49 protein-coding genes, 2 tRNA genes and 1 other RNA gene (1 of these 52 running past the window's edge) are annotated in these 57671 nt (G+C 48.7%); 9 read left to right on the top strand and 43 right to left on the bottom strand.

The genetic code is table 11. The annotated features are described in order from the left end of the window. The 17 genes from BUB85_RS02600 to putP all read right to left on the bottom strand — a co-directional run. Window positions 1-456, bottom strand: partial view of a V-type ATP synthase subunit A gene (locus tag BUB85_RS02600; RefSeq protein WP_073104563.1) — the beginning only. It extends 1314 nt beyond the left edge of the window; only the first 456 of its 1770 coding nucleotides appear in the window; the start codon lies at window positions 454-456; its stop codon lies beyond the left edge, outside the window. Window positions 457-487: 31 nt separating this feature from the next. Next, entirely contained in the window at window positions 488-805 is a 318-nt protein-coding gene (locus tag BUB85_RS02595) for a V-type ATP synthase subunit F (RefSeq protein WP_073104561.1), read from the bottom strand. Then, window positions 798-1769, bottom strand: a complete 972-nt coding sequence (locus tag BUB85_RS02590; protein WP_073104560.1) for a V0D/AC39 family V-type ATPase subunit — start codon at window positions 1767-1769, stop codon at window positions 798-800. Before BUB85_RS02590 ends, BUB85_RS02595 begins: the two co-directional genes overlap by 8 nt. Window positions 1770-1796: 27 nt before the next feature. Next, window positions 1797-2387 (bottom strand): V-type ATP synthase subunit E, encoded by a 591-nt coding sequence (locus BUB85_RS02585; RefSeq protein WP_073104559.1) that lies wholly within the window; start codon window positions 2385-2387, stop codon window positions 1797-1799. Between the two features lie 13 nt (window positions 2388-2400). Further along, window positions 2401-2892: a V-type ATP synthase subunit K gene (locus tag BUB85_RS02580; RefSeq protein ID WP_073104557.1), complete on the bottom strand. Its 492-nt coding sequence runs from the start codon at window positions 2890-2892 to the stop codon at window positions 2401-2403. Window position 2893: 1 nt separating this feature from the next. Continuing rightward, on the bottom strand, window positions 2894-4909 hold the full coding sequence (locus BUB85_RS02575) for a V-type ATP synthase subunit I (protein ID WP_073104556.1): 2016 nt from the start codon (window positions 4907-4909) through the stop codon (window positions 2894-2896). A 19-nt stretch (window positions 4910-4928) separates the two neighbouring features. After that, window positions 4929-5240, bottom strand: a complete 312-nt coding sequence (locus BUB85_RS02570) for a hypothetical protein (protein ID WP_073104554.1) — start codon at window positions 5238-5240, stop codon at window positions 4929-4931. A 265-nt stretch (window positions 5241-5505) separates the two neighbouring features. Next, window positions 5506-6000, bottom strand: a complete 495-nt coding sequence (locus BUB85_RS02565; RefSeq protein WP_073104553.1) for a tRNA (cytidine(34)-2'-O)-methyltransferase — start codon at window positions 5998-6000, stop codon at window positions 5506-5508. Window positions 6001-6011: 11 nt separating this feature from the next. After that, on the bottom strand, window positions 6012-7187 hold the full coding sequence (locus tag BUB85_RS02560) for an aminotransferase class I/II-fold pyridoxal phosphate-dependent enzyme (RefSeq protein WP_073104551.1): 1176 nt from the start codon (window positions 7185-7187) through the stop codon (window positions 6012-6014). After that, window positions 7187-7681, bottom strand: a complete 495-nt coding sequence (locus BUB85_RS02555; protein ID WP_073104550.1) for an Lrp/AsnC family transcriptional regulator — start codon at window positions 7679-7681, stop codon at window positions 7187-7189. The genes BUB85_RS02560 and BUB85_RS02555 overlap by 1 nt, the downstream gene beginning before the upstream one ends. A gap of 6 nt (window positions 7682-7687) precedes the next feature. Then, entirely contained in the window at window positions 7688-8713 is a 1026-nt protein-coding gene (locus tag BUB85_RS02550; protein ID WP_073104771.1) for an AIR synthase-related protein, read from the bottom strand. A 58-nt stretch (window positions 8714-8771) separates the two neighbouring features. Then, the gene (locus tag BUB85_RS02545) at window positions 8772-10391 is read right to left on the bottom strand and encodes a VanW family protein (protein ID WP_159434606.1); all 1620 of its coding nucleotides are present in this window, start codon (window positions 10389-10391) and stop codon (window positions 8772-8774) included. 366 nt (window positions 10392-10757) lie between these two features. Further along, window positions 10758-12485 carry a B12-binding domain-containing radical SAM protein gene (locus BUB85_RS02540; RefSeq protein WP_073104549.1) on the bottom strand — a complete coding sequence of 576 codons (1728 nt, stop codon included), beginning with the start codon at window positions 12483-12485 and terminating at the stop codon, window positions 10758-10760. A gap of 274 nt (window positions 12486-12759) precedes the next feature. Beyond that, window positions 12760-13022: signal recognition particle sRNA large type (gene ffs, locus BUB85_RS02535), an RNA gene on the bottom strand. Window positions 13023-13067: 45 nt separating this feature from the next. Continuing rightward, complete coding sequence (gene tadA / locus BUB85_RS02530) at window positions 13068-13580, bottom strand: tRNA adenosine(34) deaminase TadA (RefSeq protein ID WP_278319570.1); 513 nt, start codon at window positions 13578-13580, stop codon at window positions 13068-13070. A 155-nt stretch (window positions 13581-13735) separates the two neighbouring features. Next, complete coding sequence (locus BUB85_RS02525; protein WP_073104545.1) at window positions 13736-14938, bottom strand: cation:dicarboxylate symporter family transporter; 1203 nt, start codon at window positions 14936-14938, stop codon at window positions 13736-13738. Window positions 14939-15117: 179 nt separating this feature from the next. Then, the gene (putP, locus tag BUB85_RS02520; RefSeq protein WP_073104544.1) at window positions 15118-16668 is read right to left on the bottom strand and encodes a sodium/proline symporter PutP; all 1551 of its coding nucleotides are present in this window, start codon (window positions 16666-16668) and stop codon (window positions 15118-15120) included. Between the two features lie 189 nt (window positions 16669-16857). Between putP and BUB85_RS02515 the strand changes: the two genes are divergently transcribed. Continuing rightward, complete coding sequence (locus BUB85_RS02515) at window positions 16858-18084, top strand: hypothetical protein (protein WP_073104542.1); 1227 nt, start codon at window positions 16858-16860, stop codon at window positions 18082-18084. Here the strand turns inward: BUB85_RS02515 and BUB85_RS02510 are convergent. Both BUB85_RS02510 and BUB85_RS02505 read right to left on the bottom strand, forming a co-directional pair. Beyond that, entirely contained in the window at window positions 18077-19489 is a 1413-nt protein-coding gene (locus tag BUB85_RS02510; protein ID WP_073104765.1) for a deoxyguanosinetriphosphate triphosphohydrolase, read from the bottom strand. The genes BUB85_RS02515 and BUB85_RS02510 overlap by 8 nt on opposite strands. A gap of 82 nt (window positions 19490-19571) precedes the next feature. Next, entirely contained in the window at window positions 19572-20789 is a 1218-nt protein-coding gene (locus tag BUB85_RS02505) for a hypothetical protein (RefSeq protein WP_073104541.1), read from the bottom strand. A gap of 402 nt (window positions 20790-21191) precedes the next feature. Here BUB85_RS02505 and BUB85_RS02500 point away from each other — a divergent pair, with 402 nt between their 5' ends. Beyond that, window positions 21192-21530, top strand: a complete 339-nt coding sequence (locus tag BUB85_RS02500) for a P-II family nitrogen regulator (RefSeq protein ID WP_073104761.1) — start codon at window positions 21192-21194, stop codon at window positions 21528-21530. A 190-nt stretch (window positions 21531-21720) separates the two neighbouring features. Then, window positions 21721-22971, top strand: a complete 1251-nt coding sequence (locus BUB85_RS02495; protein WP_143160650.1) for an ammonium transporter — start codon at window positions 21721-21723, stop codon at window positions 22969-22971. A gap of 140 nt (window positions 22972-23111) precedes the next feature. On the opposite strand, the gene BUB85_RS02490 is transcribed toward BUB85_RS02495, so the two are convergent. The 18 genes from BUB85_RS02490 to BUB85_RS02405 all read right to left on the bottom strand — a co-directional run bounded on the left by BUB85_RS02490 (window position 23112) and on the right by BUB85_RS02405 (window position 46097). Continuing rightward, entirely contained in the window at window positions 23112-23744 is a 633-nt protein-coding gene (locus BUB85_RS02490) for a 4'-phosphopantetheinyl transferase family protein (RefSeq protein ID WP_073104539.1), read from the bottom strand. Between the two features lie 116 nt (window positions 23745-23860). After that, a complete protein-coding gene (locus tag BUB85_RS02485; protein WP_073104537.1) occupies window positions 23861-25468 on the bottom strand; it encodes a bifunctional diguanylate cyclase/phosphodiesterase in 1608 nt (535 codons plus the stop codon). Window positions 25469-25896: 428 nt separating this feature from the next. Then, window positions 25897-26316, bottom strand: a complete 420-nt coding sequence (gene atpC / locus BUB85_RS02480) for an ATP synthase F1 subunit epsilon (protein WP_073104535.1) — start codon at window positions 26314-26316, stop codon at window positions 25897-25899. A gap of 14 nt (window positions 26317-26330) precedes the next feature. Further along, window positions 26331-27728, bottom strand: coding sequence for a F0F1 ATP synthase subunit beta (atpD, locus tag BUB85_RS02475; RefSeq protein WP_073104534.1), 1398 nt, complete (start codon window positions 27726-27728; stop codon window positions 26331-26333). Window positions 27729-27736: 8 nt separating this feature from the next. Continuing rightward, complete coding sequence (atpG, locus tag BUB85_RS02470) at window positions 27737-28630, bottom strand: ATP synthase F1 subunit gamma (RefSeq protein WP_073104532.1); 894 nt, start codon at window positions 28628-28630, stop codon at window positions 27737-27739. A gap of 8 nt (window positions 28631-28638) precedes the next feature. Further along, window positions 28639-30150 carry a F0F1 ATP synthase subunit alpha gene (atpA, locus tag BUB85_RS02465; RefSeq protein ID WP_200803533.1) on the bottom strand — a complete coding sequence of 504 codons (1512 nt, stop codon included), beginning with the start codon at window positions 30148-30150 and terminating at the stop codon, window positions 28639-28641. 5 nt (window positions 30151-30155) lie between these two features. Further along, window positions 30156-30668, bottom strand: coding sequence for an ATP synthase F1 subunit delta (gene atpH / locus BUB85_RS02460; protein ID WP_073104526.1), 513 nt, complete (start codon window positions 30666-30668; stop codon window positions 30156-30158). Next, on the bottom strand, window positions 30640-31167 hold the full coding sequence (gene atpF / locus BUB85_RS02455; RefSeq protein WP_073104523.1) for a F0F1 ATP synthase subunit B: 528 nt from the start codon (window positions 31165-31167) through the stop codon (window positions 30640-30642). The genes atpH and atpF overlap by 29 nt, the downstream gene beginning before the upstream one ends. 59 nt (window positions 31168-31226) lie before the next feature. Further along, a complete protein-coding gene (gene atpE, locus BUB85_RS02450; RefSeq protein ID WP_073104520.1) occupies window positions 31227-31448 on the bottom strand; it encodes an ATP synthase F0 subunit C in 222 nt (73 codons plus the stop codon). Window positions 31449-31656: 208 nt separating this feature from the next. Further along, window positions 31657-32319: a F0F1 ATP synthase subunit A gene (locus BUB85_RS02445; RefSeq protein WP_073104518.1), complete on the bottom strand. Its 663-nt coding sequence runs from the start codon at window positions 32317-32319 to the stop codon at window positions 31657-31659. A gap of 407 nt (window positions 32320-32726) precedes the next feature. Next, the gene (locus tag BUB85_RS02440) at window positions 32727-34004 is read right to left on the bottom strand and encodes an L-cysteine desulfidase family protein (protein ID WP_073104516.1); all 1278 of its coding nucleotides are present in this window, start codon (window positions 34002-34004) and stop codon (window positions 32727-32729) included. Between the two features lie 215 nt (window positions 34005-34219). Next, window positions 34220-36331, bottom strand: a complete 2112-nt coding sequence (locus tag BUB85_RS02435) for a leucine-rich repeat domain-containing protein (protein ID WP_143160649.1) — start codon at window positions 36329-36331, stop codon at window positions 34220-34222. Between the two features lie 453 nt (window positions 36332-36784). Beyond that, entirely contained in the window at window positions 36785-38620 is a 1836-nt protein-coding gene (locus tag BUB85_RS02430) for a DUF6020 family protein (RefSeq protein ID WP_073104507.1), read from the bottom strand. A 189-nt stretch (window positions 38621-38809) separates the two neighbouring features. Beyond that, window positions 38810-39469 (bottom strand): ribulose-phosphate 3-epimerase, encoded by a 660-nt coding sequence (rpe, locus tag BUB85_RS02425; protein ID WP_073104505.1) that lies wholly within the window; start codon window positions 39467-39469, stop codon window positions 38810-38812. A gap of 48 nt (window positions 39470-39517) precedes the next feature. Next, window positions 39518-40459: a DMT family transporter gene (locus BUB85_RS02420; protein WP_073104503.1), complete on the bottom strand. Its 942-nt coding sequence runs from the start codon at window positions 40457-40459 to the stop codon at window positions 39518-39520. Window position 40460: 1 nt separating this feature from the next. After that, window positions 40461-43895 carry an SbcC/MukB-like Walker B domain-containing protein gene (locus tag BUB85_RS02415; RefSeq protein WP_073104501.1) on the bottom strand — a complete coding sequence of 1145 codons (3435 nt, stop codon included), beginning with the start codon at window positions 43893-43895 and terminating at the stop codon, window positions 40461-40463. Then, entirely contained in the window at window positions 43852-44610 is a 759-nt protein-coding gene (locus tag BUB85_RS02410; protein WP_073104499.1) for a DUF4194 domain-containing protein, read from the bottom strand. Before BUB85_RS02410 ends, BUB85_RS02415 begins: the two co-directional genes overlap by 44 nt. A gap of 77 nt (window positions 44611-44687) precedes the next feature. Then, the gene (locus tag BUB85_RS02405; RefSeq protein ID WP_073104497.1) at window positions 44688-46097 is read right to left on the bottom strand and encodes a Wadjet anti-phage system protein JetA family protein; all 1410 of its coding nucleotides are present in this window, start codon (window positions 46095-46097) and stop codon (window positions 44688-44690) included. A 295-nt stretch (window positions 46098-46392) separates the two neighbouring features. Between BUB85_RS02405 and BUB85_RS02400 the strand changes: the two genes are divergently transcribed. The 6 genes from BUB85_RS02400 (at window position 46393) to BUB85_RS02375 (ending at window position 53721) form a co-directional block, all read left to right on the top strand. Then, window positions 46393-47307, top strand: coding sequence for a MerR family transcriptional regulator (locus tag BUB85_RS02400; RefSeq protein ID WP_073104495.1), 915 nt, complete (start codon window positions 46393-46395; stop codon window positions 47305-47307). A gap of 241 nt (window positions 47308-47548) precedes the next feature. Continuing rightward, on the top strand, window positions 47549-48997 hold the full coding sequence (locus BUB85_RS02395; protein ID WP_073104493.1) for an MFS transporter: 1449 nt from the start codon (window positions 47549-47551) through the stop codon (window positions 48995-48997). A 12-nt stretch (window positions 48998-49009) separates the two neighbouring features. Further along, on the top strand, window positions 49010-50416 hold the full coding sequence (gene gcvPA / locus BUB85_RS02390) for an aminomethyl-transferring glycine dehydrogenase subunit GcvPA (RefSeq protein WP_073104491.1): 1407 nt from the start codon (window positions 49010-49012) through the stop codon (window positions 50414-50416). 18 nt (window positions 50417-50434) lie between these two features. Further along, window positions 50435-52009, top strand: coding sequence for an aminomethyl-transferring glycine dehydrogenase subunit GcvPB (gene gcvPB / locus BUB85_RS02385; RefSeq protein ID WP_084533885.1), 1575 nt, complete (start codon window positions 50435-50437; stop codon window positions 52007-52009). 86 nt (window positions 52010-52095) lie between these two features. After that, window positions 52096-53217: an ATP-NAD kinase family protein gene (locus tag BUB85_RS02380; RefSeq protein WP_073104487.1), complete on the top strand. Its 1122-nt coding sequence runs from the start codon at window positions 52096-52098 to the stop codon at window positions 53215-53217. A 9-nt stretch (window positions 53218-53226) separates the two neighbouring features. Then, the gene (locus BUB85_RS02375; RefSeq protein WP_084533884.1) at window positions 53227-53721 is read left to right on the top strand and encodes an Rpn family recombination-promoting nuclease/putative transposase; all 495 of its coding nucleotides are present in this window, start codon (window positions 53227-53229) and stop codon (window positions 53719-53721) included. A 63-nt stretch (window positions 53722-53784) separates the two neighbouring features. On the opposite strand, the gene BUB85_RS02370 is transcribed toward BUB85_RS02375, so the two are convergent. The 6 genes from BUB85_RS02370 to BUB85_RS02345 all read right to left on the bottom strand — a co-directional run. Then, window positions 53785-53857 (bottom strand) — tRNA-Ala (locus tag BUB85_RS02370). A 45-nt stretch (window positions 53858-53902) separates the two neighbouring features. Further along, window positions 53903-53976: transfer RNA gene (locus tag BUB85_RS02365), tRNA-Val, on the bottom strand. Window positions 53977-54172: 196 nt separating this feature from the next. Continuing rightward, the gene (locus BUB85_RS20915) at window positions 54173-54382 is read right to left on the bottom strand and encodes a metallophosphoesterase family protein (RefSeq protein ID WP_242945328.1); all 210 of its coding nucleotides are present in this window, start codon (window positions 54380-54382) and stop codon (window positions 54173-54175) included. Window positions 54383-54963: 581 nt separating this feature from the next. Further along, entirely contained in the window at window positions 54964-56802 is a 1839-nt protein-coding gene (locus BUB85_RS02355) for an ABC-ATPase domain-containing protein (RefSeq protein ID WP_073104483.1), read from the bottom strand. A gap of 20 nt (window positions 56803-56822) precedes the next feature. Further along, window positions 56823-57143, bottom strand: coding sequence for an MGMT family protein (locus BUB85_RS02350; protein WP_073104481.1), 321 nt, complete (start codon window positions 57141-57143; stop codon window positions 56823-56825). A 248-nt stretch (window positions 57144-57391) separates the two neighbouring features. Next, on the bottom strand, window positions 57392-57671 hold a 280-nt coding region (locus tag BUB85_RS02345), incomplete at its 5' end, for an IS66 family transposase (protein ID WP_143160648.1).

The following is a 57671-nucleotide window of genomic DNA, read 5'->3' as shown; positions in this document are numbered from 1 at the left end:
AGGAATCATAATCTTCTGCTGTACAACCTGTGTCTCCTGTACTGTACCGAAGATATCTCCTGCTTCTACTTCGTCGCCTACTTTTGCTGTTGGTACAAACTCCCACTTCAGATCTCTCTTCAGAGAAGGAACTTCCACACCACGCTTCAGGCTGTTTCCGCCGGATACTTTCATGATATCATCCAGAGGTCTCTGGATACCATCATAAATACTTGTGATCAGACCAGGTCCAAGCTCTACGGACATTGGAACTTCCATAGATACTACCGGTTCTCCCGGTCCAAGGCCTGATGTCTCCTCGTATACCTGCACAGAAGCTTCGTCTCCGTGCATCTCAATGATCTCACCAATCAGTCTCTGATTACTTACACGAACAACGTCGAACATGTTCGCATCGCGCATTCCCTCAGCGATTACCAGAGGTCCTGCTACTTTTTTTATCGTGCCCTTACTCATTTGGACGAATCACCCACCTTTACTTTTCGATTTAGTTACTGAATAAAATATCAGAGCCGACTGCCTGTTCAACAGTTGCTTTTACCCCCTGTACTCCAGCTCCCGTGTTACCGGAAACGCCCGGAATCAGGATAATGGATGGTGTAATCTGTTCTTGATATTTCTCAATTTCTCTTGTCAGCTCAGCCGCCACAGCCTCGGTAATATAGATAATTCCATATTGGCCGCCTGCCAGCTGATGCAGTTTTTCCTTTGCTTCTTCCGGGGTACTTACAGGGACGATGCTGAGACCCAGAGTAGCGAATCCATAGATACTGTCATAATCGCCCATCACTGCAATCTTATACATACATCTCCCTTACCCTTTCCCGAATCGCCTCATCGGAAAAGCCATTCTGTTTTCCGGATAAAATGATTCGTATTGTTTTTATCTCATTCTCTCTCGCCAATACGTACGCGAAGAGAGGTCCTACTGAAAATGATTCGTATTTCTGTGGCTGCATGGTTTGCATCATGCGATTGTCACACCAGCGTTCAAATGCTGATGAGGACTCGTCCAGAGCTTTCGCTCCTTCTGAGTATGCAGTTCCCATAAGATACTCTCTTATGGCATCCGCGCCGCTAAGCGCTGCCTTCGACAACTGATCCACGCTAATACTATTACATTCCGCCATTGCACGCTTCATAAAGTCTAACGATTTTCCGGTCTTCTGTGAACGAACAGCAATCTTAATATCTGCTATCGCCACAGTGGACTCTGCATAATCCCGGACGATATCGTCCTTCGCTGCCTTGCCCGCCGCATAAACCGCATCCAGCGTCGCTTTGTCAATGATCACATCGCATAGCTGTCCATCCCGTGTATGAAGCAATGTGTCATACGCCTCCTGCGCCACCGCCACCATGTTTGCCGGCAGACGTGAAAATTCTTTTTTTCTCACAATATCAAGCATCTCCGCACCCGAAATGGAACAATCATCATAGAATATTCCCGGATTCTCCGTCTCGGTGCAGACCTCCTTGATCGCCGCCTTCAGATTGTGAAACAGATTCGGATAGGAAAGCACATCAAAGACGGACATATCTACTGCCACCTCTTCCATCACCTTCCAGATCTTTGCCTCTTCACACTCCATCATAGCCTCGACATCCAGTGATGCATTCACATCACCCCAGCCTTTTTCACTCAGAAACTGCAGACACTGCTGCTCCGTCTCGCAAGCCATAAGCTGGTCGATTGCCGCCTTGTTAAACAATGACACTTCCAAAGCCCGTATGCGCGCAACTGCGTAAGTATATCTTATATCAGTCATGATAATCCTCCTTGCTTTATGTTGCGCTTAAAATAATATCTTGTGAACCGCGTCGGATAACTCATCCTTTTTCGCGTCAAAAATTGCGCGCAGTGTACAGTTTTCTTCGATACCGCCGTACACCAGGACAAAGCCGCCAACCATGTCTTTTCCTTCTTTTGCTAACTTCAGAGTTCCACCTTTGGCTTGGGCGATCTTACTGATCTCCCCCTCAAAGCCTGCCGGCAATCTCTTCAGATCTGATTCCGAAAAGTAAATCTCTCCATCCTCTGCCAATGAATACTTTTCCAACATCTTGCGAATCATGTCAAAATAGCTTGCATCATCAATATTTTTCAGCTTTTCATATGCTTTTTCAAGTACGTTTGAAATAACCTCACCCTTGGCCTGCAGAAGCGCTTTCTTCTTCTGATGGTCACATGAGGATTCAGCACGTTCATTCAGTTTTGCAACCTCTGTCTGCGCTTTAGCTGAGATGGACTCGCCTTCTTTTGCTGCCGCATCCATAGCATCCTGTATGATCTTGTCAGCCTTTGCATTTGCCTCAGCAAGTTTTCCATCGGCGGAGTGATTAGCTTCTTCCAGGATCTGATCCTTTATTTTATCTAATCCGCTCATTTATTACTCTCCTTTACGCTACAGAAATGTTACTTACTGAAAGAATAGAAATCAAAAGTGCCAGGATGGCATATGTCTCAACCATTGCAGGGAAAAGCATTGCTTTACCAAACTGATCCGGTTTCTTTGCTACGATTCCGATTGCTGCTGCAGATGTCATTCCCTGATATTTACCGGAAATCAAACCAACGATTCCGATTGGGAGACAAGCTGCAAGAATCATAAGACCTGTCTGTGGGTCAATTGCTGCAAGGCTGCCGCCGAGAAGACCGATCTTAGACAATGTGATAAATCCTACCAGCAGACCGTAGATACCCTGTGTACCAGGAAGAAGCTGCATGATCAGAACCTTTGCAAACTGGTTTGGATCCTCCGCTACTACTCCCGATGCTGCCTGACCTGCGATACCTACTCCGATTGCTGAACCTGCTCCTGCAAGAAATACAGCTGCTGCTGCGCCAAGAAGCGCATAAACAATTCCTAAATTACCCCAAATACCTTCCATTTTAATGTTCCTCCTTAATATCTACATATTTTGTATTTTCTTTAAATGGTTCGAATGCACGTCCGCCGCCCTCGTAGAATTTTCCGAAGAACTCAACGTACTGCAGACGATTGGTGTGTACATATGCACCCAGAATATTGATTGCCATATTCAAAGCGTGTCCTACTAAAAATATAAGAGCAAACATCAACGCTCCGAAAACGCCCTTTCCTGCCATGCTGCCCATCTGGTTTACAACCGATGCGATAACTCCGGTTGCCAGTCCAAGAGCCAGCAGTCTGGAATATGACAAAACGTCACTGAGCCATCCTGTGATGTTGTATAGATCGTATGCGCCAAGCGCGAGTCTCAGCCCCGGATTTTTGCTGGAACGTCCTGACATTAACAGAAGGCCCAGTGCTCCGGCTATGGTTCCGTATTTGCCGAAGGCCGTAACTGCCGCCGGAAATACGATTTTCACCTGTGCAATAGATGCAAACAGGTCACTCGGGATCAGCATAACCAGCAGTCCGAGCAGGAATAAAAACCAAAGTCCCACATCGCATACAGCATCCAGATATTTCTTTTGTTTAATCAGTGAGTAGCCCTTGATTCCGAGGCCGACAAACAGATGAATCACTCCAAATGCCAGAGAATAGACAAGAAGCTTCATCGGGTTGTTCAATGGAACAAACCATAATGCCGGAACCACAATATCCGTATCAAAGAATGTCTTTGCCACTACTGTAATAACATCTCCGAAATATCCTCCGAAGAGAATCCCCCAGCATACCGTCGAGATTCCACAGAACATAAACATGCGGATCATCTTCGACATTCCCTTTTCCATACGAGGGAATTTTTTCAGGACAATGAAGCAGGCAATCGCAATGATTGCTCCATACGCAGCATCAGATAACATCATTCCAAAAAAGAACACATAGAAAAACGACATAATTGTCGTTGGGTCAAATTCGTGTCTCTGAGGAAGTCCGTAAGATGCCAATACTCCATCTACTGATTCTGAGAACTTGTTGTTTTTCAAAAGAATCGGCATGTCTTCCTCTTCTTTTACTTCTTCCATGTCTATGACACAGTCGAACCTCTCTCCAATCTCTTTTTTCATCAGCTCTACTGCATTCCCCGGCACATAGCCGCTGATTAAAAATGTTCTCTGAGATTGTGGGATATCTCCGAGCACCTGGTATTTATCGGCGCGGATTCTGTAATAATCCGACATCAGCTTCAGATCGGCTCTCTTGCTGTCCAATCCTTTGATCTGACTCTCAATATCCGTAATTTCCGTATTCAGTTGTTTGATCTTTCCCTCCAGCAATTCTTTCTTCCTGGATGGAACATGATGTGTTACCTGCGTAGGCTTCGCAAAACCTTTGGAGCGCAATGCATCCTCTACCGCTGTCTCATCTTTCCTGTGACAAATCACGGTCAGATACGTAGTGTCCTGTTCAGCTGTGATAATCTGAACATCGGTGCCAGCTGCGTCCGGAGCATTCTCTGCTATCGCTCCGTAGATGTCTTCCAAAGTCATCGCCCCCGGCATAGTCCCCAAAAGCATTGCCGTATGGGTGGTTCCGCTGTAATTCATTGGAATGTCCAACGGAAGCCAGGGAGTCAGTGCCTCCTGGTCATTCTCCAGTTTGAGAATGTTCGCCTTTTTCTCCGCTATCGATTTGTTCAGGCGTACAAGTTGTTTCGCATTTTTCAGTGTTTCTTCTTTTCGACTCACTGATTCTCTGAATTTCTTCTGCTCCACTAAATCCTTGCCTGCGAGAGACGATAGCATTGACTGCTTCACCGGAACGTATTCCTGCAAGATCGCCAGCGCCTGATCTGCGGTGTTTGCCGCTTTCTCAAAGCTGCTTCTCTGACTTGCGGTATCCATCTTCTGGAAATCCTGGTCTTCATCGAGCACATGGTTGATTTCCATGACGCCTAAAGACTGGATCTTTTCCAGGATGGCTTTTCGCTCCGTCTTGAGCGCGCAGATACTGATTCGTTGCATCTGCAATACTGCCATAACGTAAATCCCTCCTTTGTTATGAAACGACCCGCTCCATTACGAGTTTCACCGCTTCTTCTTCGCGAGAAAGTGCTGCCTCTTTTAAGCTCTTCACTTCTGCTGCAGTTGATACAGCCGCCGCTGCCAGTTTCTTTTCGCCCGCTTCTTTTGCTGACTGTATGTCAGCCTTCGCCTGCGCTTCAATTCCGGCCAGCTTGTCTGCCTTCTGCTGCTTCGCTTTCTGTGATGCCGCATCAAGTAACTCTTTGCATTTCACATCTGCTTCTTTTATGATAGCTTCCGCTTTTGCCTCAGTTTCTCTGATGGTCTGGATGGTCTCTTCTACCATTCTTCAGTCACCGCCTTTCTGTATCACATAGTAAAATAGTAACACAAACTTTCAGAATCGTCCATAAACTTTGTTAATTATAAACAAAACCTATAAATATCGTCACCACTAACCTATAGACACTTCTTATATTTTTGTGTTTTCATGCAACCCACCGCTCGACAATTTTACCGAAATACAGCCTCGGGGAATTTCTGCTAAATCCGCTGTTTTCCAAGCTTTTTCGCCATTTCCGGCGGTTACATTTGTATTAAAAAAGGAGCATTTACTCCCAGTTTAATCGATGTAAATGTCCCTCTGTGTTCATGTGGGCAAACTGATGCTGTCTCAGTGCCTCATAGAGCACAATCGCGACAGAATTGCCCAGATTAAGTGATCGGATATCTCCAATCATGGGAATCCGCATACAGTTTTCTTTATTCTGCACCAGTATTTCTTCCGGAATACCGGCGCTCTCTTTTCCAAACATGATATAACAGTCTTCCTCGAACTTTACGTCAGAATAGACATACGGGGCTTTTGTTGTAGCCATGTATATCTTCGCATCCGGATTCTTTTCGAGGAAATCCTCATAATTAATATAAGTGGTCACATCCAGATCGTCCCAGTAATCCATTCCCGCTCTCTTGATTGCCTTCTCATTCAGGCGGAATCCAAGTGGTTCAATCAGATGAAGGCGCGTACCTGTCGCTACACAGGTACGGCCGATATTGCCGGTATTGGCCGGTATTTCCGGTTCAAACAATACAATGTTCAGCATCTTTTGTCTCCCTATGATGTTTTCTCCGCGCGCAGGCGGTTGATGAATGTCTCCAGACGCCCCAGCGCTTCTTTCAGATCCTCCAGCGAGTATGCGTAGGAGATTCGCAGGAACCCTTCTCCGCATGCTCCGAACGCCGTCCCCGGCACAACTGCCACTTTTTCTTCCATAAGCAGGCGCGTTGCAAATTCTTCGGATTTCATTCCAAACTCCCGGATACTCGGGAACACGTAGAATGCACCGAATGGCTCAAAGCACTCGATTCCCATCCGCTGAAACTCATGCATCAGAAATCTTCTTCGTTTGTTGTATGCATCCCGCATCTTCACCACTTCATCCTCACAGTGGCGAAGACCTTCCACCGCCGCGTACTGACTGTTCGTCGGTGCACACATGATGGCGAACTGATGCATCTTGAGCATCTGCTCCACAATGATCTGCGGACCGCACACATAGCCCAGCCTCCAGCCGGTCATGGCAAAGCCCTTTGAAAACCCGTTGATCAGCAGCGTGCGCTCTTTCATACCCGGAAAGCTTGCGATTGACACATGCTCACCCTGATAACTCAGTTCCGAATAAATCTCATCCGACAGCACGAACAGATCGTGCTCCAGAACAAACTCAACGATCGGCTCCAGATCCTCTTTCGTCATGATTGCTCCCGTCGGATTGTTCGGAAACGGCATGACCAGAATCTTTGCCTTCGGTGTGGTTACTGCTTCCAGAGCCTTCACGGTGAGCTTAAAGTCATTTTCCGCTTTCAATTCCACCGGAACCGGCACGCCGTCCGCCATAAATGCGCAGGGTACATAGGATACATAACTCGGCTGTGGAATCAGCACCTCATCCCCCGGATCCAGCATGGCGCGGAATGCGATGTCAATCGCCTCGCTGCCTCCCACTGTGACAATGGTTTCATGCTTTGAATCATAAGCGACATGAACCTTTCTATTTATATATTTACAGATTTCATCTTTTAATTCCTGCAGGCCGGCATTGGACGTGTAAAATGTACGTCCTCTCTCCAGCGAATAAATTCCTTCTTCCCTGATTCTCCAGGGCGTGTCAAAATCCGGTTCCCCGACACCGAGAGAGATTGCATCCTTCATCTCATTTGCCACATCAAAGAACTTCCGGATTCCGGAGGGCTCGACCTGAACAATCTTTTCTGATAATGGATTTCTCATTATGGCGTCACCAGCATCCTTTCTGATTTTGACTTTTCTCCCATCGTAATTCCGTGGTCTTTGTATTTCTTCAATATAAAGTGTGTCGCAGTTCCGACCACCTCATCAATCGGGGACAGTTTATCCGATACGAACTGCGAGATCTCAAGCAGACTCTTGCCCTCGATCGTGACAAGCAGATCGTATGCTCCCGAGATCAGATACACAGAATTTACTTCTGAATATTTGTAAATGCGCTCTGCGATGCGGTCAAACCCCTCGTTGCGCTGCGGTGTCACACGCACTTCGATGAGTGCCGTAACCAGCTCTTCGCCAGCCTTATACCAGTCGATCAGTGTCAGATATCCGCAGATGATCTTCTCTTTCTCCATCTCTGCCATCTCATTGGCAACCGCCACCTCGTCGGTTCCCAGCAGAATTGCCAGTTCCCCGAGATCTACTCTTCCGTGATTTTCTATATGCCGTAAAATTTGTTTTCTCAATTCTGATTCCATCACTTTTTATTCCTTTCTTTCACAATCCGGACACGTATTCATCTCCCGCTCCCACCAGAGCATCAGCTCATCCGGCTGCGGTCTGTCCAGAAAACGTTTTTCTGCTCCGCCTGATATCACTCTTTCATTCTCCGCTGTTGTTCTCCCCAGCCTTGCGGCTCGCGCGCCGTCCTCTGTCAGACGTTTCACCAGTTCTTCCCCGCACGGTGTCACCACCAGGATGCTGCCCGCGGATGTCAGCTGATACGGATTCAGATGGCAGTGCTCGCACACCTCCACCGTCTCCTGACGAATGGACATGGCACCCAGCTTCACCTCAAGCCCGACCTTCGACGCCTCCGCGATGTCCCACAGCGCGGCCAGGATTCCGCCCTCGCCGATCTGCTGGATCGCGCTCACCTCGTACTCCAGAGCCGTTTTGATCTCCGCTACCTTGATCAGATCCCGCTCTCCGGCCATGATCTGGCGCATAAACGCCGGAATAAACCGTTCTTCCAGCTCCTGCGTCCGCTCCTTTGCGACGCGAAGCATGCCTTCCAGCCCGATATCTCCGATGAGCACAATATCCTGCTCCGGCTTTGCATGACAGCTCTGCCACAGGCGGCCGCCCTCGGTCTGACCGACAGCAGTCACATACACCAGTGCCTGGCTTACCGCCACGCTGACCTCAGCTTTCGCACAGGTTATCTGGATCTGCAGCTGGCCGCACAGTTCTTCCATGTACTCCATCATCGCTTTCAATCTGGACTCATATGCAAAAGGAGGCAGTGTGATCTGTACGCTGACCCCGATCGGCTGCGCTCCCCGCGTCGCCAGATCGTTCACCGCTCGCGCAACCGCAAACGCACCAATGCACTTCGCATTGCCGTTCACCGTCGCGGTCGTCACCACTGCACACTCCGTCTCTTTTATCTGAACTGCTGTGCACATTTCCTCCACCGATGGAGAAAAAAGCACCTCTTCCCGTCTGGTACGCATCGTTTTTAAAATCGACCGTTTCAGCACCGTCTGGGATACCTTACCAATTTTCATCTTTTTGCCCTCACTGCTTATCCTGCCGAATGGCTCTGTCCGCACGGCCTCCGCATACCTAATAACCAGTGGTATCGGTGCCATCCGCCGCGTAGGCGTCTGCTGCCGTGCTGTCCGTATACGTGTCGTCTGCAGTGTTCCCGGCTGCTGCGGTATATTCCTGCCCCAGCGCCTGCTGAATCGCCGCCTTTATCGTTTCCAGATCCTTTGAAGCCATCGCGCTCACCACCGTGGCCGCCGCCGTCTGATCGTCAGAGGTGGTTCCGATGCTGTATGTCAGAGGTGTCGCCTGATAATGACTTGTATTTACAACATCACGGCTTACCTCTTCCCCGTTCTCATACACGATTTTCCACAGCTGTGCCGAAATTCCCGGATAGGCCTGGATGACCTGCAGATAGCCTATCGGCTGATCCACTCCCACGAACTTCTCGCCTTCATCCTCCGTGGTGTCCAATGTCTCACTCAGATACTCGACCGTGCGGTTCGGATCTCTGGTTTCTTTTCCATATATATTAAACGTTATGTTTCCATCCTGCAAGGTACTTTCTATATAAATTGGATTCTCTAAATTATTTTTAAACTTAAAATCCTTCACATCGTCCGCGATCGCGGCGTCCATCGAGGGCTCCACATAGGCCACCACCATCGAGTGCTGATCCCGCTGAACCACCTCGAGTTCCGCAAGCAGCACCGCATTGTACAGTGTCGTGGACACCTGGCATACACCGCCGCCAAAGGTCTGCACCACCGTGCCGTTCTCGTAGGATCCCGCTTTCGCAAATCCGTGCTCTTCATCCTCCGGACCGATGGTGTCATTCGTCGAAAATGTTTCCCCCGGCATCACGAGAGAGCCGTTGATGTTCTTCGCACCCTGCTCCACATTCTGTGCATGCCCGGTTCCGTCCGCACTGTAAAATGTCGTATACGCCCCCAGCAGATCCTGGATCCCGGACAAATCTTTCCCTGTAATCTCCGGCTCCTGCTCCGTATCCGCCAACATCACCGTCGCGGCTTCGCCTTTCCAGTTTTTATTCAGAATCTTCTCGACGGACTTGATGGATGCCGCCGTGTCGATTACTTCTCCCGGTGTGCCCTCATTTACCACCGTAGTCTCTCCCGAACGGCTCAGCGTCGCATTGACCGGCGGGTTGAGGAGCGGTGCAATCCGTTCGTCCACCATCGCCTGAACGCTTTTCTTCGTCAGTGTATATTCCGGTTCGAAGACCTTCTCTTCTTTTTTCAGTTTTTTTATCGCCCAGTACCGGCTCCAGAGACTTTTTGTTCTGCCGTAATTCATCGCCTCATTTACCAGCGCTTTCTCGTCCCGGTACTTAAGTCCCAGTTCCGCGTATGCGGCATCCGCCGAGCGCGTATCATCCAGCTTCATCGTCAGCGCCGCTCCGCCGTATGATGCCAGCTGGGCATCCAGAGCCGCCAATGCTTCCTTCTGCGTCATACCCGACACATCCAGAGTCCCGATGCGTACCCCCTCCAATATGGTGTTCGTATTATACTTACGGACAGAAAAGAACAGGAAGAGCTGAATCACAAGATACACTAGCAAAATAGCCGCAAGAACAAGACCACATATCATGGCTCTTCTCCTGCGTCTTCTTGCCAGCATTTTCTTTCGTCTTGTGCTCATCTGCGCCATATCTTTTCCACATCCCCACATCGGGCTTTTCTCCTGCCCGGTTCTTTCTCTCCTGTGCCCTGCCTGCCGCATAATCTTGTTTGATTTATGCTGTACTATACCATCAAATATGGAATAACCATCGTTCCGACCATCGCCGCGATAATCACAATAATCACAATTGCGACAATTCTTCTCGTTTTTTTATTATAAAAATTCATACAAACGCCTCACTTTTTTTCATAGTCAAGCGGATACTTGGAATCCGCTTTGCCGCTTTCGCGTAACATTACGCAGCTTTGCTGCTTTCTGCGAATTTGTGCAATCCATTTTATTTTATACTGTTTGCTGTTTTTTTGCAAGATGCTTTGCCTGTTCTTCACCAATTCTTAATGAATTTCCGAAGCGTCATCCAATCACGACTGTCCGCGCCTGATTATCCAGCGGATTACGGTTCCTGTAGTCAAACAGAGTTATCTTCCCGCCAATCCGTTCCAGATGCGTCATCTTGCGAAGCTGATTCTTGTCAAATCCCTCGTATCCCGGCAGATATCTGTGATCCTGTGCCTCCTCTTCGTAAAACATCCGGCTCTCCTCCTTCATGACGGTTAGCTCCCCACAAAGCTCCGGCCGGTTCTTCAGATTGTCCCGGAGATACAGGTCAAAGGTCAGTGCCTCCCGGTACATTTCCCGGTTCTTCGCATCCCGGAGAATCGCAAAGTCAAAAAGAATCTGATATCGCGCCACACGGGAATGGTTTACCATGTTCAGTCCCTGCTCCTCATAATACGCCGCCAGATCCTCATACAGGGAAAACGGCGTGTCGAAAGCTCTCTCCAGAATCGGCATCGTCTGCGTGAACTGCCTGCTGTTGTAATACACCTCCACCATGTCTTCCAGTCCCTTGAGGCGCATCACATCCGGATAGGGCAGCCACCTGGTCGCCAGGACCTCGAACGGCGGCCGCGTCTGGTAAAGCAATTCATACCGTTCCGCCTGTGTTCCCATGTAGGACCCCTTCAGCACTTTCAGGAATCCCAGCTGCAGCTGTTCCGGCTGCAGGGCATACACATCATTAAAGGAGCGTCCGAAGCTCTCATAGTTCTCATAGGGAAGTCCCGCGATCAGATCAAGATGCTGGTGCACATTCCGCGCGCGGTTGATCCGCTTTACGATCTCTGCCACCTTTTCAAACTTCATCGTGCGGTGGATCTCCTCGATCGTCTGCTCATTGGTGGACTGGATTCCGATTTCAAGCTGGATCAGCCCCGGCCGCATCGTCTCAATCAGCGACAGTTCCTCCTCATTTAAAAGATCTGCCGCCACCTCAAAATGAAAATTCGTGATTCCCCTGTCATGCTCCGCAATATAACTCCAGACAGCCATCGCATGGTCATGCCTGCAGTTAAAAGTCCGGTCCACGAACTTGACCTGTGGCACCTCGTTGTCGATAAAGAACTGAAGCTCCTTTTTCACCAGCTCCACATCGCGAAAACGAAGACATTTATCAATAGAAGAAAGACAGTAGCTGCAGGAGAACGGACACCCGCGGCTGGTCTCATAATAAATGATCTTGTTCCGGAACTCTTCCATATCATGGTACACGAACGGAACCGTACTCAGATCGATCACCGGACGCAGTTCATTCTCACAGATCGCGCCGTCACCGGACCGGTAGACAATCCCCGCTATCCCGGCCAGTCCGTTCAGATAATGCCCTGTTTTTAATGGCACTTCACTTCCATTATAATACCTCATCAGGTCCGAAAAGGTCTCCTCTCCCTCTCCAACCATAACTCCCGTAATCTGCGGCATCCGCTCCAGTACCTCCACCGCATTGTAAGAGACCTCCGGGCCTCCCACCCAGATCACAGTCCCCGGCAGAATCTTGGATATCTCAGTGATCAGTTCCTCCACATAGGAAATATTCCACAGATAGCAGGAAAAGCAGAGCACATCCGGCTGCTGCTTATACAAGTCCATAAGTATATCATCCACCTGCTGGTTGATCGTATACTCGGCGATTATGACATCTCCCGTCTCTTTCGCATACTCCCGGGCATAAGCCCGCAGACAGTAAACTGCAAGGTTCGAGTGAATGTATTTTGCATTGATTGCTGTTAAAATTGTTTTCATACTGCTATTCTACAATAAATCCTCCTAAAACACTAGCATAATCGTCATTAAATAAGCTTATGTTCCGCCTCCGCGTTACTGTTCACAGATAGACCTGTTCCAGTAACGGCGCCGCACATAAAATAGGAGCAGATCCAAAAATTGCAGATAAGTTCTCACGCAGCTCTGGTACCGCTGTGCTTATATCAGAGCGAGAACTCGTCTGAATGAGAACTTATCTGCAATTTTTCAACCTGCTTCTATTATTGATCTACAACCCCAATTCATACTAAAAACGTGCATTGCGCTTCGAACGTTCTCTCATGAACGTTACCTTGACAGTTAACTCGGCCCAGGCAACCTCACGGCACCCAGGAGGTTCTACTTAGTGCTGCTGCATTCCTGCCCTGACACGGTTCATAGATTCCTGTCGCGTAAGACCCAAACTTCAACGCCACTTTTCAAGGGCAGCTTCACAATCAAATGCCCTCTGCGCAATATCACCCCCACTATAGCGGATTGTGGGTACAAGGCACCGCTAACGCCCCGGCTGCACGAGTCTTTATTATATATGTTTTTTTCAGAATTGTCAACGGGTGTGCATCAATCCGCCGTCTTCGGCTTAATCTTTTTTGACCTCTCCCGCAGCTCCCTGAAAAATGCTTTCATCATCTGGCTGCACTCCTCCTCCAGCACCCCGGTTGTCAGTTCCACCTGATGATTGAACTGCGGCATATCCAGCAAATTCAGAATAGAACCTGCACAGCCCGCCTTTGGATTCATGCATCCCACGACCACCCGGGTCATCCGCGACTGGACAATCGCCCCTGCACACATCTGGCAGGGTTCCAGCGTCACATACATGGTGCACTCCTCCAGGCGCCAGTCATCCATCTTCCGGCTCGCCTTCCGGATTGCCTGAATCTCCGCATGGGCAAGTGTATTCTTATCAATCGTTCTGCGGTTATATCCGCGGGCAATTATTTTGTCCTGAAAGACGATCACACAGCCAATCGGGACTTCCCCGATTGCATATGCCTTTTTTGCCTGCCTGATGGCTTCTTTCATATATTTTTCGTCCCGTTGTTTTTCTATCTCTGTATTCAATTCCTGCACACTGTTCCCTCCGTTTTGTCTATGATATCTTTCGCAAATCCGAATACCTTTTCATGCCATATTGTACCACAAAAAAACAGTGGAGACATCACAAATGATCTCTCCACTGTCTGTATTTTCTTTTTTCTTATTTTGCTTTCACGTTCTTTTGGTAACTACTTTCCTTCTTTCGCTGCATTTCTCTCATCTATCTTGTCGACCATAAATGCGATAGCCTGATCTCCGGTTATATTCGTCGCCGTTCCAAAGCTGTCCTGCGAAAAATGAAGTGCAATGATCAGCTCCTGCATGCCATCCGTAAATCCAAGCATCGATTCGATCAGTCCGAGTGCCGCCATCACACCGCCCCCCGGGACTCCCGGTGCCGCCACCATGGTCACGCCGAGCATCAGGATGAACGGTGCAAATGTCCCTAGCGTCGGTGTAATTCCGCTCGCGATCATGATTCCCATGGAACCGATGACCAGACAGATCGTATCTCCTGCCAGATGGATCGTGGCACAGAGCGGGATGACAAAGTCCGCAATATCATTTGAAACGCCATTGTTTTTCGCTGATTCCAGGTTGATCGGAATCGTCGCCGCCGAAGACTGGGTTCCGAGTGCCGTAAAGTATGCCGGCAGTATTCTCCTCAGCTTCTTGTATTTATTTTCCTTGCAGAAAATCGACGAAATGTCGAACTGGATCAAAATGTATGTCCATTGGAACACAAGAATCACGATATATAATTTTGCGAACATCTTGATGGTCGGAAACAATTCCCCCACCGCCGCAATCTTGCAGAATGAGCATGCAATATATACCGGGATCAACGGAATGATCACCTTCTGTAATACCATGGTAATAATTTCCTGCAGGTTTCTGATGCAGTCACGCAATGCATTGTTCTTACTGTTTGCCATTCCAAGTCCCAGAATGAACGCAAGTATCAGTGCCGTCATAACTCCAAAAACAGGATCTGCTGCAATTTCAAACAGCGGATTGTATGTGGATCCCTCGATCGCCTTATGTGAAATCTTGCTGATCAGTGAGGGCAGTGCCGCTTTTCCGAGGAAAAACGCGGCAAACCCTGCAATGATCGTGGACGCATAAGCTAACACCAGTGTAATTCCAAACAGTTTATTTGCTTTCTTTCCAAGATCCGCCAGCCCCACCGCCACAAACGATACAATCAGCAGCGGGATGATGAAGCTTAAGAATGTGCCGAACAACGACGAAAATGTCGCGACAACGCTGACAAAGCCTCCAAATATTTTCGCTGCCACACCGGTCAGTCCGAAAATGTTTCCGATCGAACCAACAATGATACCAACCACAATTCCAAGCAGTAATCGTGGTAATAAACCTAATTTTTTCATAGCGTTCTCAATCCTTTCCAAGTCTTACACGCTGTATGTCTTCTGTACTTTTATACTTCCTGTATTTCTCTCTGCTTTCACGGTCTGCACGTTTTGCGCTCTGCATTTTGCGTTCTGCGTATTTCGCGCTCCGCATTTTGCGTTCTGCGCATCCCAAGTCCGTGTATCGTTCCAGTCGTCTATGCTACATTTCCGTTCTTCACATCATCAAATTCCTGCAGCATTTCCTCGCTCGGTGCCTTGGTGCACAGGCTGACGATAAAGATCAGCGCCGCACTGATTGCAAACCCTACCAGAAGAGAATAGATTCCAGTCGCTGCCCCCAGCGTCTGTCCTCCGACAAGCGGAATGTAATCCCACACGATCACAGTAAGTCCACCGGAAATGATTCCTGCAACTGCACCCTCAAAATTGGTGCGTCTCCAGAACAGAGACAACAGCACGATCGGTCCGAACGCAGATCCAAGACCGGCCCATGCATTGGAAACCAGTCCCATGATCGAGCTGTTCGGATCCCATGCAATCAGGAATGCCAGAACTGCAACAACCGCAACCGTGATTCTGCTGACTACCAGTACCGTCTCCTCCTTCGCATCCGGCTTCACCACGCCCTGATAAATGTCCTTAGACACGGCAGACGCCGTCACGAGAAGCTGGGAATCCGCAGTCGACATGATTGCCGCCAGAATCCCGCACAGAAACAGACCGCCAACGAACGGAAGCGCATAATTCTCTGTAAATACTTTTGTGATCATGGTCATGAACACGCTCTCTGCGGAGGCTGCGCCTTCTGATCCGAGAATCAATGGATACAGATATGCACGTCCCACCACGCCGATGACAACCGCCATACCGAGTGAGATTGCAACCCAGACAATCGCAATAACTTTTGATTTCTTCAATTCCTTTTCATCCCGGACTGCCATAAAGCGCACCAGAATATGCGGCATTCCACAATATCCAAGTCCCCATGCCAGCTGTGACAGAATTTCAATAAAGCTCAATGGCTTCCCGTCATTCTGGAACACGTTCAGGAATGAAGCTGCACCGCCGGTCACTCCGCTCTGATTCAGAAGTCCACTGATGTTATCCGTTCCCACCAGACCTGCTGCCAGAAGCGGAACGATCATCAGACCAATCAGCATCAGAAATCCCTGAATAAAGTCCGTGACACATACCGCCATAAATCCGCCCATAAATGTGTAAGCCAGAATAACAAAGGCTCCGATTGCCAATGCTATATGGTAGTCGATCCCAAACACTGCATTGAACAGCTTTCCGCCGGATGCCAGTGCAGATGCTGTATATACCAGAAAAAACACTGCAATCACAACTGAGGAAATCAGAAGCAGAACCCGCTTCTTATCATGAAAACGATTTTCAAAAAATTCAGGAAGGGTCATGGAATTGTTCGCCCGAATCGTATACTTTCTCAGTCTTCCCGAAATCACGACCCAGTTAAAAATAGTTCCCAGGAACAGACCGACGGCGATCCATGCCTGTCCGGTTCCGAACGCATATACCGCACCCGGCAGTCCCATCAGGAGCCAGCCGCTCATATCTGATGCCTGCGCCGACAGCGCCGCCACCCAGCCGCTCAGTCCTCTTCCTCCAAGGAAATAATCCTCCGTGCTGCTCGTCCTTTTCATATAGATGCCGCCAATCACGATCATAAGTGTCAGATAACACACAAACGCGATCAGAATGGCCACCATATCCATTGTACTCATCTCTCATCCTCCGATTTCTTACGTTACTTCTCTAAAACATTAAACTCTCCAACCGTTATATTATCTAAGAAAAGCAGCGGTTTGTCAACTATTTTACGTGGGTGGTGTTCATTGGTGGTATACATGGTTCTATTTTTTTTATTTTTGAATATCCTATAGAGAATCTTATTATGAGGAAATGATTTTATTATGAAACAATTGATTGCTTATATATATGAATATAACGGATCTCAGAAGGTGCATAATGTCGGTTTTTTGAAGATCCAGTTTCCGTTTCAGAGCTATCTGGTGCAGATGCATATGAAGCCGCTCCCATTTTCTGATGGAAGTCCGCTTAAGCTGCATATTTTTTATAAGGACGGCAGTGACACGGTTGTTCAGTTTCTGACCGAGCTTTCCGTGAAGAATCATAATCTGAATGTGCAGCTGGCGATTCCTGCGGAGCAGTTGTCTCTGAAAAACCGGCTGCAGGAATGTGACGGTTTTTTGCTGCTCGGGCCGAATCATTCCTTTTATGCTGCCACCTGGGTCAATGTCGCTGTCGATCCGGATCGTCTGCGTGATTTTTCCCTGGATTCCCCGAAGTCCCGGGATGACCTGCCCTCTGACTCTGCTCAGACTGCCTCCACTCAGACTGCCTCCACTCAGACTGCCTCCGCTCAGGCTGACGATGTGTCTGTAGAAGCGGCCGCTGATGTCTCAGCCGCAGAGACCGGGGATTCCGCCGATGTTTCCCAGTCCGAAGCTGACTCTGGAACCACTGATTCTGAGTCCGGCACCGCGGATACTGATTTCGGCTCCGTGGATACCGATTCTGGCACCACAGTTTCTGGTTCCGGCACCGCTGATATCGATTCTGGCACCACAGTTTCTGGTTCCGGCACCGCTGATATCGATTCTGGCACCACAGTTTCTGGTTCCGGCACCGCTGACTCTGGCACCGCGGATTCTGTTTTCGGCGACGTAAACTCTGCCTCCAAATCCATCCCAGTTGACGCGGTTTCTGAGTCTAACGCCGCGGATTCTGACTCTGGAACCACAGTTTCTGAGTCCAACACCGCGGATGCCTCCGATGCCTCCTGCATTCCGGCCGCCTCCCGCGAGGAAGACTCCGGCCGCCTCCACAAGATCCAGCGCTCCGAGCTCTCGGTTCTTCCCCGGCGCAGCTGGAATGTTGCCAACAACAGTTTTTTGCTGCACGGCCTGCACAATTATCACCACCTGCTTCTCGTGACAGAGGACGAAACTTATATTCTCGGCGTTCCCGGTATCTATGACAGGCGGGAAGCCCACGCCGCAGAATTTTTTGGTTTTCCAATTTTCGAAAAAAAATATCTGAACGCTCTGGATTTATCCAGTGATGAACGTTCAGATCATGATAATTTTGGTTATTGGTGCAAACGGATCCCTAAATGATACCGTTCAGCTCCTGATACAACCGTTTTGCGTAGCTGTCCGTCATCCCGCACACATAGTCCGTGACCAGCAGGAGCCGGAGATAAATCTTCTCCGCCTCAGATTTTCCTTCTGCCTGATGGCGGTACGCCTTCTTATAGTTATCCGAAATCAGCGAAACGATCCGCAGATCTATGGAATCCATTTTCTCACCTGCGTCATAGTGAATCGCCGCATGAACAAATTTTTCCATCAGATCATCAAGGATTGCAGCCTCCGTCAATTCCAGTTTGTAGATCGTCGATGACATAAAGACGTAACGGTTGGCCATGTCACCAAGAAGATCCATCAGCTTCTCGCCAAATGTTCCGCTGAACAGATCTTTCTTGTATGTCCCTGCCATAATCGCATCATAATTGCGGGTAAAACCAAAGGTGATGCAACTGATAATGAATCCCTGCACCCGGACGATCCAGTTTTTCACCGCGTATTCCTGCGGGTCATCCACACCGCGCTCCACACCGCGGATATAGCGTTTTTCCAGTTCGTCCAGCGGACAGAATCCAGCGTCCGGACAATTATCCTGCAGAGCACCCAGTTCTTCCTTCAACGTGTGGTAAGAGATGAAGCCCTTGATAAATGCGTCCTCAATATCCGCCGTCTTGTATGCCAGATCATCCGCCGCTTCCAGAATAAAGGTGAGCGGATGACGGTTTCCATTTGTGCCGGTCTCCCTCTCTACTTCCTTATAAATCGCCTCATCCGCATAGTAATAGCCCATCTTCTTGTCTTTGATGTTTCCGCTGGTCTCATCGATGTCTATGGAAGATCCCGGATATTTGACGATGGTATTCAACAGCGCATAAGTCAGATTCATGCCATTCTCATCCACCAGATAGTGCAGCCGCGTGACCAGTCGGAGCGCCTGCGCATTTCCTTCAAAATGATAGAAGTCCCCGCGCATCTGCGGCGTCAGCATGTCCTCGACCTTCTGCCCGTTTACATACAGACTGCCAAGATTATGTTCAAACCACTCTCTGATCGCATTTTCCCCGAAATGTCCGAATGGCGGATTCCCGATATCGTGAATCAGCCCCGCACATTGAAGGATATTGCAGATGTCTTCTTTCATCTGCGGTGTAAAGGATGGATCTTTCTTATATTTCAAAATATTTTCGCCAATATTCTGTCCCAGTGACTTGGCAAAGGAAGACACCTCCAGCGAATGTGTCAGCCGCGTGCGGATAAAATCGCTTTTGTCCAGCGGAAATACCTGTGTCTTATCCTGCAGACGACGAAACGATGCACTCCCGATAATGCGGTGATAGTCCTTCTCAAACTCGCTGCGCAGATCCGTCGACTTGTTCTTATTATTCCCGCCGCCCCGGCGCACGCGCCGGGCAGACAGCAGTTGTCTCCATTCCATATCTATGTCCGTACCTTCTTTCCGGCAGTCGGCCTGTGGGGCAAGTGCCATAATGTGAAGCAAATACCCCCAAATGTACATCTTAATCCAGATAAATCGGCGGTTCGTACTCCTTGCCAAGCAGTATCTTCTTTCGCTCCTGATATCCAAGGAACGCCCATTCCGTCATATCTGTCCACTTATGATCCGAGCGGTCGTACACCTGAACATAACCGATTCTGCTCGGATGCATACGAACGCTGTTCGTCTGATACTCGCGCCCCGTATACGGATTGATTTCGCCCTTCTCCAGATCTTCCTCCTCATCATCATAAGAAATGACCGGCTGGAAGTCCTTATCACCCGGAGATTTTGGAAGTTCTTCCCGTCTCTGCTCCGTCGCATTCTCCGCTTTGCTCTCCACCGCTTTACTCTCTACCTTTTTAATCGACTCCTTCACCTCTTCCGGTTCCACAGCCTCTTCTGGAGAGTCGCTCTTGATCGTCTTTTCGATCTCCGTCAGTCCTTCATGGATTCCGTAGATCTCACCGATTGTCATATCACGCTCCTGCGCACCTTCCCCTGTGCGGTTCTGATTGCTCTGATCCAAGCTGCCCGCAGCTGGTTTCCCTGCGTCTGCATTGCCCGTGCTCTGATTTTCCACACCGGAATCACCTACAGCTGATACATCCTCAGCCGAATTGCCTGCCGCATAACTTTCCGCGCCCGGATTCTTTCCAGCCCGGCTTTCTGTTTCAGGATGAGCCGCATCCAGATCGCTTTCATCCAGCTCCATTGCATCCTCAAGCGGCAGTTCCTCTTCAGCACCTGCCGTCTCTTCTATATAAATATCTCCGGTCTGCGACGATTCCGGCACGGAAACACTGCTGTCCTCTGTGTGCTCAGCCTCTTCTTTTTCTCGTTCTTCTTTTTCCCGTTCTTCTTTTTCCTGCTGTGCTTTCTGCCTGCGTTTCTCTTCCAGCTCCGCCATACGTCTTCGGATTTCAGCCTCAAGTGCCTCATCCACAGGTTCCTTCTGTGGTCCGGCAACACGCATCACTTTTTCTCTCTGATAAGTTGGTATCGTAGCCTCCCCGCCCTCGTCATCCAATATAGTCAGACGAAACGGACACTCCAGAATATTCGCGATCATCCGCATATCCTGCTCCTGAAAATTATCCCTTCCAAGACGCTGCGTCAGATTCTGTCTCGACATTTTCATGCCGGTACGTTCTTCTATAATCTCAGCCAGCTCCTTGATTGTCATCTTCTTCCGGCTCAAAACAATTTTCACTTGTTCACCAAATGTAAGGTTTTCCATAGTTTTCCTCCTTAATTATTCCCTACTACTCCCCAATACTCCTGACATCTCCTGCCCCATAATTGCATCTATGATTCCCCGCAGTAACCAAAAAATGTCCGCTGTTTATATTTTAGCAAATACAGATATCGAAGTCAACAACAGCAATTATTTTGTTTCCTTTGTTTCCGCCACCCAAGTATGCTGAATCGTCATTTTGCTCCTCTCCCCCTTACCCACCACACATTTCCTATACATTTTCCACAAATTATAAATTTTCTATAAACTTCCATATTGACTTTTTATTTTCAGTGTGTATAATAAGGCTTATCAAAAACAAAGACGTTTTCCGATTACGGGAGGCGTCTTTTTTTGTATCTGTCCGATATCATTGAGAGGACAAGAAAAAAGGAGGTTTATACTATGAAGAAATTAGAAATCGTTATTCAACCGGAGAAATTGGAAGATTTAAAAGCTATCCTGGATGAAAGTTCTGTTAACGGTCTTATGATCACGAACATCATGGGGTATGGTAATCAAAAAGGACATAAGAAGGTTTACCGCGGGGCTGAGTACAATGTGAATCTGCTGCCGAAGATCAAGGTGGAGACTGTGATTGAACCGGATATCGCCGAGACATTGATCACAAAGATCGTGTCCGAAATTCAGACAGGAACTTACGGAGACGGTAAAATTTTCGTATATGAAGTACAGGATGCAGTTCGTATCCGTACCGGTGAGCGCGGTCACGACGCATTATAAAATCAAATACTACAGGAGCTTACAATTGAAAATGAGAACGTGTTATCGATGGGGATAACTGTTTCGGGACTTCGGTTTCCAGACAGTTATCCCTCTTCTATTTTACTTATTTATTTTAAGCTATTTATGTTTACTCATTTATAGTTACCTATTTAATAGAAGACAGATCACCCAAAAGGAGGAATACATTATGGATTTAACAGGATTAATAGAAAGTGGAATGGATGCGGTCGAAGCGTCCGGATTATTGATGAACGTCATGTGGACGATGCTCGGCGCATTCCTCGTATATTTTATGCAGGCAGGTTTTGCAATGTGTGAGGCAGGTTTTACGAGAGCCAAAAACACGGGTAACATTTTAATGAAGAACATGATGGACTTCGTACTCGGAAGTTTGTTCTTCTTCGTATTTGGATTTGCAATCATGCACGGTACAGATTTTAATGGAATCATCGGAGTAAAAGGATTTTTTGATCCTACCTCTCTGGCAGACGCAGATGGAATGTTCAACGGTCTTCCAATCGGAGTTTTCATCATCTTCCACACCGTATTCTGTGCAACAGCAGCGACCATCGTATCCGGTTCCATGGCTGAGCGTACAAAATTCGCGGCATATCTGGTTTACAGTGCAGCTATCAGTATCTTTATCTACCCGGTAACAGGTCACTGGATCTGGGGCGGCGGTTGGCTGTCATCCATGGGATTCCATGACTTTGCCGGTTCCACAGCAGTACATATGGTCGGTGGTATCTGTGCACTTGTAGGTGCCAAGATTCTTGGTGTTCGTATCGGAAAATACGGTAAGGACGGTAAACCGAGAGCTATCCCGGGACACAACCTGCCAATCGCAGCACTCGGTGTATTTATCCTCTGGTTCTGCTGGTTCGGATTCAACTGTGGATCTACAACAGCGGCAACGACTTCACTCGGCGATATCGCCATGACAACAAACCTGGCAGCCGCTGCGGCAACGCTGATGGCAATGATCGTAACATGGGTTCGTTACGGCAAGCCTGATGTCTCCATGACATTCAACGGATCACTCGCAGGTCTCGTTGCAATCACCGCCGGCTGTGATGTTGTAAGCAACTGGGCTGCCATCATCATCGGTGCAGTTGCCGGCATACTCGTAGTATTCTCTGTAGAGTTCTTCGATAAAGTAGCCAAAATTGATGATCCTGTCGGTGCAATCAGCGTCCACGGTGTATGTGGTGCGACAGGTACCATCCTCACAGGTGTATTTGCCTCAGATGTAGATTTCCTGACACAGGTAATCGGTGTTGCCTCAGTTATGGCATACGTACTTGTTCTTGCATTCATCATCTTCACTCTGATCGACAAGACAATCGGTCTGCGTGTAAGTGAGCAGGAAGAACGTGAAGGTCTGGATGCCCATGAGCATGGATCAAGCGCTTACGCGGATTTCAACTTCCGTTTATAATATAGATCAAGCAGCTATGTCACTCCTAAATGAATAATAGCACTTACACATCCTGAAATGAAAAAACCGCATGGAACGCATTTTGCTCCATGCGGTTTTTCGCATCTCCCGGGAAACCAAATCCGGCAAGGTTAATCTTCCTACAGCTTCACCATTTCCATCTCTTTTGAAAACACCGGGCACGTAGAACATACTGCAAACTTGTACGGCTCGCCCTCCAGCATATACTCCCTGCAATAATATTTCTCTGCAAACCCCTCCGGCTGTCTTACCAGAACCGGCGGATCCGACAGTTCAAATTCAAACGAATGCAGATCCAGTGCCGTCCCCTGCCTTGTCGCTTTCATAAAGCTTTCTTTCAGGACCCAGTACCTGTAAAATGTATCGGATCTCTCCCCTTTTGTCTCACACGCCCTGATTGTCTGCTGCTCCTGCGGGCAGAAGAAATGATTCGCAATTTTCTCCACTTCATTCTTCTCATTCATGGACTCCACATCGCACCCGACCAGCGTTCCGGGCTCCTCATCCACCGCAATCGAACACATCACATAATCCCCGGAATGTGACAAATTGAATGGCCGGCTTTTATCAATATTATCTCTTTCCCACGCCCGCGCCAGCAGCGCCCACACGCCGATACTTCTCAGCTTGTCCTCTTTCTGCCGCTGTTTATCTGCTTTTTGGCGACGAAAGGCCGGTACATTCTCATAATAGAAATGATACCGGCTTTCCTCTCGCAGCGAATCAATATTCGCAATCCATGTTTTAATCATCTTCGTCATCCCTCTCTGATCCCAAATCCTGTTCATTCTGATGCTATTCTACTCCGAATGTTTATCGTCTGTCAAATCCTTTGGCAGAATTCCGAGGGGATGATCTTTCTACTTCCTTATTCCTGCATATACCGCACTTCAAATGTATCCAGCGCAACCGGCTTGTTAAACAAAAATCCCTGTGCATAATCACAGCCAAGTTCTTTCAGAACATTCAACTGATCCTGCGTCTCAACTCCGGTCGCAACGACGGTCGCGCCCAGTTCTTTGCAGATGCTGATGATGGCACGCGCCACGATCTGGCTTCTGTGGTTGGACACAATGTTGGTCACCAGAGTCCGGTCAACCTTCAGACCGTCAAATTCCATGATGGAAAGAATCGACAGGCTGGAGTTCTTCGTTCCGAAATTATCCAGTACCACGCGGATGTTCGCCTTGCGGATTCTGTTGCTCGTCTCCGCCAGCACCTCCTGATTCATGCAATCATCATTCTCCGACACTTCGATCTCCAGATACTCGCAGGGCACCTTGTATTTTTCCACAAGACGCATCATCTGCTCCACCGTATCCTCCCGGCAGAGAGTGTCTGACGAAATGTTGACAGAAATCGGAATCACTGGCATGTCCTTCTGTATCCAATGTTCAATGATTCTGCAGACCGTTTCAAATACATACATATCCAAATGATGTGACAGTCTGGTCCGCTCAAGCAGATTCAGATACCGCTGCGGATCCATAATCCCCAGATCCTTATGGCGATAGCGCACCAGCGCCTCCGCACTGCTCACAGCCTCCGTATCCACATGCATCTTTGGCTGCAGGCAGACAATAAAGTTCCCCTGTGCGATATCCTCCAGCAAATCATCCTTGATGATCGGGGTGTGATCCGTTTTATCTTTTTTATAGAATTTCTGCTTCTCTTCCCGCATCATCTCTTCCGCGGTGTTGATCAGATTGTTCAGTTCGATATCGACCTTCTCCCACGCATACCCCATTGTGGTCAGATCCAGTGAAATATTCTCCAGGCGGTCATTTGCCGCATTCATCTGCTTAATAAAATTATCATATGAAATATTCTCGCTGATTACCAGGAACTCATCTCCCGTAAGGCGATAAACCATATCCCCCTTAAAATGCTCCTCGAGAAGCTCGCCGACACGCATCACCACTTCGTCACCGTACTCACGGCCAAATTCCTTGTTAAAGAACTTCAGCCCGTTGATGTCCACGCACAGCGCTCCCACCGACTCCAGACTCTCCGCGTCAGTCGTCTCAAGATAGTTCAGCATGCTGTTGCGGTTCAACAATCCCGTCAGGTCATCGTGATAGCTTAAATACTCCTGCTGCATCTGCTGCTTCTGCATCGTGATTGACTGTGAGACATAAGGCAGCACCATGCGCAGCAACGAAGAATCATGCCAGTTCTGCTGCACATTCACAACAGCCAGAATCCCGATCACGCCACTGCGTACCTCCTTATGAATACTGATATCATAATCATCCGTCTCGCGCAGAACCCATTCCGGGAACTCGCGCTCAGACAGTCCTCTAAGATATTCCTTCTGAAAAGGCATGCCGGTCTTGCACCACTCATATACCGTTGGCAGTTCCCCGTCTTCCCTCTCGATATAATATGAGTAATCCGCATTATAATGCTCCACAATCGCGCACAAAATAACATTCATATTCTCGATAATTGTTTGTTGCTTATATCTCTCTTTCATTGGATGATCTCCTCACTAACTTCCTCCATGTAACATTCCATTTCAATGAATCTGCATAAGTAAATATATTCTAGTACACAACCCTGAAATTTGCAAGATAAATCAAAAAAATGCCACTAAACAGACATAAATACACATAAATCCAGCCATAAAGTGTGTCCACTTCCCCACTTTGCACCCTCAGACTACTGAGAATTTGTTAGCTTTCCACACCGCCAGCACATCAAGTACACAGCAGCCCTCCCCGTGGCCGGGCTGCGAAAGCGGGCAATTCCGTTTTCTCAGGGAAACGAGAAAAGATATGGAGGACCTCTTCATTCGTGTCTCCATATCTCTTTCTTTTTCCCTTTGAAAAACGTATGCGAACGTCCGCAGCCAGGCCACGGGGAGGGCTGCTGTGTACTTGATGCGCTGGCGGTGTGGAAAGGTTACAAGTTCCAGCGCTGGCCCTCTTTGGAGATTCTCAGGCGGTTCATGGCTCTCGCCAGGGATGCCTGGGTCTGGTAGTACTCCTGCTGGCTCTGCTTCTGACGAAGCTGCTCCTCGGCACGCTCCTTTGCCTCCTCGGCGCGGCGCGCATCGATCTCACCCGGTTTCTCAGCGGTGTCCACGAGCAGTATGACACGGTTATTCACGACCTCCGCGAAGCCGGCCCCCACTGCCACATCGACCCACTCGCCGCCCGGGAGCTGTACTCTCGCATCCCCGACGGTCACCGCAATGACCATATTCTCATGATTTGCCAGAATACCGACCTCGCCGTCCGGGGCAGGAATCACGAGTTTTTCGCACTTCCCCTCATAGAACAGCCTGTCGCTGGCAATGATTTTTAAACTAAATTCAGCCATATGCTTCACTCCTATCAGGCTTCTGCCATCTCAGCTTTCGCCTTCTCCACAACCTCATCTATGGTTCCCACATTGAAGAATGCAGATTCCGGATACTGATCCATCTCGCCGTCAAGAATTGCCTCGAACCCGCGGATCGTCTCCTTCAAAGGTACATATTTTCCAGGAATCCCCGTAAATGTCTCCGCCACAAAGAACGGCTGTGACAGGAATCTCTGTACCTTTCTGGCACGTGATACCGTCGCCTTGTCTTCATCTGAGAGCTCTTCCATACCAAGAATTGCGATAATATCCTGCAGTTCTTTGTACTTCTGCAGCACCTCTGTCACACGGTTGGCCACTTCGTAATGTTCCTCGCCTACCACCTCTGCCTCCAGGATACGGGACGCAGATTCCAGCGGATCCACTGCCGGGTAGATTCCCTGCTCTACGATCTTTCTGGAAAGAACCGTTGTCGCATCCAGATGGGCAAATGTAGTTGCCGGTGCCGGGTCTGTCAGGTCATCGGCCGGCACGTAAACTGCCTGTACCGATGTAACCGAACCCGTCTTAGTAGAGGCGATACGCTCCTGCAGCTCGCCCATCTCCGTTGCAAGTGTCGGCTGATAACCAACTGCGGAAGGGATTCGTCCAAGCAGTGCAGACACCTCTGATCCGGCCTGTGTGAAACGGAAGATATTGTCGATAAACAGCAGCACGTTCTGGTTCTCTTTGTCACGGAAATACTCTGCCATAGTCAGTCCGGTCTCCGCCACACGCATACGCGCGCCAGGTGGCTCATTCATCTGTCCGAATACCAGAGCAGTCTTAGCCAGTACTCCGGATTCACGCATCTCTGTCCAGAGATCATTTCCCTCTCTGGAACGCTCGCCGACTCCGGTAAAAATCGAATATCCGCCATGCTCTGTGGCAATGTTGCGGATCAGTTCCTGAATCAATACGGTCTTGCCGACTCCGGCTCCGCCGAACAGACCAATCTTACCGCCCTTTGCGTAAGGCGTCAGAAGGTCGATTACTTTGATACCGGTTTCCAGAACCTCCACGACCGGACTCTGCTGGTCGAAGGTCGGAGGATCTCTGTGGATGACCCATTTTTCCTCTGTATCCGGCTGCTCGCCACCGTCGATAGCCTCACCCAGTACATTGAACAGCCTTCCCAGCGTCTTCTCGCCGACCGGAACTGTGATTCCGTCTCCGGTAGCTGTTACTTCCATATCTTTATGCAGTCCTTCACTGGAAGCCAGCATGATACAGCGCACTTCGTTGTTGCCCACGTGCTGTGCCACTTCCATGACGCATTTTGTTCCGTCATTATCTACTGTCAACGCATCCTTGATGGACGGGAGATTCCCATCATCAAACACAACATCGACTACAGGTCCCATGACCTGTGTAATTCGTCCCATATTCATGTCTATTCTCACTTCCTTTTCCGTTTCTGCGCATTTGCACCGCTGACCACCTCTGTCAATTCCTGGGTGATCGCGTTCTGTCTCGCTCTATTATAAAGAACCGATAGTTCCTTGATGATTTTCTTCGCACTGTCCGTAGCCGACTGCATCGCCATCATTCTCGCATTTTGCTCGCTGGAGTAGGACTCCACGAGACAGCCGTAGATCATACCGGTAATGTAGTTCGGAACGATGCTGTTCATCACGCTGTCCGCTGACGGGTACAGCTCAATCTCCTCCCGGTACATGTTGAGCGGCATCCTCATGATCTTAAAGTCCGTGGTCTCCAGCGGAAGAAGCTTCACCTTCTCCGTCTTTGATTCCATAGAATTTTCCATACGTGTGTAAACAATGTATACCTCGTCCAGCTCACCCTTGTTGAACGCCTCCAGAATCGTCGAGGAAATGTTTCTGGCACGGTGCATGCTCGGCTTCTGCACAACATACTGGAAATTCATATCGATTCCCACATCATGCTTGGCAAAATAGTGCCGGCCCAGTTCCCCGAGAACGAACAGCTTATGCTCGCCCGGCATGGTCAGAAGCTCCTCTTCCAGCTTGACGATGTCATGATTGTATCCGCCCGCCAGTCCCTTATCCGCGGAGACGACGATGGACCCGATTTTTCTCTGCTCCGGCTCCACGCCCTCGCGCTTATCAAAATAGGGGTGTGTCAGTTCAGGAACATGGCGCAGGATTCTTGCGATCTCACCCTGCAGCGCATAAAAGTACGGCTCTGTATCAGCCAGCTTCTGCCTGGCCTGTCTCAGCTTGGAGGAGGAAATCATATACATCGCATTTGTGATTTTCATGGTCTCTTTGACACTGTTAATGCGGGTTTGTATTTCCTTTGTATTTGCCATATTTTCACCTATTTTCCTATCGTACTCATGTACTCCTTCGCCGCAGCCACGATCTTACCTGTCAGCTCGTCTGTCAGTACCTTTGTCTCCTCAAGCTCTCTTCCGATCTCCGGATGGGTACCATCGAAGTAATGAAGCATTCCCGCCTGTACCTCTTTTACATTGGCAGTGTCCACGTTCAGCAGCACCTTGTTCGTCGCTGCCACAAGCGTAATCACCTTCTCGTGCAGTGACAGTGGCTGACACAACGGCTGTTTCAGCAGCTGCATCAGAGTGCTGCCGTATTTGAGCTGTTCCTTCGTGGTCGCATCCAGATCGGAGCTGAACTGTGTAAATACTTCCATCTCACGGTACTGCGCCAGATCAATACGCACACTTCCGGCCGCTTTCTTCATCGCCTTCGCCTGTGCCGCACCACCTACACGGGATACGGAAAGTCCCACGTTGACCGCAGGTCTCATACCGGAGAAGAACAGATCACTCTCCAGGAATATCTGACCGTCGGTGATAGAGATCACGTTGGTCGGAATATATGCGGACACGTCGCCCGCCTGCGTCTCAACGATTGGGAGCGCTGTGATCGAGCCTCCGCCCAGTTCATCCGACAGTCGGCTGGAGCGCTCCAGCAGTCTGGAATGCAGGTAGAATACGTCGCCCGGATATGCCTCCCGTCCCGGAGAACGGCCCAGCAGCAGGGACAATGCACGGTATGCAACCGCATGCTTTGACAGATCATCGTAGACGATCAGTACATCTTTTCCCTGATGCATAAAATACTCTGCCAGAGCGGTTCCTGAATATGGCACAATATACTGCAGCGGTGCGCAGTCACTGGCTGTCGCCGAGAATACGGTGGTGTAATCCATGGCGTCATTGTTGCGCAGCGTACCCACGACCTTTGCCACGGTAGATGCTTTCTGACCGATCGCAACGTAGATGCAGATCGTGTTCTTCCCCTTCTGGTTGATGATCGTATCCAGCGCAATCGATGTCTTTCCGGTCTGTCTGTCGCCGATGATCAGCTCTCTCTGTCCGCGGCCAATTGGAAACATGGCATCGATGGAAAGAATTCCCGTCTCCATCGGCTCACTCACTGACTTACGGTCAACGATTCCCGGTGCAGCCTGCTCCACCGGACGGTACTCCGTCGCTTCGATATCACCTTTTCCGTCGATTGGTGCGCCCAGCGCGTCCACAACGCGGCCTATAAAATTCTCACTCACAGGGATACCGGCTTTTTTCCCGGTGCGGGCTACTTTTGTTCCCTCTTTGATCCCTGTATCATGACCAAAAAGAATGACGCCGACACTGTCATGTGCGATGTCCTGGACCATGCCCTTCAGACCGTTCTCGAACGTCACGATCTCGCCGTACATAGCCTGGTCGATTCCATATATTGTGGCGATACCGTCACCTACAGCGACAACGGTTCCCACCTCTCCAATCTTACTTAACTCATCATAATTTTTTATCTCTTCCTTTAAAATCGAGATAATCTCATCTGAATTGATCGTACTCAATCTTTTCACCTCCCGGTTAATTTCTGTGTCATTCTGTTCAAACGTCCGCTCATACTGTAATCATACTCATCGTTCCCCACACGGAGAATGAAGCCGCCGACAAGGCTCGTATCCTGTTTTTCTTCCAGGCGGACCTCCTCGGCCCCGTATCTTTTACAGATGTAGGTTTTCATTTTCTCCAGCTGTTCTTCGCTCGGAGGCTCCACGTATGAGATGCTTGCCGCAATCACTTTTTTCTGTTCATTGCAGTATTCCTGATACGCCGCAAATATCTCTCTGATTGCACCGATTTCTTTGTGTTTCATCACAACCTTCAGAAAGCTCTGGATTCGTTCCGGAAAAATCCGGTCAATCAGTACTCGTTTTTTGTCCTCCGGGATCACTGGATTCTCAAAGATTGGAATCAGTTTTTCAACCTGTGCAAAGATGGCATCGCTTTTTTCGACATCCTGTGCCGGAATTTCCAGCTCATAGAGAACACGTGCGTAGTTATCTGTGATCTGAGTCTTCACTTCCATCACCTTCCAGTCCGTTTGATTTTGTGGAATCCCCAGCATTTACATCACTTAAAAACAGATCATAAACCGCGTCATTTCCCGATTCGTTCACAATTTTTTTTGCGGCTGTCATTGCCAGTCCCGCAATCTCTGTCTGCAGTTCCTTCACTGTCTGTGCCCTTTCGGCCTCTATGGTCGCCTGTGCACCTGACAACAGTTTTCCTGCCTTTTCTCCCGCCTCTTCCACAATGCGGTTATACTCATTTTTCGCTTCTGCCTTTGCCGTTGTCATGATGCGTTCCGACTCCTGGCGGGCATTTTGAAGCGAATCCTCATATTGCTGTTTCATCTTTTGGGCGTCCTTGTTCGCTTTGTCCGCATTTGCAAGACCGTCCTCAATCAAAGCTTTCCTTTTTTCCATGATGCCGGTAACCGGTCCGATCAGGAACTTCTTCATTAAAAGATAAAGCACAATCAGGTTTATTATGGTAAAGAGAAGGTTCCAATTTAATGATAACACTTATCCCACCTGCCTTTCGTTATGGTTTATTTGTAACGTCACTCTCTGAGAAGTTACCTTTATTTTAAGAAGAAGATGCATAATAATGCGATGATAAATCCGTAGATTGCAGTCGCCTCGGCAAGGGCACAACCAAGGATCAGTGATTTAGAAATTTTGCTCTCAGCCTCCGGCTGTCTTGCGATTGCTTCTACTGCCTTTGATGTTGCGATACCGATACCGATACCTGCTCCAATACCTGTCAATGCTGCTACTCCGGCTCCAATTGCGATTAAGTTCATAATTTTTTCCTCCTGTTTTTTCGAATACACTCTATGTATTTTCTGTCATTTTTTGTTACTCTGTTTGTTGCTTCTGCTTATTACTTCTGTGGTTTGTTTCTGTGGTTTTACCTCTGTGATTTTGTCTCTGCGTTTTTGCTTCTACCTGTTGTTTTTGCGCCCCGCTCCCTTATTGCTTTGCCTGTACTGCTTTTGGATATCCACTCTATTATTCGACTGCTTCTCCCACATAAAGAGCCGTCAGGAATACGAATACATACGCCTGAATCAGACCGTCGAAGATATCAAAATAGCAGTTGAACGGTATCGGTACCAGCAGCGGTACCAGCATTTTGATCAGCTCCATAATAACAAATGAACCGAGCACATTTCCAAAGAGCCGCATACACAGCGACAAAGGTCTTGTAAACAGCTCCAGGATATTGATTGGCAGCACAACTGCCATGGGCTCCATAAATTTCTTCAGCCAGCCCTTTGTCCCGCGTGCCCGGATGGCTGCGAACTCGACCAGAACAATGCTCATAATTGCAAGTCCTGCTGTCACGTTCATGTCCTTCGTCGGCGGTTTGAATCCAAGCAGCCCGATCAGATTGGCGACGGCGATATACAGAATGACTGTAATCATATATGGTACATATCTTCTGCCGTTTTCTCCCATGATTCCATCAAAGAAATCCTGCAGCCAGCCAAACAGTGATTCGAGTGCAAGCTGTATCTTCCCCGGATTCTCCACCTTCAGATTCCGGACAAATATGATGGAAAGGATGGTGAGTGCCGCTATGATGATCCATGTGACCACCGTGGATTCAGATACGCCGATGCCGCCAAACAGCGGGATTTTAAAGACAGTCTCGCAATTCAGCTCTTCCATTAAGTTTTTCGTTAACGAATCCGTATGACTCCCTCCCTTTTCTCTTTTTTTCGGCACTTTCTTCTATAAAGTACCATGACTAAGATTAATCCTATTTTTTGTCTTTGTCAACAAAAAACATGCGCTCGTTTTTGTAAAAAAGCGATTTTTTTTGTGCACTTTTACCAACGATTCGTTTGCTGTCGGGCATTCACCGAACAACCTTCTGTCTACCATCGCATTTTTCCCTTCTCGGTTCCATTCTGCCCCGTCATTCCGTCGCTTTCACCAGGCAGCTGACTCCCCCGGATTGGAAACGCGCGGGTGTCGGGCGCAGCACCAGGCTGGGGAGGACGCGCGGGTGCCAGGCAGAACAACAGACCGGAGTGGACGCTTCTGCGTCCGCTCCGGTCTGTCTTCCAGATATTTTATTCTCCAACCATGATTCGGATGATCTCTTCGTTTGTCTCTTTCATTCCCTCTTTTCCGAGGCGCCCCACACTCTGGATTGTTGCCTCCACGCCCTTCATGACAATGCCGTCCCCGCCGTAGAACTGCTGCCCTCTGATAAACATGTTGTAGCCGAGGATTCCGGCATCCACCGACGCCGCGATCTTCGCAGCGCAGGATGCTTTCGCCCCGTCACAGACCATCCCGGACACGATTGCCAGCGCATTGACCAGCGTGTGCACCACCGCACGGTAGTCCCCACCGCACAGATAGGCAATCGCCGCACCTGCCGCCGCTCCCGCACTCACCGCGCCGCAGTAGGCTGACAGCCTGCCAATCCCCGTCTTCTGGTGAATCGCCGTCAGGTTGGACAGCACCAACGCCCGATACAGCTCTTCCTCGCTCTTATGATCTTCTTTCGCATATGCGATCACCGGAAGAGAACAGGCCATCCCCTGGTTTCCGCTCCCCGAATTGATGATTACCGGAAGCTCGCACCCGTTCATCCGCGCATCCGATCCGGCCGCTGCCATGGCTTTCGCCCTGCTTCTGATATCTTCCCCGTAAGTATCCAGGATCACACTTCCGATATTGGCTCCGTAATCTCCCCGCAGCCCCTCCTCGGCGATTGCCGAATTGTACTCGATCTGAGTCCGAATGATTCCGCGGATATCCTCAATATCGACCGTCATCGCAAAATCCCAGATGTCCTTCATGTTGAGAAGGGAACGATCCGTCAGTCCCTCCTCGTTCTCGCCAAGGACCGGCCTGCGAAGCAGCACCTCCCCATCCTTCTCGACCAGCACAATATTCGTATGATAATTCACGATCCGGACTTTGGCATACGAGTCTTTTCTATGCACCGTTACCACAATCTCGAAAGTCATCCCATTGTCCACATGAGCCACGGTGATCTCCGTCTTATCCAGAAATTCCTGCATCTGCCGGGTCTGCTCCTCACTCACCTCCGCGATGACTTCCAGCTCACGATCCGCTCTTCCCGCAATGATCCCTGCCGCCGCAGCAGCCGGAATCCCTTTCAGGTGATTGGTGTTCGGCACGATCACGCTCTTGACATTCTTGATAATACTCCCACTGGCTTCGATCAGAACCTGATCCGGGATCTCCCCCAGTATCTCTCTGGCTTTCGCCGCCGCATAGGCCAGTGCGATCGGCTCCGTACAGCCCATGGCCGGAACGAGTTCCTCGCGCAGTGTCTGAACATATATGTCGTATTTTGCGTTTGTCTTATCCATGACTATCCCCCTTTTTATGATATTTTATATTATTTTTATCATATCACATATTTCTGTGAACTGCCATCCGGGATTGTGTCTCCTCCGTCTTCAGCCGCTCCGGATCCATGCCTGTATTTTGACATGCAAAAGGAGCCATTGTACTAATTTACTTAGTACAACAGCCCCACACATTTTCTTAAACGATTGAATCGTCACCTATCTTCCTGTCACAATTATTTAATCGTTGCCGAACTTCCCACTCCTCTTGCTTTCAGAAGTGAACGATAGGCACTCAGTTTGCTGTTTGGAACATTGACCACCGCCTGGGGATAGATTCCTTTGAACACGTTGCGGCCAACGGTCTTTGTCGTCAGAAGTTTTGTCGTTATTGTGATGTTTTTCAGACCTTTGCAGCCATAAAACGCATCATCAAGGATGGTTACTGTCTTAGCCGGAATTGTTACCGCCGCCAGCTTTGTACAGTCATAGAATGCCTGTTTTCCGATTGAAACAACATTGCTGCCAAGTGTAACAGTCTTTAACGCTTTACATTTAAAAAACGCTCTGTAGCCAATGCTTGTGACATTACTTCCTATCACAGCCTTCGTCACCTTACTGTTGTCCTTAAATGCACTGGCTCCGACAGACGTCACCTTATAGGCGATTCCGCGATAGCTTATCGTGGATGGCACAATAATCGATGTCGCGTTTTTATCGGTAGTTCCCACGTACGAAACTGCTGCACCGCTCACAGATCCTGTGGAAGTCTCTTTCCCTGCTGCCGTCACCCGATAAACTGCACTCGTTTTTGTGTCCGTGATCTTTTTACCAACGGGTGAGATTCCAAGTGCAGCGATTTCTGTCGTCTTTGTCTCCTTGCACACAGAACAGGTATAGGTCCTGACCCCTTTCTGGGTAGCCGTCGGTTCCTTTGTTATCGTGCCGGAATCCCATTTATGTTCGCACACCCTGGTAATTGTAATTTGTTTTGAATAATTCTCATAGTTTTCTGTATCTTTGTAAACGGCTGTGGCCTTGACCGGTTTGTTGACCTTCAGCTCTGTATTCTGATCTTCCGGCTTCCATGACCAGCCCTCCGGCAGTGTCACTTTTCCCACTGTATCGATCTCGTATTTTACGGAGGTGTTCTTAACGTTCTCGATTCCCGGAGCATTCTTCACTCTTGCAATGGTAAAATCTGCTGTCTTTACCACTTCAAAATAATTATCGTTCGCCGGAAATGTAGCCCGCACAGTATAGGTTCCGGCATTGACCGGCACATCACCTGTATAGGTCTCATCGTCTGCAGTCGACACCTTATATGCATACTGGATTCCCTCGACTCCGTTTGTGTCTGATGACACCTGCGGCTCCTTCGCCTGTTCTCCATAGGTCCAGCCTTCCATAGAAAGCTCGGCTTCTCCCTTGCTGACAACCGTACCGGTGCCGATCAGTGTTCCATTCTTTACCAACGTTCCATATACATGCATCGTTCCATTGTTCTCATACGTTCTGCCTGCAGCTATGGTAAATGAGGCTCCCTCCGGAATAATAAATAGCTTTCCCGCCGGAAGAACTCCATTGAAAGACGGCTCTACGTCCCCATATACAGTAACGGTCGCATTCTCCTCTGACGCATAATTCTCTGCGACCATGCCGTGCACCGTATTTTCTCCATCCCACGCCACCGAACTGCTGAGCGCGCGTATCAAATGATTACAGTCTGAACTTGCAGTCACCGTGGAATTTGTCACCTGCGCGCTGTCACACAGAACGCCTCCGCCGCCCTGTACATCCAAAACGGAGTTGGTAATTGCCACTGTACGGTTCCCCGCCAGTTCTGGCGGCTCCGTATTAGCCAGAAGGGCGCAATACACTCCCCAGTTGTTCGGATTGACCAGCGTAAGCTTACTGTCCGTCAGTACGAGTCCCCCCGCACACATAGCCGCAGGATACTTCTCTGCGCTGTTTATAAACGACACATCACTGCCCCCCGTAATCTCCAATTTGCCCCATATAATGTAGATCGGTGCCGAATCCGTCAGGGATTTCATCGTCACTTCAGACGCATTGACCAAAAGTCCCTCGTCTGCAAAAACGCCATCCGTTCCCGGCGTCGGCGAGCTTGTCTCAATGTCCACCTTTGTGCTCTCTATCGTAAGCTTATCACAAGTTACGGTTCTTCCGCTCAGGTACAGGCTCCCGTCGCCCTGAATTGTCAGCCCGCAGTGACTTTCTGGACTGGTCTGCGCTCTGGTAACAATCACACCTGTACAGCTTATTCGGTTCTCTCCGACCAGTTCGACCGTCAGGTCCCCTGCGTACTCTAAGAATTTAGCGTCCATCTGATCTGCCACACACGCGTTCAGGGTAAGAACACCATCCGCATAACTCCAACCTTCTCCCTCTGGGGTCTCCAGCGCGTCCTGGCCAAAGACCTTCAGGCATGCAAAAGGAGCTGTTGTACTAACTTGCTTAGCACAACAGCCCCACACATTTTTTTAACGATTGAATCGTCACCTATCTTCCTGTCACAACTATTTAATCGTTACCGAACTTCCTGCTCCTCTTGCTCTCAGAAGTGATCGATATTCACCCAGTTTGCTGTTTGGAACATTGACCACCGCCTGGGGATAGATTCCTTTGAACACGTTGCGTCCAACGGTCTTTGTCGTCAGAAGTTTTGTCGTTATTGTGATGTTTTTCAGACCTTTGCAGCCATAGAACGCATCATCGAGGATGATTACCGTCTTAGCCGGAATAGATAGTTTTTATAAATCATACAGATACTTTCACCTTTACAGCCTGATGTCCTCCACCACCACACGGATCGCATATTCCTTCCGCTCCGGGTAGTAATATCTTCTCGGTTTCACGCAGGTTCCGATCAGCACAGGGAACAGATATGCCAGCGACAGGCTGTAGCGGAAGTAATAGCTGCCGTTCGCCGGTGAGATCAGACATACCAAAAAGATACTGAGTGTCGGAAGGAATCCGGCCAGCTCCCTGTAGTCTCTGGTGTAAAGCAAGAACAACATCATCAGGAGCAGTCCCCATGTGTAGAATCCGGCAGTTTCCGCCCACGAGAACACCGGCATTGCCAGAAGCGCATCCGACATTTTCTCCAGATGATCCGTCAGCTTCTTCGTAGTCTCCGGATGATAAAAATGGAACCCCTTCCCGTTGATCCTCTCATCCATAAATTTCTGGCTGGCGGCCCGGTGATACCGGACGTGATGCTCCTGTGGTTTCCAGCTGAAATAAAAATATCCATAGTAATTGTTCAGGGTCGCCTGAACATAAGTCCCCGGATGTTTCCAGAACATCTGCGCCCAGGTTTTAAAATAGTTTGCCAGATCCTCTGATGTCGCATCCTCACGGAATGTGTTCTTCACCGGATCCGAGAGATTCGGATTATAATCTTCCTTGATCGCATCGTAATCCAGCACCGCATCGATCGCGTCATGCTCCTTCGCAGTCACCTCGTCCGCATACTGCGTCAGATACCTTGCAGTCTGCTGGAACGGGATAGACAATACTTCACGTTTGCTGCCCGGCGTGATGTCGCACAGCGGGAGCAGCACCTTCGAGTACAGCAGAAAAATTCCCAGCACGGCGCCGAAGGCGATCACCAGTTTCTTTCTCGTCTCACGCTGTCTCCAGTAAACAAAAATCACTACCGCACCGAAAAATACAGCCAGGATTCCGTTCTGGCGAAACAGCAGAACCCCCACCATCGTCCCGATAAATGCAAGACGTTTCCACACATTCTGCATCATATCCTCCGGGTCGTGAATCCACTGCAGCAGCAGAATCTGAAACAGCAGCATAAAGCATGCAAAGTATGCGTCCTTGCTCAACAGAACCGCGTATTTCGGAAATGTCGGATACAGCCCGACAATAAAAAAGATCGGTACCACCAGCCAGCGCGGTGCTCCCTGTCTTCGGACGTAAGTCAGCGCATAGGCCAGCGCCGCACTGCACACGGAATACTGCAGAAAGGTATACATGAAAATCCCTGCATTGTCCGAATGAAACAGTATCTCTCCCAGCTTGGTAAACCCGCCCAGCATCAATGTGTGAACCACCGGATGGTGCGCCGTGATCATCTGTGATGCGGAAATAAGCTCCACGCTCGAGGACACACCGTTTGGCAGCTGAAAAAACTGCGAGATCTGTGCGCTGGTATCTCCCATGAAGATTCCCGGATAATAGCCGATCAGGTACGGCAGCCACAGCACAAACAGCATCAGCCATGTATATAAGAATGGATGCTTTCTGTATGCAATGAGCAGCCTGCTCTTCTCCTCCCCTTTTGCCGGAATCTTAAATGTATGTGTTTTCTCCAGCCAGGAATATAACAGCTGGATTGCCAGATTAAATACAAATACCAGCACAATGAATTTCAGGCAGGAGTTATTTATCGTCCTCGTATTTGCCAGGATCAGATCCAGATTTCCTTTTTGGGCAAAGCTGTGACCAATCACCGTAAATGCTGAAAAAAGTACCGATGCCAGCAGTATCTCCGGGGCATTTTCCCGTCTTCCGGTGGTGTTTCTTCTTATATTATTTTGCTCCCGTATGCGGTCTTTGATTCCGCTCCCCGTTTTCTTTCCCGTTTTTCCAAACCTCATGAACCATTTCTCCCCTTTTTTGTCACATGTTTCCGTTATTGCAAATATTTCCCTTATCTTTATATGCTGAGTTATTGTACCCCCAAAGTATGAAGATTCTGTGTACCTCAATGAAAAAAATGCTTATATTTACAGTAATCCCCGTCGAAATCTACTGTAAATATAAGCATCTCTACATGAATCCGTGCTCTAATTTTTCTCCGCAAATATCTTCAGAAAAGCTGCAATCTGCTCTTCTGTATGATCTCCAAACACCGAGGATCCTGCCACAATACGGCTTGCTCCCGCATCAATGACGGTCTCCACATTGTTCAGTTTGATTCCACCGTCCACCTGAATCTCCACATCCAGACCACGTGCATCAATCTTCCTCCTCAGATCCCGGATCTTCTCCGTCATCTGTGGAATATAGGACTGCCCGCCAAATCCCGGGTTTACCGTCATCAGCAGAACATAATCAATCTTGTCCAGAACATAATCCAGAACCGACAGCGGTGTGGCCGGATTCAGCACTACATATGCTTTTTTCCCGGCATCCTTGATCTGCATGATCGTGCGGTCAAGATGCTTGCATGCCTCCGCATGAACCCCGATGGCATCCGCACCGACCTTCACCATATCATCAATATAGCGTCCCGGCTCCTCGACCATCATATGTACGTCAAATGTCAGATCGCTCACTTTCCGCATAGATGCGATGACCGGCATTCCAAACGAAATGCTCGGGACGAACATACCATCCATGACATCGATATGAACCTCCGTCACTCCCGATTTTTTTAAAGTATCCAATTCATTTCCCAGATTGGCGAAATCCGCTGATAATACGGAAGGTAATAATGTAATCATAGTGTCCTCCTTGCTGAACGTGCTCTTCATTCTCATTTTTTCAATACTCTAATCCGATGATATCACGTTTCCCATATCCAGACAATTCTTTTTCTTTTTTTCCCGCTGCTCCAGCACCGCAGGGATCACCACCGCACTGATGATGCAGACGATTCCGGCAACGTCACCCGGCTCCAGCTTCTGTCCGAACAGGATTACCGCCCAGACAAGAATTGCCAGCGTCTCAATGCAGCACAGGGCGCTCGCCTTGATTCCGCCGACATAGAGCACGCCCTTCAGATACAGCCCAAAAGGAATCAGGGTTCCCATAAGAACGATCACCCAGAGACAGACCACGCCGCCGACGCTCCACTGGATCTCTCTCATCTCGTCATGAGAGATCAGTGCGATTACGATTCCACCGAAAAACATTCCCCAGCCATTCACCACCCAGGTTCCCCATTTGGCGACAATACGTTTTGAATAGACCGTATACAGTGCCATACACATCGCCGATGCCAGTCCCCATCCAAGTGCTTCTTTCGTGATTGCAAGGCTGCCAAGCTGTCCGTGCGTCGCAATCAGAAATGTTCCGACGATCGCAAGTGCAATCCGAAAGCTCTCCAGACCGGTCGGCATTCTGCGCTGCTGCCTTGTCACAATAAACAGCACAATGACCGGATAAAGGAACTGCAGAATGCTGGCCGTGGGTGAGTTGGATTCTTCCACGGTCGCAAAAAATGTATACTGCACGCCGGCCATCCCGACAATGCTGAAAAAGGCCAGCCCCAGTACATCTCTCCAATCCTTGAATATTCGGTAGATCCCTGCGTCCTTTTTCATCAGATTGTAAATCAGCAGCAATACACCGGTCGTCAAAAGCCTGACTCCCACGATCTGACCGGTTGTAAAATAGTTCTGCATATAACTATACTGCACCGTCACTCCGCTGACGCCCCACATCAGCGCACTAATGATGACAAACAGCGTCCCCTTTTGTTCCGTTTTCATGTTATTTTCCCTCGATTCCCAACGTATCTAAAACTGTATTTCCAGTAATTTCATGATTTTCTTTCTCATCAGTAAGCTGCTCCGCTTCACTTCCTTCCAGCATCTTCAGATAATCCCCCTTGTCAATGTGCATCATGGAAATCCGGTTCTGGTGCCTGCGGAACCCGTAGACACTGTCCACGTACTGGATCAGCGACTGCAGACGCTCGTCCGGCACGCAGACGATGAGCTGCAGATCCAGCTCTCTCGCATAGCGCAGGCAGACCTCGCTCCGCTCCTTGTCCATCTTGGAAAATGCTTCGTCGAGCAGCACCAGCTTGATCCGGGAATCCCGGTTGCTCTGCTGCATGTAGAGCATGGCAAATCCCGCCAGCAGTGCCACATACTTCGGGTTCTGTCCCTCCCCGCCGGAATCGCGCCCAGCCATCTCATCCACCGGATTCTTCTTTTCATTTCCGTGCTCGTCGGTCACCTTCTCATACATGCTGAAATTCAGGTAATTGCGGTAATCGGCGTAGCGCTCCATCTCCTGTTTCCGGTTGTTCTGCTTCTGCTTATCGTCAGATTTCTCGGGCATGAACTTCTCCGTCAGCAGTTCAATCTTCTGCTCATACTTCTGATAGAAATCCTCATCTCCAAAGCTGATCTGTCCCTCCACGCCATATGGATCGACGATCTTGCTGTCCAGTTCCGGCGCCATCAGCATTTCATAAAATTGTCCGTTTTCATTGTCTGCCGGAAGAATCTCGATCTGGTAGACACTGTCCGAGAAACGGATGCGGGAGAGCATGCGGTTGATCTCTCTGGTATGGCGGTAGGCTGCCCTGATCTCCCCGTGAATGGTGGCGATCACATTGTCGCGCAGACTGCGGTACACCTGCTCGCACTGTTTTTCAAATTCTTCTTTATACTTCGGCTCAAAATCCTGACGGTAATGCTCCAGCAGATCGTCATAAATCTGATTGCTCTTCTCCTCCCCGCTGAACCCGAGTGTCGGGTACTCCAGATTGAAACGCATTCTCGCCTTGCCGCGAAGCTCCAGATATTCCTGCCGCTCAATCTCCAGTTTCGCGAGCTCACTGTTCTTCTGACTCCGGTAATTTGCTTCTGACTGCGTTCTCAGGTTCGCCGTCACCTCATCCTCCAGTGCTTCATTCTGAATAAAGCCTTCCAGAAGATTCTCCAGCCGCTCCTGCCCGTTGGCGATATCCGACTGCGCCCGGCCCTTGCTACCCTCGAACTCGGCAATGCTCCGGTTCAATCCATTCTCCGTCGCTCTCAGCTCGGCAAGCTTCTGCTTCAGTCCGGCCTGCTGCTCCTTCAGCGCGGCAACCAGACTTCCATCCTGCAGTTCCCGAAGTTCCTGCTGCAGACGTTCCTGTTTTTCAAAATACTCCTCCAATTGCTCTGCCGATCTTGAAAGCGCCACGATCTGCTCCGGCTCCTGCTGCAGACGCTCAAAACTCTGCGCCTTTTTCAGAGCGTCAAAATCCACGCTGATCTCCTGCAAACGGTAAGTCAACTTGTCCACTTCCTCCTCCAGCTCCCGCAGCTTTGCCTTGGAAACCGTCGTTCCGATACACGCATGCAGATTATAATCGCTCTCCCGCAGATGGCGGAAGATAAAATTGCTGTAAGAATAACAGTCCTGCGTCACGCCGTCTCTGACCCGCTCCAGTTCCTCCACACTCTGGCACTTCATGATACGTCCCAGATACCGCTTCAGGCAGGCATCCACATAAGCCTCCTCCGTGGTTACCGCCTCGTAGAGTGAATGCTTCTCCGCCCTCGGATCCGTCTGCCGGACTGCCGCCGAGTTGATCAGCTCCACATCCTCAAACTGCTTCATCCTGCGAAATGCGACCGCCGCATCATGAGCCTGCTCCGGTGCGGTGATCAGGCTGTGCTTCAATCTTCCCAGACGCCCCTCGATGGCATTCTTCCACTCTTCGTCCTGAATATCAAACAGATCCGCGAAAATGTGTACCTGGATTTTTCTTCCGTACTGATCACTCAGGGCCTGTTCCAGCTGTGCCCGCGCCTGCTTCAGGCTCTTTTTATACGGTTTCCGGTTATTTTTCAGATCTTCGACAATCTCTTTCTTCTCGCTGAGTTCTTTCGCCAACTCCGACCGGTCACTGCGCAGGTCATCCATCTCCTGCTCGATGTTCTTCATCGTCTCATCGAGTCTCCGCTTCAGTCCTGCACAGTCTTCCTCCGTCACATCTCCTGCGCGAAACTGCCCGATCAGTGCCAGTGCCGGGTTGCTCACATAATCAGTGATGACCTCATCCTCTTCCCAACGGGTCAGCCCCTGCACGAGATTTCGCCAGCTCACGCTGTTCTGACGAAGCAGCTCTATGGTGCGCTCCATCTCCTTCAGCTGTTTTTCTTTCTGACCGTAATCGCTGGATTTCAGGTTCGCCTCCACCTCGATCAGCTCGGTAGTCGCCTTCGACCTGCTCTGCTCCATGGCATCCTTTTTCCCGTTCAGAGACTTCAGCTGATCCAGAATATGTTCCAGATCCTGCTTTCTGGATTCCAGCCTGCTCTTCTGATTCTCGATATCGACATAGCGCAGAATCGCCTCTGTGCGAATGATATCCGCCGATGCCTGCGTCAGATTCCGATTGCTCTCACTGATCTCTGCGAGCATCGCGATCCGTTTTTCCAAATCCTCGATCCTGCCCTTGATCTCGCTGTACGCACCCAGCTGGTCGCTGATTTTCCCGATCGTATCTTCTTTGCTCTTCGGGAACATATAGTCGCGGATAAACTGCCCCGTCCCGTTTGTCATCTTCAGCGCGATGGAGCTCTTCTCCATGGTCACAAACCGGGAGCCGTCGATGAAGCCCAGCAGCACCTCATAGAGCGTATTCAGATACGCCTCCTTCGACGGATAAATACGGTTGATGTCTCCATATCCTCTGTTATCCTCCGACCTTGCGCGCTCTTTCGTCAGGCCCCTGATCTGCACGATCGAGTATGGAACGCCATCCTCCGTCAGATAGCCATCCTCCGGCATCCTTCCCGAATGACTGAAAAATCCATGATTTTTGATATCCTGATCATTTTTCCCGACCTCAAAGGAAACACCGACACAGTTGGTAATATGTGTTCCGGTGTCCTCGATCTCCATCACGATCTGTGCACAGAAATCCCGCCCCTCACGGTTGGCCGTCCCGTCCTTCTGCTCCCCGCGCAGATAGCTGAGCACCGATCTCCGGTTCTTTGCATCGTCCGCCGCCTTGTTTAAAAATGTGGCGGCAAGACTCCCGTAGAGAACTACCTGGATGGCATCCATCACGGTAGATTTTCCAGAACCGCTTTTTCCGCTGAAGAGGTTTACATACTCATTCAGTTCTATGATGTGATGGTCGATACCGCCCCAGTTATTCAGCAGTATCCGCGTAAATTTCTTCTTCGCTTCTCTCATCCGTTCTCTCCTTTTGCCCTGATTCCGGTCCTGATGTTTTCACACCGGCATTTCCATCCATCTCATTCCCGTCCATCTCATTTCCATCCATCTCGATTGCCTCATTCATATTCAGATGTATCTGCATCAGATCCTTCTGATATTTTGCTACAATCGCATTGATATCCGTGGACGCACAGTAAATATTGACTGTGCTGTAGATATAAATCGGGGTGTCATCCTCTACATTCACAATCGCCCCCGGCAGCTCGATCATCTGGTGGGTCCGCATCACGCCCAGCGCTTCCCGCCATTCTGCCGTTGTCAGCCTCCGGTTGATCAGGCCGGTATCCTTTCCGTACTCGCGGATCTCCGCCAGATTCGTCACCGTGGCGTGAAGCCCCTCCCCCATGATCTTATCACGGTAGATCAGCTTCATGATCAGCACCAGAAGTGTCGTCGTCTCGCTCAGCTTCTCCGTCAGCACACCCTCCCCCTCCAGACGGAAGATATGCTCCTGCGGATCATAATGCAGCTCGCACCCGATCACGGCCAGATAATCCTCTATAAAACGCTGGTGCTTTAAGCAGACCCGGTAGTTTGGATTGTCCCTCGGAACTAACGTTGCCGGATCGTATTTCATCTGTATGATACAGGTCTGACGAAACAGATCCCGGATGGTGCGCTTGAGATTTTCTGCTTCTGTCACCGTCATCATTTCCATATATTCAACCATTTATATTCTCTCCTGTCATGCGGGTTTTAGAACCCTTCCACCTGCGGAGGGGTTCTAAAACCCGCATCCTGAAATTATTATTTTGCATTCTCTTTGATCTGAAGTGACGAAAATCGCAGGCCTCCCTCGGTCTCAATCTCCTCGCCGAGCCTGACATCCGTGACTTCTCCCGCATGCTCTGTCATATCCTGCCACACGAGAAACAGTTTTTCCAGATCTTCCACCGACTGCACCGAATCCGCCGTCGCCCGGAAGACTCCGTCCGTCATATTGTCCTGCATAAACTCCCGGATCTGCTGTTTTGTATACAGAGGTTTCAGCACAAAACTCTCCATGTCCTCCTGCGGACCGACGCCCTGCTCCTCCACCGCCACCGGCGTGAACGGCTGGCTGCCGCCCTCCCGCCTGCTGTAAAGACTCTGCTCCGTGATCACCCGAAACTGCGCGGTCGTCCGCATATGCGCCGTCAGCTCTTCCAGCACATTCTGTCGGCTGCCCCCCCGGTTCAGCAGGTTGATCAGTGCCACCGTCTGGTCTTCCTCCTGGCTGCCCTCCTGCAAAATGTAGCGGATTCTCGCCGCCGCACGGCTGGCAAATATGGTTTTCTGCTCAATCAGTTTGTTATACCGTCTCTCAATATTCTCAAATTCCCGGTCAATCTGGCAGATGATCTCGATCGCCTCCTCGCAGATTTCGATTGCCCGCTCATTTCGATAAAACGGAACCGTGTTCGGCGTGAGCACCTTCCGCTCCTCCTCAAGCTCCTGTCTGCGCAGTTCATTTGCCGCGAGGTTGTCCGTCGTCAGCTCCTTCACCGCCTCTTTATACCGGTAAAAGCTGTCCGTCGTCGTCAGGATCGCATATTTTCTGCTGTCACTGTTGTTGATCTCATGAACCAGGACCTCCTGAATCCCCCGGAACTCCCGCTGCTTCGACAACTCATCAAAATAGCCGCGCATTCCCTCCTGCATATTCGCCAGCAGCTGCACCAGGCGCCTGGACGTTTTCAGCGCACTCCGCAGAATGTCATTGTTCTTCTCCTTGTCCGCGTTGTATGTATAAAGATAGCTGTAAATCGCCAGAATATTCTCCCGCTCCCTACCGTCCTCCTCGCTCAAAAGCTTCTGGAAAAGTTCAATATAGAGCTGACTGTACTCCGGAAATGACACCACGTTGCAGTTGAGTGTCTCATCATAATCACTCAGAAGCCATCCCCACTGCTCAAAATGCGCCAGGCAGATCGACGCCATGTTCGACTGCGACAGCATCACGCCGTCCTCGTCCACCCGCGCCTCGCTCCAGTCCAGCTTCAGCCCCGCCAGACTCTCGTTGATGATACTCTTGACCTCCTGCTCCGTCAGCCCCAGAGTCGAGTAAGAACGGCTGCTCTCCTCGTAGACTGCCACGAGAAACACCATATAATAATCCAGATATTTACTGCCGAAAAGACGATAAAAGTCTCGCGGCATACGACTTTTTAAATTCATTGATAACACTCCGTTCTATAGATGATGCAAAAAGGGACAGGTCAAAAGTGCAATTGGGGACGTAGCAAAGTGTAGCTTTGCTACGTCCCCAATTGCATTAATTGCTATTCCTTCATTTATTTTACAATTCTAAGGTGACACCTGTCAATCGGAAAATATAATGCATGGACTTGGCATAAAGCAATTACAGTGATAATATGTGTTCATAAAGAGATGCGGAAAATGCGGATGTAAACAAGTACGAAGTGAAACCCAAAAACCAATGACCTTAGAAACCGGGAGGCAGATGTAAAAAATGAGAATGTATACAATTGGAGAACTTGCAACGGTATCCGGTATACCATCAACAACTTTACGCTATTACGACAGCGAGGGGATTCTGCAGCCAGAGATCAGAAATTCGGCGAACGGATATCGCTATTATTCTGAAAAGCAGCTGCTTCAGGCGGAGATGATCAAAGAGCTGAAAGGTCTGGGAATCAAAATCCAGGATATTCGGCTTATTCTGCAAAAAGAAAACAATGAATATATGATTCATGCACTGGAATTGAGAATGAGAGAGATGCAAAAAGAGTCCATGCGTTTGAGCAATCAGCTGGTGGCAATTGACTATGCTCTGCAGCGCCTTCAGAATACGAATAAGCTCCAGAAAGAAAAGACAAGGGAATCGGAGCAGTCGAAACAATCAGATCCAGCGCGTAATGCAGAACGAAACACAGAATTAAAAGCATATCAGGTGGAATTATATACGATGCCGGAAATGTGGGTTCTGGCAACCAGATATATAAGCTATATAGCAGTAGATAATGTGTTTACAGATCGTGTACTGGAACTTCAGAACTTACGCGAACAGTATGAATTGTTTTCCAAAGGACCGGCGGTCGGCATATTCCATGATGGTTATTCGGCTCAGTTCACAAATGAATATGGGGATCTGGAGCTGTGTCTCCCGATCGTAATGGGAACGGATGCGGCGATTGAGCATTCCGAAATCAAACATCTGGATTCATGCTTATGTGCAGCAACTATTCATATCGGACATTATAAGTTTGCATATAGAGCATATCTGAATTTGTTGGAGTGGATCGAGAACAGCGAGTATCGCATCACTGGCCCGGCAATGGAAATTTATGAAGTCGACCCCAGATTTTCTACAAATATAAACGAATATCTTACAAGGATTTGTTTTCCAATTGAATTAAAAGAATAAGGGCAATGCACGAAACAGTCATATCACGGAAATCTGATATGGCTGTTTTTTTTACCTTCAAGTTGACTTGAAGGTTGTAAAAATACAAAAAGGCTAGAAATGAGCGGATTTCGGGAAAGGAAAATACAGGAGATGTTGTTGACATTCCAGTGACTCGAACAGTTATAGTATAGTTGAAAGCTGGCCAGCTAGAAAGAAAAGGAATAAGCAACGAAATAAAAAAGGATAAGGAGGGAAAGAAATGGGGAACGAAAAAGATTGTAAAGAAGTTCCGACTGAAAACTTTTCAAAAAAGTATGATAGAAAATTGCCTTTTTTCACAAAATGTGGTTTTGGTGTCGCTAATATAGGGGATACCATTATCACGGAATTTGTAGGTGCATTTTTATTGTTTTTCTTTACCAATGTTGCCGGACTCCGGCCTGCACTTGGAGGATTGGTGGTTTCGCTTGGAATTTTGTGGGATGCAGTCAGTGATCCAATCATAGGAACCATGTCGGACCGGTGCACCTCAAAGCATGGACGGAGACGGCCATTCATCATGCTGTCGGTCATTCCGATCATCATATCGTCCGTTCTGCTGTTTACAAACGTTAATTTGCCCATGACCGGGAAGTTTATCTACTATGTGATTACGATCATATTCTATTGGACCTCATATACCATGTTCAACATACCGTATTTATCTCTGGGATCGGAACTGACGACGAACAATGATGAAAAGACATCGGCATCGTCAATTCGACAGGTGTTTGGAACCTGCGGATTACTTTTTTCCAGCACACTTCCCATGATATTGGTTTCTGCGTATGAAAAGTTCGGAATGACGACGAATCATGCATGGAGCTGTGCGGCCGGAACCTTGGGCTTTATGGCAGCACTTGCTATTTTTATTACATGGTATTCAACGAGAGGATGGGAGATTCCATTTCCACCTCAAAGCAAGAGTGACCCGATTCTGAAAAATCTTGGAAAGGTATTAGTATACAAACCGTATATCATTCTCATTGTGGGATCCCTGATTTTTTATTGCGCATTTAACACAATCACATCCACGGTTGTCTATCATGCAACCATTGTTCTGGGTGTCGATGAAGCAGCAAGTTCCATCGTATTTTTAAGCGGAACTATATTTGGAATTATTCTATCTATTTTGGTCGGAAAGCTTGCAATCCGATTTGATAAGAAATGGGTATTTGTAGTATTTATGTTTATCTCAGGCACAACGCTTCTCGTATTCCGGGTGGTAGGAATCCATTCTCTTGTGGCACAGTGTATCGAGTATTCACTGGCACATTTTGCGATTATAGGTTTTCTTGTTTTAAGCTATAACCTGCTGTATGACACGTGTGAGACGTATGAGTTCCGAAGCGGTAAGATGCTTACCGGAGTGATGGTATCTTATTTCTCGTTTTTTGTAAAACTCGGGAAGGCGGCAGCAATTCAGATCGTGGGTATCATTCTTGAAATTGCCGGATATCAGGCAGGGCAAACCGTTCAATCAGAAAATGTTGTTGTGGCAGTCAAAAATCTGGTGACACTGTTCCCGGGAATATTGCTTATTGTCTGTGGTCTGATCATATGTATATTCCCGATTACCAAAAAACGTTTCCTGGCAATGCAGGAGGCCAAGGAGCTCCGCAAAGAAGGAAAAGAGTATTCAACAGATGCATTTCAGAAGATATTGTAGAGGAGGACAACTATGAGCAAAAAAACAGTATTCCCATATATTCCAAACTCTGTGCCGGAAATTCAGAGAGAGATGTTGGACTATGTAGGGGCAGAGCATGTAATAGATCTATATGAGGAGGTTCCGGAAAAACTGCGTTTGGACCGTGATCTCAATTTACCAAAAGCAATCCGTGATGAGCAGGGCATTAAGAGGCACATGGAACATTTGCTGAATAAAAATGCCAACTGCAATGAATATGATAATTATATGGGAGCGGGGTGTGCACAGCATTATGTTCCGGCTGTATGTGATGAAATTGCTACGAGGGGCGAGCTCCTTACCTGTTATGGTGCGGAAACGTGGGCAGATCATGGAAAGTATCAGATTTTTTTCGAATATCAGAGCATGATTGCGGAATTAGTACAGATGGATTTTACGACTGTCCCCTGTCATTGCGGCGGACAGGCTGCAGCAACGGGACTTTGCATGGCTAGCAGAATGACCGGGCGGAAAAGAGTGCTGCTGCCCAAGAATATGAATCCGGAAAATCTGTCCATCATAAAAAATTACTGTAGCTCTGTTCACGAAGAAAATGCGCTTGAAATTGACATGATCAATTATGATCCAGACACAGGTCGTATGGATATCGCGGAGCTGAAAGACAAGATCGGTGACGATGTAGCCGCCGTATTTCTTGAAAATCCGAATTATCTTGGTGTGATTGAGTCGGATGCGAAGGAAATAGGGGGGATTGCACGGGAAAATGGAGCCGAATTTGTAGTTTATGCAGATCCGATTACGCTTGGAGTGCTCGAAGCACCGGGAAATTATGGTGCGACACTCGCAGTAGGCGATATTCATAGTGTTGGCCTTCATCTTTATGCCGGCGGCGGGCAGGCCGGGTACATCGCATCTCCGGACGATATGCGGTATATCAGCGAATTTAAAGAACTGGTAGACGGAGTTACAGAGACAACCGTTCCGGGGGAAATTGCGTACTGCATCGTTCTCATCAACCGCACGCATTATGCAATGCGGGAGAAAGGCAAGGAATTTACCGGCACACAGAACAATCTGTGGACGGCACCGGTCGCAGTCTATCTGGCACTGATGGGCCCCCAGGGAATGCAGGAAATTGGAAATACAATTATGACAAATGCGGAATATGCGGCAAAAAAACTGTCTGCGATCCCCGGTGTATCGATGCAGTTCAAGGCACCGTTTTTCCAGGAATTTGTGTTGAATTATGATGAGACTGGGAAAACAGTTGAGGAAATCAACAAAATGCTGTTGGAAGAAAAGATCTTTGGCGGTGTTGATCTGAGTAAAGATTTTCCTGAATTGGGACAAAGTACATTGTATTGTGTGACGGAAACCAGCGACAAGGAAAGTATCGATCATCTGGCACAAGCACTTGCCAGAACCGTACACGCCTGATGAGAGGAGGAAATGATAATGCGAAGAGATTATGATACATATTTAAGACAGTTCCATGAGGCCAAATGGGATGAAGAATTGATTTTCGAGCTTTCAGTTCCCGGGGAGCGCGGAATCCTTGTTCCGCAGCCTGACGAAGAAATCGTGAATGAAGTGGGGAATGGGATCGACCGAATCCCTGAGACAATGAGACGAAAAAAGCTGCCTGAACTGCCGGAGTTGTCCCAGCCAAGAATCAACAGACATTACCTGCGTCTGACCCAGGAAATCATGGGGATGGATGTGGCACCGGACATCTGTGAAGGAACCTGCACAATGAAATATAGTCCCAAGGTACAAGAACACATGGTAGCACACAATCCGGGACTCGTGGACATCCATCCTTATCAGGATCCGGACACCCTTCAGGGACTTCTTGAGATTTACAAAAAGACCGAAAATATGGTCTGCGAGATTTCAGGCATGGATGCATTTAACTTTCATGCCGGCGGCGGGGCGGCTGCATGTTATCTGGGAGCCTGCATTGTCCGTGAATATTTTCATTCGAAGGGGGATGACAAACGTGACGAGATCATCACCACTATTTTTTCTCATCCCTGTGATGCCGGAGCACCTGCGACAGCTGGCTTTAAAGTGATCACACTGATGCCGGGGGAGGATGGGCTCCCTGAACTGGGGGCGCTCAAAGAGGCTCTGTCCGAGAGAACAGCAGCTATTTTTGTGACAAATCCAGAGGATACCGGAATCTTTAATCCACACATCCAGGAATATGTGGAAGCGGCACATGAGGTCGGGGCACTCTGCTATTATGATCAGGCAAATGTGAACGGAATCATGGGAATCACGCGTGCGAGAGAGACCGGTTTTGATCTGATTCATTATAATCTGCATAAGACATTTTCATCGCCGCATGGCGGTATGGGACCAGGGTGTGGAGCACTGGGCGTGAGAGAATTTTTGAAACCGTATCTGCCGGTTCCACGTGTCGAGCACGACGGTGAGCGATACACACTTGATTCTGATTGTCCTCAGAGTTGTGGGAAAATACGTGAATTTCTGGGGAATACCCATGTTGTTGCAAGGGCCTATATGTGGATCATGCAGCTGGGAGCAGAGGGCATAAAGGAGGCAGCTGTTTGTTCTGTTCTGAACAATCAGTATCTCATGAAAAAACTTTCTGAGATCAAAGGGATTGAGATTATGTTCGCGGAGGGAAAACGAAGACTGGAGCAGTGTCGCTACAGTTGGGGACCGCTTTTTGAAGATACGGGATTTACCTCTCTGGATGTCAGTAAACGATTAATCGATTTTGGCTATGAACATATCTGGCTGTCACATCATCCGTTTCTTGTGCCGGAGCCTATGACGCTGGAGCCGACAGAAAGCAACAGCAAGGATGACCTGGACGAACTGGTATGTGCGATCCGTGAAGTAGCAAGAGAGTGTTACGAAGAGCCGGAATTAATAAAGGGAGCACCGTTCCATGCACCGATTCATGATGTGTACTGTGACGAGAACAACACATTGGATAAAATCGCTGTCACATATAGGCAGCTGCAAAAAAGACGTGCTGCCGGAACTATTCATGTGTAAAATATGCAGCATTCATTTGCGGGTTCTCCAATAACAGGGAATCCGCAAATTTCTATATGAATTTTCTATATGAAAGGCGGCGGAAAATGAAAAAGATAGGATTTATTGTCAATCCGATTGCAGGAATCGGTGGAAAGGTTGGACTGAAGGGCTCGGATGGCGCGGAGACGCTTAAGAGAGCACTGACTTTAGGTGCCGTTCCGGAAAGTGGAAAAAAAGCAGTTACGGCTATGAGGGAACTGGCAGAGGCGCAGAATCTTTTTGAACTATATACCTATCCTGCTGAGATGGGCGCGAATATTTGCGAAGAAGCGGGTCTGGAATATCGCGAACTGGGGGAAATTGCATCTGGTCATACGACTGCTGCAGACACGCGGATCGCAGCGGAGAAATTGAAGGAGAGTGGGGTGGATCTCCTGGTTTTTGTCGGGGGAGACGGAACCGCCCGAGATATCATGGATGCAGTCGGAACCGATATTCCAGTGCTGGGAATCCCGGCCGGGTGCAAGATACATTCCGGCGTCTACGCACTGAATCCCAAAACAGCAGGAAAGCTGCTGCGGGAATATGTGGAAGGAAAAGTAAGGGAGACCATAGAAGCTGAAGTGATGGATATCAACGAAGAACTTTTCCGGCAGGGGATCGTGGAGGCACAGCTGTACGGCTATCTTCAAATTCCGCGTGAAACGAAAATGGTCCAGCATCTGAAAAGCGGACGCCGTTATTCAGAATCCGTGTCGGTGGATATGCTCAGTTCTTATATTGCTGATATCTGGGAGCCAGATACTTTATATATTGTAGGCACCGGCTCTACCACAGCAGCCATTATGAAAAAAATGGGACTGCCGAACACGCTTCTTGGCGTTGATCTGGTCTGGAGAAAAAAGGTGATCGCTTCAGACTGTACAGAAAAACAGATACTGAACGTTCTAAAAAGCGGAAAGTACAACCATGTTAAGATCATTGTGACAGTGATCGGTGGACAGGGATACATTTTCGGCAGAGGAAATCAGCAGATCAGTGCGGATGTGATCAGAATGGTTGGACGAGAAAATATTATAGTGGCTGCATCAAAAGATAAAATGCTGTCTTTATTTGGAAAACCGCTCTATGTGGATACGGGAAACGAGGAAATAAATGAATTATTATCCGGATATATCCGGGTGGTCGTTGGATATGAAGAAACATATGTGACAAAGATTATGTAAGGAAAAAGCCTGCCTGCAGAACCTGCGGATCCATACGCCGAATATCTCCTGTCAAACACCAAAACCCACCAAGTTTATAGTGACAAGTTCTCCATCCGTGTGTTAGACTTAACACAGATAGAAACCGGTCAATTGCAGAAAGAGAAGCCTGAACTTTATTATTGGGCCAAACTCTTTATCGCCAAAACATGGGAGGAGATGCAGATGCTGAGTGAAAAATCTGAAGGAATCCAGGAGGCTGTTCTGACCCTGAAAGAGTTAACAGAAGATGAAAAAATCCAGCTGCAGTGCGAAGCACGGGAAATGTATGAACACACCATGGCATCGGCAGAACGGTTTGGACGGATTGAAGGGAAACGAGAAGGAAAAATTGAAGGCAAAATTGAAGGCAAACGTGAGACAGCAGAAAAAATGCTGCGGGATGGGATGGATGATGAACAGATCCAAAAATATACTGGTCTGAGTCAGAAGGATATTGAGGAGATTCGTCATACTGTCAAATAAAAATAAGTTATAAGCAGGATGAACGGGCACAAAAAATCCCTCCTTCGGAGGGACTACAAGCAATGGAACATAGGGGGATCGAACCCCTGACCTCAAGATTGCGAACCTTGCGCTCTCCCAGCTGAGCTAATGCCCCATATTCAATTGTTCTGTCCTGCACATGACTGCAAGTATAAAAGTATGGAGACAGCGGGGCTCGAACCCGCGACCTCTCGCGTGTGAGGCGAACGCTCATCCCAGCTGAGCTATATCTCCATAACGACTATTATACTATTCTCAAATTTTTTTTCAAGCTAAAATTACATTTTTTTCTTTTTTACTATTTTGCAGAAAATAACGCAGCTCTATTATATGTCGCTGCATATTCACGATTATTTTCTTCTATTATTACATTCAATCCACTCATCCAACGTCAGTGGCTCATAATCGGAATACATACAAAAACAGTTAATCATATTGCACGGTATGTGCTGTTCCTCTCCTCGGCATTTCCCCAGGACAGATCACCAAGAATGACTACCTCATCATTCTTCCTGACCTTTTTATTCCATTTTTCTATCATATACTCATTCATCTGCTCCACTGTCCCGAACCCACGATGATCCATTTTCGTATTCATGGCTAAGTGGAAAAAATGAAGATCTGCAATGTAATATCTCAATTAATCACTTCCATTCCTTTTCTTTACAGGTCCATTTCTTATCAAAAGTTTGTCCATCAATGATTGATATTATCACTGGTTCCATAAAAATATGTATTCGGTCTAATGTCTCTTGAAAGTTTAGTTCTGCCTCTTTTGCAGGTTCAAATGCTTTCCATTGTATCCTAAACTATACAATTTCTATTGAGTTTTTGTATAGTTCACTGTAATCATACTTCATACATCTCTGATTGTCTATTACGATTTATTAATCAATGGATTAGGAGACTTTTTTACAGTCCCTTCTGTTTTTCTTTTACCCGAAACCTCTCACTTCATATTTATAATAGAGCAGGAAAAGCCGCTCAAAAAGGCAGCTTTTCTCAATTTAGGTTATTGTTTTGAATTTTTTTACGGGGCATCCACCATTTTTAACTTTATGTTCTGATTTTTTGAAATAATAAAAGCATCTGTCGGTCGACCGTTCCAATCGGTCAATTACAAGTAAATCATCTTCGATGATGGGACCGGCTCATGGTTATATTTGCTTGATTGGCGCATAGCTTGGCAGCAGATGTCAAGCTTGCGTGTAAACAGTACCCCTACCGCACCTTAAGTCCCCGGTAGCGGTTCACGCAGGCATAAATCTCCTCCCGCCTCGGCATCGCCAGATTTCCGGGAATGCAGCGGTCTCCGACCACAGCCGCCATGCCCTTCTCCCGCAGCAGCCGTTCTACCTGGCTCACACACAGGTCCAGATTCTTCGTCCCGTCAAACACATGCTCCAGCATATAATTTAAGATCTGCGCGAGCATCTGTGTCTGCTCTCCATCCACGATCTGCTCCACATAGCGCAGCTCGATCTGCTCTTTGTTCAGCAGAAAACCATCCCTGCCAAGCCCTTTGATCTTCGTGCGGTTCTGGTCACCGCGGCCGCCATGTTCTCCGCGCCCATTACGTTCTCCACGACCAACATGGCCGTCTTGTCCGCCATACGCTCCGCGGCCGCCTCTGCCGCCGTATCCGCCATACCTGTAATTGTCGTCTCTTCCGGCCGCCCGGCTGTCATTTCCCTGGTTCTTCACAAGCGGAACCCGGTTCTGCTTCACCTTCTCAAGCGGTTTCGCATCGCACTTCAGCTTCGGGAAGTTCTCTGCCTCCCGTTTCGCCGCTTCGGTAATTACGTATGGCACATAGGCATCCATCTGGACAATGGTATCCGCTACCTGAAAATACGCTCCCGAACTTCCCGCAACAAGAATTGTGGAAATGCCGTGTTCCTCATACAATTCCCGCACCCGCTCCACGTAAGGAATGATCGGTTCCTTATCCCGGTGAACCACCCGCTGCATCAGCTCGTCCCGCACCATAAAGTTGGTCGCACTGGTGTCCTCATCGATGAGCAGTACCCGTGCCCCGGCACTGACAGCCTCCGCCACATTCGCCGCCTGAGATGTACTTCCGCTGGCATCCAGGGTAGAAAACTTGTGCGTATCCTTTTTATTCGGAAGGTTGCTGATAAACCCGCTGATGTCCACGCTGCAAATGTTCCGGCCATCCTCGGCCCGCAGCTTCACTGCACTCTCATCCGTGACCACATACTCTCTGCCGTCCCCGCAGATGTGTGGGTATACCCCGCGCTCGAGTGCCTGCAGCACCGTAGACTTCCCATGATAACCGCCGCCGACGATCAGGGTCACTCCCTCGGGGATTCCCATCCCGGTCAGCCCCTTTGTGTGAGGCAGATCCAGCGTCACCTCCAGCTCCTTCGGGGACCGGAATACCACGGACTGCTTCATCGGAAGATCCGACACTCCGCTCTCCCGCGGCAGCACTGCCCCGTTGGCGATGAACGCCGCCAGTTTCCGTGCCTTTAATTCCCCGCGAAGAGCTTTTTGATCCTCCGCCAGCCAGATCGTCTGCTCCAGCTTTTTCTGATCCACCTTCGCATAATACAGCGCATTTTTCACACAGACCGGAAGAAATTCAAACAAGATCCGCCGCAGCTCTCCCGCCTGGATCCGCCGTCCATTTGCCGGGAACCCCACTTCCAGACGCACCTTCACGCTGCCGTCCGTCACCTGCACCTCACAGCCGGTCCGCTCCAGGACCTCCTGCCCGCAGCGGCTCACCGACATGACCCCACTCTTCCCGGATCCCTTCGCCTTGTGCGTATACCGTCCCGTCTGCTGGTAAAATCCACGCAGCAGAAAATCCTGCAGCGCGACCCGCTTCTCCTTTGTCTCATACGTCCACGCTGGAAAATCTGCCTGCCCTCCCGGCACATCCACACTCAGCTTTGACGGAGCCGCGAACGGGTCCCCCTGCACATGCTCAATATTTAACTGATAGTCCTTAAAATCATATCTGCCCCGCAGATCCTTATACGCCGGATAACTTTTTCCGTCCACCTGCTGTAATAACTTTTCTAATGTTTTCATGAGGTCTCTCCTTCGCTCCTTTAATAAAACGGTGTCTCCCATTGATATTCCTGCATTATTACGTGATCCCCCTCAAACTCCACGCCCTCGGCCTCCAGCAGTTCCCGCTGCCGGTCTCCGCCGCCGAATGCAAACGCCCTGCTGGTGCAGCCATCCTTTGTCACGACGCGGTGGCAGGGAATGTGCTCCGGGTCCGGATTCGCGTGGAGCGCATAGCCCACGACTCGCGCCCACCGGCTGTTGCCTGCGAGACGCGCCACCTGACCATATGAAGCGACGCTGCCCTTTGGAATCTGCTTTACAACGTCATATATCTTTTCAAATGAATTTTTCTCTTCCATGCTCTCTCCTCTCTCTATTCCCCCGTTACTGTTCACAGATAAATCTGTTCCAGTAACGTCGCCGGTCCATTTTTAAATCATCTTCGATGATGGGACCAGCTCATAGTTATATTTATTTAATTGGCGCATAGCTTGACAGCAAGTGTCAAGCTTGCGTGTGAACAGTAACATTCCCCCTCACAATCATATTCCTGACCACAATTCTCATTGAATTAACTATACAACTCTGGTAACTGTTCAGAACTCCATTAGTTAAAGATGATATCGGAATTCCCTAAAAGGGCTTCTCTGATTGCTGTAAAAGCATTTATTCCATGCTTATGAGCAGTCCCAATATAGCTCATGATTGTAAGATATTCCTGTGCGCCTTCCTCACTGCGAAAACATCCTGAGACCTTGGTTTTAACCTTAATCATGCGCAAATCACGTTCCGCAAGGTTATTATCAAACGGAACACAGAGATTCTTTATAAATAAGCAGACTGATGCCTTGTAATTCACAAGTCTGTCAATTAGATTTAGTACCTTG

Source organism: Hespellia stercorisuis DSM 15480 (assembly GCF_900142165.1).
Taxonomy (GTDB): domain Bacteria; phylum Bacillota; class Clostridia; order Lachnospirales; family Lachnospiraceae; genus Hespellia; species Hespellia stercorisuis.
Note: the sequence above shows the minus strand (reverse complement) of the source record. Positions and strands in the feature narration are given on the sequence as shown.

Coding starts and splice junctions, on each gene's coding strand:
- BUB85_RS02595 (WP_073104561.1), bottom strand. CDS start 805: ATGTATAAGATTGCAGTGATGGGCGATTATGACAGTATCTATGGATTC.
- BUB85_RS02590 (WP_073104560.1), bottom strand. CDS start 1,769: ATGACTGATATAAGATATACTTACGCAGTTGCGCGCATACGGGCTTTG.
- BUB85_RS02585 (WP_073104559.1), bottom strand. CDS start 2,387: ATGAGCGGATTAGATAAAATAAAGGATCAGATCCTGGAAGAAGCTAAT.
- BUB85_RS02580 (WP_073104557.1), bottom strand. CDS start 2,892: ATGGAAGGTATTTGGGGTAATTTAGGAATTGTTTATGCGCTTCTTGGC.
- BUB85_RS02575 (WP_073104556.1), bottom strand. CDS start 4,909: ATGGCAGTATTGCAGATGCAACGAATCAGTATCTGCGCGCTCAAGACG.
- BUB85_RS02570 (WP_073104554.1), bottom strand. CDS start 5,240: ATGGTAGAAGAGACCATCCAGACCATCAGAGAAACTGAGGCAAAAGCG.
- BUB85_RS02565 (WP_073104553.1), bottom strand. CDS start 6,000: ATGCTGAACATTGTATTGTTTGAACCGGAAATACCGGCCAATACCGGC.
- BUB85_RS02560 (WP_073104551.1), bottom strand. CDS start 7,187: ATGAGAAATCCATTATCAGAAAAGATTGTTCAGGTCGAGCCCTCCGGA.
- BUB85_RS02555 (WP_073104550.1), bottom strand. CDS start 7,681: ATGGAATCAGAATTGAGAAAACAAATTTTACGGCATATAGAAAATCAC.
- BUB85_RS02550 (WP_073104771.1), bottom strand. CDS start 8,713: ATGAAAATTGGTAAGGTATCCCAGACGGTGCTGAAACGGTCGATTTTA.
- BUB85_RS02545 (WP_159434606.1), bottom strand. CDS start 10,391: ATGTGGGGATGTGGAAAAGATATGGCGCAGATGAGCACAAGACGAAAG.
- BUB85_RS02540 (WP_073104549.1), bottom strand. CDS start 12,485: ATGAAAACAATTTTAACAGCAATCAATGCAAAATACATTCACTCGAAC.
- BUB85_RS02525 (WP_073104545.1), bottom strand. CDS start 14,938: ATGAAAAAATTAGGTTTATTACCACGATTACTGCTTGGAATTGTGGTT.
- putP (WP_073104544.1), bottom strand. CDS start 16,668: ATGAGTACAATGGATATGGTGGCCATTCTGATCGCGTTTGTGTGTTAT.
- BUB85_RS02515 (WP_073104542.1), top strand. CDS start 16,858: ATGAAACAATTGATTGCTTATATATATGAATATAACGGATCTCAGAAG.
- BUB85_RS02510 (WP_073104765.1), bottom strand. CDS start 19,489: ATGGAATGGAGACAACTGCTGTCTGCCCGGCGCGTGCGCCGGGGCGGC.
- BUB85_RS02505 (WP_073104541.1), bottom strand. CDS start 20,789: ATGGAAAACCTTACATTTGGTGAACAAGTGAAAATTGTTTTGAGCCGG.
- BUB85_RS02500 (WP_073104761.1), top strand. CDS start 21,192: ATGAAGAAATTAGAAATCGTTATTCAACCGGAGAAATTGGAAGATTTA.
- BUB85_RS02495 (WP_143160650.1), top strand. CDS start 21,721: ATGGATTTAACAGGATTAATAGAAAGTGGAATGGATGCGGTCGAAGCG.
- BUB85_RS02490 (WP_073104539.1), bottom strand. CDS start 23,744: ATGATTAAAACATGGATTGCGAATATTGATTCGCTGCGAGAGGAAAGC.
- BUB85_RS02485 (WP_073104537.1), bottom strand. CDS start 25,468: ATGAAAGAGAGATATAAGCAACAAACAATTATCGAGAATATGAATGTT.
- atpC (WP_073104535.1), bottom strand. CDS start 26,316: ATGGCTGAATTTAGTTTAAAAATCATTGCCAGCGACAGGCTGTTCTAT.
- atpD (WP_073104534.1), bottom strand. CDS start 27,728: ATGAATATGGGACGAATTACACAGGTCATGGGACCTGTAGTCGATGTT.
- atpG (WP_073104532.1), bottom strand. CDS start 28,630: ATGGCAAATACAAAGGAAATACAAACCCGCATTAACAGTGTCAAAGAG.
- atpH (WP_073104526.1), bottom strand. CDS start 30,668: ATGGAAGTGAAGACTCAGATCACAGATAACTACGCACGTGTTCTCTAT.
- atpE (WP_073104520.1), bottom strand. CDS start 31,448: ATGAACTTAATCGCAATTGGAGCCGGAGTAGCAGCATTGACAGGTATT.
- BUB85_RS02445 (WP_073104518.1), bottom strand. CDS start 32,319: ATGGAAGAGCTGAATTGCGAGACTGTCTTTAAAATCCCGCTGTTTGGC.
- BUB85_RS02440 (WP_073104516.1), bottom strand. CDS start 34,004: ATGGATAAGACAAACGCAAAATACGACATATATGTTCAGACACTGCGC.
- BUB85_RS02435 (WP_143160649.1), bottom strand. CDS start 36,331: ATGGACGCTAAATTCTTAGAGTACGCAGGGGACCTGACGGTCGAACTG.
- BUB85_RS02430 (WP_073104507.1), bottom strand. CDS start 38,620: ATGAGGTTTGGAAAAACGGGAAAGAAAACGGGGAGCGGAATCAAAGAC.
- rpe (WP_073104505.1), bottom strand. CDS start 39,469: ATGATTACATTATTACCTTCCGTATTATCAGCGGATTTCGCCAATCTG.
- BUB85_RS02420 (WP_073104503.1), bottom strand. CDS start 40,459: ATGAAAACGGAACAAAAGGGGACGCTGTTTGTCATCATTAGTGCGCTG.
- BUB85_RS02415 (WP_073104501.1), bottom strand. CDS start 43,895: ATGAGAGAAGCGAAGAAGAAATTTACGCGGATACTGCTGAATAACTGG.
- BUB85_RS02410 (WP_073104499.1), bottom strand. CDS start 44,610: ATGGTTGAATATATGGAAATGATGACGGTGACAGAAGCAGAAAATCTC.
- BUB85_RS02405 (WP_073104497.1), bottom strand. CDS start 46,097: ATGAATTTAAAAAGTCGTATGCCGCGAGACTTTTATCGTCTTTTCGGC.
- BUB85_RS02400 (WP_073104495.1), top strand. CDS start 46,393: ATGAGAATGTATACAATTGGAGAACTTGCAACGGTATCCGGTATACCA.
- BUB85_RS02395 (WP_073104493.1), top strand. CDS start 47,549: ATGGGGAACGAAAAAGATTGTAAAGAAGTTCCGACTGAAAACTTTTCA.
- gcvPA (WP_073104491.1), top strand. CDS start 49,010: ATGAGCAAAAAAACAGTATTCCCATATATTCCAAACTCTGTGCCGGAA.
- gcvPB (WP_084533885.1), top strand. CDS start 50,435: ATGCGAAGAGATTATGATACATATTTAAGACAGTTCCATGAGGCCAAA.
- BUB85_RS02380 (WP_073104487.1), top strand. CDS start 52,096: ATGAAAAAGATAGGATTTATTGTCAATCCGATTGCAGGAATCGGTGGA.
- BUB85_RS02355 (WP_073104483.1), bottom strand. CDS start 56,802: ATGAAAACATTAGAAAAGTTATTACAGCAGGTGGACGGAAAAAGTTAT.
- BUB85_RS02350 (WP_073104481.1), bottom strand. CDS start 57,143: ATGGAAGAGAAAAATTCATTTGAAAAGATATATGACGTTGTAAAGCAG.